This is a genomic window from Gorillibacterium timonense (assembly GCF_001457415.1).
Taxonomy (GTDB): domain Bacteria; phylum Bacillota; class Bacilli; order Paenibacillales; family NBRC-103111; genus Gorillibacterium; species Gorillibacterium timonense.
Genome location: NZ_LN881721.1, coordinates 288357 through 346027, shown reverse-complemented (window position 1 = coordinate 346027; position 57671 = coordinate 288357). Strand labels below are relative to the sequence as shown.

50 protein-coding genes and 2 riboswitches (1 of these 52 only partly in view) are annotated in these 57671 nt (G+C 55.1%); of the genes, 12 read left to right on the top strand and 38 right to left on the bottom strand.

Features of this window, described 5'->3' with window-relative positions:
* Positions 1-39 precede the first annotated feature (39 nt).
* The 3 genes from BN2684_RS03670 to BN2684_RS03660 form a co-directional block, all read right to left on the bottom strand.
* Positions 40-516, bottom strand: a complete 477-nt coding sequence (locus BN2684_RS03670) for a threonine/serine exporter family protein (RefSeq protein ID WP_324608468.1) — start codon at positions 514-516, stop codon at positions 40-42.
* Entirely contained in the window at positions 503-1258 is a 756-nt protein-coding gene (locus BN2684_RS03665; RefSeq protein ID WP_392388992.1) for a threonine/serine exporter family protein, read from the bottom strand. The genes BN2684_RS03670 and BN2684_RS03665 overlap by 14 nt, the downstream gene beginning before the upstream one ends.
* A gap of 195 nt (positions 1259-1453) precedes the next feature.
* Positions 1454-2449 carry an aldo/keto reductase gene (locus tag BN2684_RS03660; RefSeq protein WP_058301002.1) on the bottom strand — a complete coding sequence of 332 codons (996 nt, stop codon included), beginning with the start codon at positions 2447-2449 and terminating at the stop codon, positions 1454-1456.
* A gap of 129 nt (positions 2450-2578) precedes the next feature.
* On the opposite strand from BN2684_RS03660, the gene BN2684_RS03655 reads away from it, so the two are divergent.
* Complete coding sequence (locus BN2684_RS03655; protein WP_058300818.1) at positions 2579-3427, top strand: AraC family transcriptional regulator; 849 nt, start codon at positions 2579-2581, stop codon at positions 3425-3427.
* Positions 3428-3468: 41 nt separating this feature from the next.
* Here the strand turns inward: BN2684_RS03655 and BN2684_RS03650 are convergent, their stop codons facing one another.
* The 6 genes from BN2684_RS03650 to BN2684_RS03625 form a co-directional block, all read right to left on the bottom strand.
* Complete coding sequence (locus BN2684_RS03650) at positions 3469-4341, bottom strand: SDR family oxidoreductase (RefSeq protein ID WP_058300817.1); 873 nt, start codon at positions 4339-4341, stop codon at positions 3469-3471.
* Between the two features lie 164 nt (positions 4342-4505).
* Positions 4506-5324 (bottom strand): transglutaminase-like domain-containing protein, encoded by an 819-nt coding sequence (locus tag BN2684_RS03645; RefSeq protein WP_058300816.1) that lies wholly within the window; start codon positions 5322-5324, stop codon positions 4506-4508.
* 14 nt (positions 5325-5338) lie between these two features.
* Positions 5339-5424: riboswitch (cyclic di-GMP riboswitch) on the bottom strand.
* A gap of 222 nt (positions 5425-5646) precedes the next feature.
* A complete protein-coding gene (locus BN2684_RS03640) occupies positions 5647-6600 on the bottom strand; it encodes an ABC transporter permease (protein WP_058300815.1) in 954 nt (317 codons plus the stop codon).
* A 2-nt stretch (positions 6601-6602) separates the two neighbouring features.
* Positions 6603-7727, bottom strand: coding sequence for an ABC transporter permease (locus BN2684_RS03635; RefSeq protein WP_058300814.1), 1125 nt, complete (start codon positions 7725-7727; stop codon positions 6603-6605).
* On the bottom strand, positions 7724-9247 hold the full coding sequence (locus BN2684_RS03630) for an ABC transporter ATP-binding protein (protein WP_058300813.1): 1524 nt from the start codon (positions 9245-9247) through the stop codon (positions 7724-7726). The genes BN2684_RS03635 and BN2684_RS03630 overlap by 4 nt, the downstream gene beginning before the upstream one ends.
* 290 nt (positions 9248-9537) lie before the next feature.
* Positions 9538-10632: a BMP family lipoprotein gene (locus BN2684_RS03625; RefSeq protein WP_058300812.1), complete on the bottom strand. Its 1095-nt coding sequence runs from the start codon at positions 10630-10632 to the stop codon at positions 9538-9540.
* Between the two features lie 432 nt (positions 10633-11064).
* Here BN2684_RS03625 and BN2684_RS03620 point away from each other — a divergent pair, with 432 nt between their 5' ends.
* The 3 genes from BN2684_RS03620 (at position 11065) to BN2684_RS03610 (ending at position 13487) form a co-directional block, all read left to right on the top strand.
* A complete protein-coding gene (locus BN2684_RS03620) occupies positions 11065-12045 on the top strand; it encodes an L-lactate dehydrogenase (protein WP_058300811.1) in 981 nt (326 codons plus the stop codon).
* 73 nt (positions 12046-12118) lie between these two features.
* On the top strand, positions 12119-12445 hold the full coding sequence (locus BN2684_RS03615; RefSeq protein ID WP_058300810.1) for an antibiotic biosynthesis monooxygenase: 327 nt from the start codon (positions 12119-12121) through the stop codon (positions 12443-12445).
* A gap of 235 nt (positions 12446-12680) precedes the next feature.
* Positions 12681-13487: a helix-turn-helix domain-containing protein gene (locus BN2684_RS03610; protein ID WP_058301001.1), complete on the top strand. Its 807-nt coding sequence runs from the start codon at positions 12681-12683 to the stop codon at positions 13485-13487.
* 165 nt (positions 13488-13652) lie between these two features.
* Here the strand turns inward: BN2684_RS03610 and BN2684_RS03605 are convergent, their stop codons facing one another.
* The 4 genes from BN2684_RS03605 to BN2684_RS03590 form a co-directional block, all read right to left on the bottom strand.
* Positions 13653-14156, bottom strand: coding sequence for a hypothetical protein (locus BN2684_RS03605; protein ID WP_058300809.1), 504 nt, complete (start codon positions 14154-14156; stop codon positions 13653-13655).
* A 77-nt stretch (positions 14157-14233) separates the two neighbouring features.
* Positions 14234-15034, bottom strand: a complete 801-nt coding sequence (locus tag BN2684_RS03600) for a 4'-phosphopantetheinyl transferase family protein (protein ID WP_058300808.1) — start codon at positions 15032-15034, stop codon at positions 14234-14236.
* The gene (locus BN2684_RS03595; RefSeq protein ID WP_058300807.1) at positions 15031-18774 is read right to left on the bottom strand and encodes a non-ribosomal peptide synthetase family protein; all 3744 of its coding nucleotides are present in this window, start codon (positions 18772-18774) and stop codon (positions 15031-15033) included. The genes BN2684_RS03600 and BN2684_RS03595 overlap by 4 nt, the downstream gene beginning before the upstream one ends.
* A gap of 54 nt (positions 18775-18828) precedes the next feature.
* Positions 18829-20541, bottom strand: coding sequence for a methyl-accepting chemotaxis protein (locus BN2684_RS03590; RefSeq protein WP_234340145.1), 1713 nt, complete (start codon positions 20539-20541; stop codon positions 18829-18831).
* 158 nt (positions 20542-20699) lie between these two features.
* Positions 20700-20785, bottom strand: a riboswitch (cyclic di-GMP riboswitch).
* A 273-nt stretch (positions 20786-21058) separates the two neighbouring features.
* On the opposite strand from BN2684_RS03590, the gene BN2684_RS03585 reads away from it, so the two are divergent.
* Entirely contained in the window at positions 21059-21547 is a 489-nt protein-coding gene (locus BN2684_RS03585) for a glutathione peroxidase (RefSeq protein WP_058300805.1), read from the top strand.
* Positions 21548-21633: 86 nt separating this feature from the next.
* Here the strand turns inward: BN2684_RS03585 and BN2684_RS03580 are convergent, their stop codons facing one another.
* Positions 21634-22575, bottom strand: a complete 942-nt coding sequence (locus BN2684_RS03580) for a hypothetical protein (RefSeq protein ID WP_058300804.1) — start codon at positions 22573-22575, stop codon at positions 21634-21636.
* A gap of 127 nt (positions 22576-22702) precedes the next feature.
* Here BN2684_RS03580 and BN2684_RS03575 point away from each other — a divergent pair, with 127 nt between their 5' ends.
* The gene (locus BN2684_RS03575) at positions 22703-22954 is read left to right on the top strand and encodes an NHLP leader peptide family RiPP precursor (protein WP_316245499.1); all 252 of its coding nucleotides are present in this window, start codon (positions 22703-22705) and stop codon (positions 22952-22954) included.
* A gap of 36 nt (positions 22955-22990) precedes the next feature.
* On the opposite strand, the gene BN2684_RS03570 is transcribed toward BN2684_RS03575, so the two are convergent.
* The 3 genes from BN2684_RS03570 to BN2684_RS03560 all read right to left on the bottom strand — a co-directional run bounded on the left by BN2684_RS03570 (position 22991) and on the right by BN2684_RS03560 (position 28557).
* Positions 22991-24913, bottom strand: a complete 1923-nt coding sequence (locus BN2684_RS03570) for a sensor histidine kinase (RefSeq protein ID WP_058300802.1) — start codon at positions 24911-24913, stop codon at positions 22991-22993.
* Positions 24914-25075: 162 nt separating this feature from the next.
* Positions 25076-26689, bottom strand: coding sequence for a response regulator (locus BN2684_RS03565; RefSeq protein WP_058300801.1), 1614 nt, complete (start codon positions 26687-26689; stop codon positions 25076-25078).
* Entirely contained in the window at positions 26686-28557 is a 1872-nt protein-coding gene (locus BN2684_RS03560) for a sensor histidine kinase (RefSeq protein ID WP_058300800.1), read from the bottom strand. The genes BN2684_RS03565 and BN2684_RS03560 overlap by 4 nt, the downstream gene beginning before the upstream one ends.
* Before the next feature lie 144 nt (positions 28558-28701).
* On the opposite strand from BN2684_RS03560, the gene BN2684_RS03555 reads away from it, so the two are divergent.
* From BN2684_RS03555 to BN2684_RS03545, 3 genes are all read left to right on the top strand, one after another.
* Positions 28702-29589, top strand: a complete 888-nt coding sequence (locus BN2684_RS03555) for a carbohydrate ABC transporter permease (protein WP_058300799.1) — start codon at positions 28702-28704, stop codon at positions 29587-29589.
* Positions 29589-30425 (top strand): carbohydrate ABC transporter permease, encoded by an 837-nt coding sequence (locus BN2684_RS03550; protein WP_058300798.1) that lies wholly within the window; start codon positions 29589-29591, stop codon positions 30423-30425. Before BN2684_RS03555 ends, BN2684_RS03550 begins: the two co-directional genes overlap by 1 nt.
* Before the next feature lie 123 nt (positions 30426-30548).
* Entirely contained in the window at positions 30549-31859 is a 1311-nt protein-coding gene (locus tag BN2684_RS03545) for an ABC transporter substrate-binding protein (protein ID WP_058300797.1), read from the top strand.
* 163 nt (positions 31860-32022) lie between these two features.
* On the opposite strand, the gene BN2684_RS03540 is transcribed toward BN2684_RS03545, so the two are convergent.
* From BN2684_RS03540 to BN2684_RS03525, 4 genes are all read right to left on the bottom strand, one after another.
* Positions 32023-34482 carry an outer membrane protein assembly factor BamB family protein gene (locus tag BN2684_RS03540; RefSeq protein ID WP_082651732.1) on the bottom strand — a complete coding sequence of 820 codons (2460 nt, stop codon included), beginning with the start codon at positions 34480-34482 and terminating at the stop codon, positions 32023-32025.
* Positions 34483-34602: 120 nt separating this feature from the next.
* On the bottom strand, positions 34603-35229 hold the full coding sequence (locus BN2684_RS03535; RefSeq protein ID WP_316245498.1) for a TVP38/TMEM64 family protein: 627 nt from the start codon (positions 35227-35229) through the stop codon (positions 34603-34605).
* Entirely contained in the window at positions 35226-36134 is a 909-nt protein-coding gene (locus BN2684_RS03530; protein ID WP_058300795.1) for a DMT family transporter, read from the bottom strand. The genes BN2684_RS03535 and BN2684_RS03530 overlap by 4 nt, the downstream gene beginning before the upstream one ends.
* A 34-nt stretch (positions 36135-36168) precedes the next feature.
* Entirely contained in the window at positions 36169-37839 is a 1671-nt protein-coding gene (locus BN2684_RS03525) for an LTA synthase family protein (RefSeq protein ID WP_058300794.1), read from the bottom strand.
* 146 nt (positions 37840-37985) lie between these two features.
* Between BN2684_RS03525 and BN2684_RS03520 the strand changes: the two genes are divergently transcribed.
* Positions 37986-38189 (top strand): hypothetical protein, encoded by a 204-nt coding sequence (locus BN2684_RS03520; RefSeq protein WP_058300793.1) that lies wholly within the window; start codon positions 37986-37988, stop codon positions 38187-38189.
* Between the two features lie 149 nt (positions 38190-38338).
* Here BN2684_RS03520 and aguB read toward each other — a convergent pair whose 3' ends face one another.
* From aguB to BN2684_RS03450, 14 genes are all read right to left on the bottom strand, one after another.
* On the bottom strand, positions 38339-39220 hold the full coding sequence (gene aguB, locus BN2684_RS03515) for an N-carbamoylputrescine amidase (RefSeq protein ID WP_058300792.1): 882 nt from the start codon (positions 39218-39220) through the stop codon (positions 38339-38341).
* Positions 39221-39347: 127 nt separating this feature from the next.
* Positions 39348-40376, bottom strand: a complete 1029-nt coding sequence (locus BN2684_RS03510; RefSeq protein WP_058300791.1) for an agmatine deiminase family protein — start codon at positions 40374-40376, stop codon at positions 39348-39350.
* 166 nt (positions 40377-40542) lie between these two features.
* A complete protein-coding gene (locus tag BN2684_RS03505) occupies positions 40543-40797 on the bottom strand; it encodes a hypothetical protein (protein ID WP_234340163.1) in 255 nt (84 codons plus the stop codon).
* A gap of 72 nt (positions 40798-40869) precedes the next feature.
* A complete protein-coding gene (locus BN2684_RS03500) occupies positions 40870-41412 on the bottom strand; it encodes a GNAT family N-acetyltransferase (protein WP_058300789.1) in 543 nt (180 codons plus the stop codon).
* A 178-nt stretch (positions 41413-41590) separates the two neighbouring features.
* Positions 41591-42811 carry an MFS transporter gene (locus tag BN2684_RS03495; RefSeq protein ID WP_058300788.1) on the bottom strand — a complete coding sequence of 407 codons (1221 nt, stop codon included), beginning with the start codon at positions 42809-42811 and terminating at the stop codon, positions 41591-41593.
* 175 nt (positions 42812-42986) lie between these two features.
* Positions 42987-43580 (bottom strand): TetR/AcrR family transcriptional regulator, encoded by a 594-nt coding sequence (locus BN2684_RS03490; RefSeq protein WP_058300787.1) that lies wholly within the window; start codon positions 43578-43580, stop codon positions 42987-42989.
* Between the two features lie 160 nt (positions 43581-43740).
* Complete coding sequence (locus BN2684_RS03485) at positions 43741-45336, bottom strand: flotillin family protein (protein WP_058300786.1); 1596 nt, start codon at positions 45334-45336, stop codon at positions 43741-43743.
* Positions 45337-45342: 6 nt separating this feature from the next.
* A complete protein-coding gene (locus tag BN2684_RS03480; protein WP_058300785.1) occupies positions 45343-45876 on the bottom strand; it encodes an NfeD family membrane protein in 534 nt (177 codons plus the stop codon).
* Between the two features lie 336 nt (positions 45877-46212).
* Complete coding sequence (locus BN2684_RS03475) at positions 46213-46584, bottom strand: ArsR/SmtB family transcription factor (protein ID WP_058300784.1); 372 nt, start codon at positions 46582-46584, stop codon at positions 46213-46215.
* Position 46585: 1 nt separating this feature from the next.
* Positions 46586-47044: an SRPBCC family protein gene (locus tag BN2684_RS03470; RefSeq protein WP_058300783.1), complete on the bottom strand. Its 459-nt coding sequence runs from the start codon at positions 47042-47044 to the stop codon at positions 46586-46588.
* 222 nt (positions 47045-47266) lie between these two features.
* The gene (locus tag BN2684_RS03465; protein WP_058300782.1) at positions 47267-48064 is read right to left on the bottom strand and encodes an ABC transporter permease subunit; all 798 of its coding nucleotides are present in this window, start codon (positions 48062-48064) and stop codon (positions 47267-47269) included.
* Between the two features lie 17 nt (positions 48065-48081).
* Positions 48082-48876 carry an ABC transporter permease subunit gene (locus tag BN2684_RS03460; protein WP_058300781.1) on the bottom strand — a complete coding sequence of 265 codons (795 nt, stop codon included), beginning with the start codon at positions 48874-48876 and terminating at the stop codon, positions 48082-48084.
* Positions 48873-49775, bottom strand: a complete 903-nt coding sequence (locus tag BN2684_RS03455; protein ID WP_058300780.1) for an ABC transporter ATP-binding protein — start codon at positions 49773-49775, stop codon at positions 48873-48875. Before BN2684_RS03455 ends, BN2684_RS03460 begins: the two co-directional genes overlap by 4 nt.
* Positions 49772-50416 carry a TetR/AcrR family transcriptional regulator gene (locus tag BN2684_RS03450; RefSeq protein WP_058300779.1) on the bottom strand — a complete coding sequence of 215 codons (645 nt, stop codon included), beginning with the start codon at positions 50414-50416 and terminating at the stop codon, positions 49772-49774. The genes BN2684_RS03455 and BN2684_RS03450 overlap by 4 nt, the downstream gene beginning before the upstream one ends.
* A gap of 530 nt (positions 50417-50946) precedes the next feature.
* On the opposite strand from BN2684_RS03450, the gene pepT reads away from it, so the two are divergent.
* Positions 50947-52179, top strand: a complete 1233-nt coding sequence (gene pepT / locus BN2684_RS03445; RefSeq protein WP_058300999.1) for a peptidase T — start codon at positions 50947-50949, stop codon at positions 52177-52179.
* A gap of 678 nt (positions 52180-52857) precedes the next feature.
* On the opposite strand, the gene BN2684_RS25230 is transcribed toward pepT, so the two are convergent.
* Complete coding sequence (locus tag BN2684_RS25230) at positions 52858-54024, bottom strand: pirin family protein (protein ID WP_082651731.1); 1167 nt, start codon at positions 54022-54024, stop codon at positions 52858-52860.
* A 309-nt stretch (positions 54025-54333) separates the two neighbouring features.
* Between BN2684_RS25230 and BN2684_RS03435 the strand changes: the two genes are divergently transcribed.
* Positions 54334-55368 (top strand): LLM class flavin-dependent oxidoreductase, encoded by a 1035-nt coding sequence (locus BN2684_RS03435; protein ID WP_058300778.1) that lies wholly within the window; start codon positions 54334-54336, stop codon positions 55366-55368.
* A gap of 191 nt (positions 55369-55559) precedes the next feature.
* Here BN2684_RS03435 and BN2684_RS03430 read toward each other — a convergent pair whose 3' ends face one another.
* Positions 55560-55910, bottom strand: coding sequence for a YmaF family protein (locus tag BN2684_RS03430; RefSeq protein WP_058300777.1), 351 nt, complete (start codon positions 55908-55910; stop codon positions 55560-55562).
* Positions 55911-56662: 752 nt separating this feature from the next.
* A protein-coding gene (locus tag BN2684_RS24145; RefSeq protein WP_234340144.1) for an IS630 family transposase occupies positions 56663-57671 on the bottom strand; the annotation gives its coding sequence in 2 pieces (ribosomal slippage) (positions 56663-57365 and positions 57364-57671; 1143 coding nt in all) (it continues 132 nt past the right edge of the window).

Genomic DNA, 57671 nt, shown 5'->3' with positions numbered 1-57671 from the left:
TTAACAGGGGGGTCTGGCGCTTTTCATCGCGATTCCTCCTCAGGGCTTCCCGGAGGGAGCCTTTTTCATAGCCGGGCGTTTGAAGATGACGTTGGTGACCTCGGAGAAGATCAACCCGATGGCAATAGCCCCAGAGATGAGAAACGCCCGAGCGGCCGCTTGCATGGCCAAGTTGTAATCACCCTCCACAAACATCCGCATGGCATCGTAGGCAAGCCCGCCCGGGACGAGCGGAATGATGCCGGAGACGCTGAACACGATGATCGGGGTCTTGAACATCCGGGCGAAGATCTGGCTGATCAGCGTGACAAAGAATGCCGCTGCGATCGTCGCGACCACGATGTCGAACCCCTCTTCGGAGAGGGAATAATAGAGCGCCCATCCAAGCATGCCGACGAATCCGCATTGAACGAGGACTTTGCGCGGGACGTTGAACAGAATGCCGAAGGCGGCCGATGCGATGAAGCTAGTGACGAGCTGAATGAGCATGGCTGACGCCTCCTTAGAGAAATGTATAGGCCATAGCGATCCCGGTTCCGATCGCGAACGCCGTCAGGAAGGCCTCCGCCCCCTTGGACAAGCCGGAGACAAGATGCCCGGCCATCAGATCGCGCACCGCATTCGTGATGAGCAGCCCGGGAACGAGCGGCATGACGGAGCCGACGATGATCTTGTCGATCTGCTGCCCATGGCCGTAGCGAACAAATAACGTGGCAATGACGCCGATCAAGAAAGCGGCGAGCAGCTCCGAGAAAAACTTCAACGGTACGAAACGGTGGACGAGCACCGAAGCGGCAAACCCGACTCCCCCGGCTACCATCGCGGGAATGAAGTCTTGCCAAACTCCCTGGAACATCATCAGAAAGCAGCCGCTCGATAGAGCAGCCGCCAGGAGCTGAAGCCAAGGCGAATAGGCGACCTTGCTCGCCTCCACCTCTCTCAGCCTGTCCTGCACTTGAAGAATGTCGAGTTCTCCGTTTGCTGCTTGCCTGGAGATGCTGTTGACCAGGGTCACCTTACGCAGGTCGGTAGAGCGGACCGAGATGCGCGCCATCTTGGCAGGCTCCTTCTCTCCCTGCGAGAACCAGATGCCGGTCGGGGTGACGTAGCTCTGCGCATTCTCCGCACCGAAGGCGGCGGCCATGCGGGTCATCGTATCCTCCACCCGGTAGGTCTCCGCTCCGTTCTGGAGCATAAGCTTGCCCGCAAGCAGGCATATTTCGACGATAAGCTCCGTATCTTCTTGATTACGATTGATTGCTGCTTCTTCTTCCATTCGCGTTGCTGCACCCGCTTGTCTTGTCATTCTTGAAATATCCGTTCAGATCACGAAAAACCACTGTCATTATATCATGCCGCAACCTGCCATCCAATGAAAAGTCCTGCCGGAGCAGGCAAAAAAAAGCCCGTTCCTTCGAAGATGAACTCCGACGGGAACAGGCTTCCACACGACTTAACCGTTCATAATGCTTTCGATGTGCGCCAGCTCGTCTGCCGTAAAGTCAGGGGCTTGAACCGCCGCAACCGCATCCTCAATCTGACTCACCTTGCTTGCTCCAATCAAGGCGGAGGTCAACCGGCCGCCGCGAAGAATCCACGAGATGGCCATCTGCGACAGCTTCTGTCCGCGCTCTGCGGCGAACGCATTCAGCTTGCGGACCTTCCCCATCACTTCTTCCGTGATCGATTCGGGACGAAGGAACACGCTACCTCCGGCGGCGCGGGAATCGGCCGGAATCTCCTTCAGGTAACGATCCGTCAACACGCCTTGCTCCAGCGGAGAGAAGGCGATGCTGCCGATCTCTTCCTGCTCCAGCGCATCCAGCCAGCCTTCCTGCTCGGCACGGCGATCCAGCATGGAATAGCGGAACTGATGGATCAGACAGGGAGTGCCAAGCTCCTTCAGGATCGCGGCGGCCCTCACTGTCTGCTCCGCCGAATAATTCGAGATCCCTACATACAGCGCTTTGCCTTGCCGGACAAGCAGGTCAAGCGCGGCCATCGTTTCCTCCAAAGGCGTATCCGGGTCCGGACGGTGATGATAGAAGATATCGACGTAATCCAGTCCCATCCGCTTCAGGCTCTGGTCGAGGCTCGACACCAGGTATTTCTTGGAGCCCCATTCGCCGTAAGGTCCGGGCCACATGTAATAACCCGCTTTGGTGGAGATGATCATCTCATCGCGGTAGCTGCGGAAATCCTGGTCCAGGATACGCCCGAAGCTCTCTTCAGCAGAGCCTGCCGGAGGCCCATAATTGTTGGCCAGGTCAAAGTGAGTGATCCCCCGATCGAAGGCGTAGCGCACCATCTCGCGTCCCCGTTCATATGGATCGATGCCTCCAAAATTATGCCATAAGCCAAGTGAGACAGCCGGCAGCTTGATGCCGCTCTTGCCGCTGCGGTTATATTTCATGGAATTGTAACGTCCTTCTGCTGCGGAATGTGCCATGGATTCCTCTCCTTCTTCTTGTGAATACGCCTCCATTATACCCCTCCCGTGTGGAAAAAGGCATATCCTCATGTCCGCACTCTATAGTATAATGTCCACATTCTAATTCATTCAGAGGTGGCTTCCGCCATGGAACGCTGTACGGTTTTGCCGAGGCAATCGCATGCGCCTGTCGATTTGCATTTTTATTATTACGGATCGGAACGCTGTTCCCCCGGGGCCTCGTGGGGACCGGCCGTGAAGGATCATTACAAAATTTTTTACATTCACAGCGGTCAAGGGGTCTTTCGCTGCCTTGGAGAGGTCTATCCTCTAACCGCGGGGCAAGGCTTTCTCGTGTGCCCGGGTGTCGTCTTCTCCTACGAAGCCGACGAGGCCAATCCCTGGGTGCAATCCTGGGTTGCCTTTCATGGCACTTATACCGAGGCCTATCTTGCTCTTGCCGGCCTCTCCGCCGCAAATCCGGTGTTCAACGCTGGCACTGACACACAGCTCCCGAGCTGCTTTCGGCAGGTGCGCGATGCCGATTATCCCGGAGAGAGCAGGGAGCTTCGCATCACCTCCGCCTTTTTTCAGCTTATGGCAACCCTTCTCGATGAAGCGAGCGGGGAACGCTCCGGGTCTCGACCGCCGGAAAGCCGCCGCAAAATCTATGCGGCTCGCGCCATGGAGTATGTCGATGTGAACTATTCCCGGGGGGTCACGGTGGAGGAACTGGCGGCAGATCTAGGCCTCAGCCGCAAGTACCTGTCACGCTTATTTAAGGACGAGACGGGCATCTCCCCTCAGCAATACCTGCTGAAGTATCGGCTCGACAAAGCGTCTGAGCTTCTGCGCGGCACCGCTCTGTCGGTGAAGGAGGTATCCTTCTCGGTCGGCTACAAGGACCCTCTCTTGTTCTCGCGTATGTTCAAGCAGCTCTTCGGATTGTCTCCGCGGCAGTACAGGGAATCGTTCGTCCCGCTTGCCGATGCCTAGCTGACAATGCAGATAATCCATCGCTTCGAGGACCGCTCCCTTTATAGCCCTAATGTCTCGGCGTACCTTCCCCAATGAGGCTTGGACCCGTCGATATCGGTAAAGCCGTATACGTCAGACAAGCCCCAGCTGCTCAAGCTTTGGCCCGTTCGAGCAAAATGGTCGGGATCGGCGGCCAGGCTTGCGATCGCTCTCCCGACGAAATAAGGCGTCTCCGACTGCAGGAAATGGACGTCCTGCTTCGCTCCGTCCCGCCAAGTCTCTTCCGTCACGCCAAACAACTCCAGCATCGCTTCCGAACGGAGAAAGCCCGGCGTTACCGCTACGGCGGTCACATGATGTTCTTTCAGATCGCTTGCCATCGCTTCAGCGAGATGCACACCCGAGATCTTGGCCAGGCTGTAATAGAGATTGCCCCGGTAATGATAACCGACTCCGTCCGTCACCTCGACGATCAAGCCTTCCTTCCGTGCGGTCATGAGCGGAGCCGCATAGAAGCTGTTGATCATATGCGTATGAACCGCCTGCTTCTGGATGCGCAATCCGTTATGCAAGTCATGCTGCCAAAAGGGAACTCCCCACTGCGTCAGTGGGTCGCCTCCCCAGATATCATTGATGAGGATGTCCAGCCGACCTTCCTGCTCCTCCGCGATCTTCCTGAACAGCCCCGCCACTTCTTCTTCCACGGTGTGGTCGACCTTGACGGCAATGGCTTTGCCGCCCTTTGCTTCGACTCTTTCCGCCGTTTCCTCGATGGTCTCTCGGCGATTCATCTCAGAGCTGCCCTCCCGGGTGCTTCGGCCGGTCACATAAACCGTCGCCCCCGCTTCGCCCAAACATTCGGCGATCGCACGGCCAGCTCCTCTCGTGGCTCCCGCCACAAGAGCGATTTTCCCCTGCAAGGATTGCGTCACGGAATATCCTCCCCTCCGGTTTCCCGGTAGCTTCCCCCAGTATATCCGAATTTCTCCTTCCGTTAAAGCTGCCCCTCTTCAGGTGAAGACTTCATCTAAATCCCTTTTCCGCAAATAAGAAGACCCGCTGTGATCAGCGGGTCCGGTCTCTTCGGATTGAGCTTTTAGTATACTTTGGCGACTTTGTACTTGGAGCTGTCCTTGACGAAGTCTTTTTGAGCGGTGGCGCCTGCCTTGCTTGCGTCAACCGTCGTATCGACCGTCACCCACTTGCCGTTCAGCAGGACTTCGTTCCAAGCGTGATACTCTTTCACATAGGAACTGGTGCCCATCATAAGCTTGGCGGGGATTTTCTGGCTCCGCAGCATGACGGCATACAGAGAAGCGTAATCATAGCAGATGCCCTTGCTGGTGGACAAGGTGCGATCCGCATCGGGCAGGTAATCCGAGGTGACTCCGGACGCGGCCAGCTTATTGTCATAATTGATTTTTTTGATGATGTAGGAATAGATCGCTTTGGCTTTCTCTTCATCCGTCTTGGCCGACTTGGTCAGCTCTTCTGCGAGCTTGGCTGCGTTGCCGTTCGTCTGCCACCGGACATTCTGGATCGAGTTCAGGAACACGGCGTTGGCATCGTCCAGCTTGACGTTCACGGTTTCTTTCTTTACTTGACGGTATTTGGTGCCGCTCGCTTGCTCAAGAACAGAGACCTGATAATCTCCGTTACCGAGCTGCAACGGGAAGGTTTGCCCGGAGGTCGTCAAATTATAGGTGTAGCTTGTCTCGCCCTTGGTGACCATCAGCTTCGTGTCAACTCCGCTTTTGATCGAATAGCGCACCGCGATTACTCCGCGGCTGGCTGCGTCCTTGTTCAGCCACGACGCTTCGGATGCAGCGGCTTGAACCGGTGCTGCCGTGATCGGCTGGAGTGTCGCAGCGGCGGTGAAGAGGGTGAGAGAAGCGATCATCAGTAGTTTTTTCATCAAAAAAAGCCCCTTTCGGTAGCTGGCTACCATCCGTCTATGACGGGAAGGCCCTATAGCTTTGCGTCCCTATCTTTCGATAGGTTTGCCATTATCGTGAAGCTTGTCGAATTTGCCGATTCATTCTATGAATCATTCAAAACGTATTACTAGTTTTATAGTATCATATTTTTCCTTCATGGCAACAGGTATGACAGCTTTTTTCACATTTGCACCAAAAAATAATTAAAAAACCGCTCCGCAATCCCTGTCTCCAGGCCCTTGCGGAACGGTTAAAGCCAGTACGTTGTCCGCGTACTGCTTGAAAGCTGGGCTCCAAGACTTACCGTTTGCCGGAATCGAATGGCTCGCCGGATGCCTTGGGCGCTTGAGACGACTTGGAGAAGAGCACGAGCGCGATCAGGGTCACGACATACGGGAACACCTTCAGGATCACGGAAGGAATGACCTGGAAGGACGGAATAACCTGAGACACGTTGGCGATGGTACTGGCAAAGCCGAAGAAGAAGGTTGCCGCCAACACGCCGAGCGGTTTCCACTGTCCGAAGATGAGCGCGGCCAGCGCCAGGAAGCCGAGGCCGGCTACACTGCCGTTAAACTCCCCGGAGTATGTGGCAATGATGATCGCTCCGCCAAGACCGGAAAAGCCTCCGGAGATCATGACACCCATGTACCGCATCTTCCGTACGCTGACGCCGGCTGCTTCCGCCGCATGCGGATGCTCGCCGCAGGCGCGCAGGCGCAGACCGAAGCGGGTCTTGAACAGCAGGAAGGAGCTGAACAAAAGAACCAACAAGATAAACCAGGTTGTCCAATACGTCTGGCTGAAGAACAGACGCCCGATGATCGGAATATCGGACAGGTAAGGAATATCGAACTTGCTAAAGCCCTGAACGATCCGGATGTTGCCGCTGCCCGTAATGTTCCGGGACAAGAACACGGTAAGCGAGCCCGCTACCATGTTGATGGCCGTACCCGAAATTACCTGGTTCGCACTCAGGTTGATGCTGGCGAAGGCATGCAGCAGAGAGAACAGGATTCCGATCACAAAGGCGGCGACAAGGCCGACCCAGAGGGTCCATTGTTGCCCAGGAAACTGCTGCTGAAGCTTGTTGATGGTGAAGGCGCCGGCGAAGGCGCCGACAATCATCAACCCCTCCAGCCCGATGTTGACCACGCCGCTTCGTTCACTGAACAAGGCTCCGAGCGCTGTTATGAGCAGAGGGATGGTATAGACAATCGCATACGGGAAGATGTTCGCAATCGTATCCCACATGATTACTCACCCACCCTTCCCACGTTTTTGACTTCTTCCGCTTGGCTCACCGGTTCGTCCGGTTTTGGCGGATTGCCAGGCTGCTCAGCCTTGCCGCCACGGCGCTTTTTCAGCCAACTGATCAAGCGTTCGAACAGGACACTCGTCGCGGCAAAATAGATGATGATCGCAATGATCGTATCCGCAATTTCAGGAGGGATGTCCGTCATGGCGTTCATGAAGCCGCGCCCGGAATACAGGATACCGAAGAAGATCGCGGAGAGAAGAACGCCTACAGGAGCACTCGCCCCGAGTAAGGCGACGGCGATGCCATCGAAGCCTTGCGAAGGCAGCAAGCCGATCTGGATATTGGACGCGTTCCCGGCATATTGGGCGACCCCACCGAGACCAGCCAGTCCGCCGGAGATGAGCATCGAGGTGATGATGCCGCGGTTGACCGCGATACCGGCGTATTCCGCCGCATCCCGGTTGAAGCCGACCGCCTTCAGCTCATAGCCGAGCGTCGTCTTATTGATGATGAAGCCAACCACGATGACGGCAACAATGGCCAGAATCAAGCCCAAGTTGACGTAAGAGCCATTGAACAAATCCGTCATGAACGGAGTCTTAAGCGAAGCCTTATCCGGCAGAAGCCGGGATTCCGTCTCCAGGGAAGGCCCCTTGAAATAAGCAGGAACACCGTAATAGACGATCCAATAACAAGACCAGTTCATCATGATCGTCGAAACGACCTCATGCACGTTAAACTTGGCCTTCAGAATACCGGGAATGAACGCCCAGAGCGCTCCGCCGATGAAGCCCGCGAGGATCATCACGATCAGGAGCAGAGCACGCGGCAGATCGAAGGTCAAGCCGACGGCCGTCGCGCAAAATCCGCCGAACAGCATTTGGCCGGGTGCGCCGATGTTGAACAGCCCAGTCCGGAAGGAAAAAGCGAGGGACAGTCCGGTAAAGATCAAGGGCGTGGCTGTCGCTAGGGTATTACCAATACGCTCGCGGTTCTTAAGGCCGCCCGATATCAAATACCGGTACCCTTCAATCGGGTCATGCCCGGTAAGAGCCATCAATAGAGCTCCGGCCAAAAGGCCTAGCACGATGGCAAGCAGGGATACGATTGCTTTTCTCATGCTCCTTCTCCCCTCTGCACGCCGGCCATCATCAGTCCGATTTCATTCTCGTTCGTCTCGGCGGCGACAACCTCGCCGACCAGTTGGCCGTGGTTCAATACGGCAATGCGGTCCGATACATTCAGGATTTCGTCCAGCTCCAGGGAGATGAGCAGAACGGCCTTGCCCTTGTCCCGCTGCTCAATGAGCCGCTTATGGATATATTCGATGGAGCCGACGTCGAGACCACGGGTCGGTTGGACTGCGATCAGAAGGTTCGGATCGAGCTCGATCTCCCGTCCGATGATGGCCTTCTGCTGATTGCCTCCGGAGAGGGAACGCACGATAGAGATCGGCCCTTGTCCGGAACGAACGTCAAAGCTCTTCAGAATCTTATCGGCATAGGTTCGGATCGCTTGGCGGCGAAGAATGCCCCCCTTGGCGAAGGGTTTCTTATTGTAAACCTGAAGGACCATATTCTCCTCGAGCGTGTAATCGAGGACGAGTCCCCGCCGCTGGCGGTCTTCGGGAATGTGGCCGATGCCTTCGTAGATTCGTTCGCGTATGCTCAGCTTGGAGATGTCATGACCGTTGTAGGAGATGACGCCGGATTCCAGCTTGCGCAGCCCCGTAATCGCTTCCACCAGCTCCGACTGCCCGTTGCCCTCGACACCGGCGATCCCGACGATTTCACCTGCACGGACCTCCAAGGAGAAGTCGGCAAGGCCAAGAACCTTTTTGCTGTTGCGAACATTCAGATTCTCCAGCTTGAGAACGGTATCTCTCGGGGAAGCGGGCTTCTTGTCCACTTTAAAGGAAACGTTGCGACCGACCATCATCTCCGCCATCGCTTGCTCGCTCGTAGAAGCCACTTCAACCGTTCCGATCGTCTTACCCCGGCGAATAACCGTGCAGCGATCCGCAACAGCTTTGATTTCCTTCAGCTTGTGCGTGATGACTACGATGGATTTGCCTTCCTTGATCAGGTTGCGCATGATCTTCATCAGTTCTTCGATTTCCTGCGGAGTGAGGACCGCCGTCGGCTCGTCGAAGATGAGAATCTCGGCATCGCGGTACAGCATCTTCATAATTTCCACCCGTTGCTGCATGCCAACGGAGATGTTTTCGATCTTGGCATACGGATCTACATTCAATCCATACTGCTTGGACAAAGCCTCGACCCGCTTAGCTGCGCTCTTCAAATCAAGCACAGGCCCCTTGCGGAGCTCGGAGCCGAGAATGATGTTCTCCGTAACCGTGAAATTGCCGACCAGCTTGAAATGCTGGTGAACCATCCCAATCCCGAGGTCATTCGCTACATTCGGGTTGGTGATTTTCGTCTCTTTGCCACGAACGACAATATGCCCCCGATCGGGCTGGTACATCCCGAACAGAATACTCATGAGCGTCGATTTTCCGGCGCCGTTTTCGCCAAGGAGGGCGTGAATTTCACCTTTTTCCAGACACAGGGTGATATCGTCGTTCGCAACGACGCCTGGAAACTCCTTGCGGATGTTAATCATTTCAACCACATATCCCATAGAAAGCTTCTCCTTTTGGACAAGGATAATAAGTAGGCAGCTTGGCATTGATGGGCAAACGACAAGCTGACGTGCATGTCCGGCAAAATGGCCGTGCCGTCCCGCCTTCTTCCTGCGGGACAGCATCAGCCAGTCAAATCTGACTCCTTATTCTTACACTTTCCCAATGACAACAAGGATAACCGTTTATCGGTAATTTGGGGCTTGGCTCACAGATGGAGAAAAAAAAGACGGAAGCTTCCGTCTTTTTAAGAAATCCATATCCGTACTCTCTATAGAGCAAGGTAAGATTACTTGATCAGGCTACCTTGTTCAGCAGCAACTTTGATGTCGCCGGATTTAATTTTCTCGGTAACTTCTTTGGCTTTGGCAGTTGCGTCGTCGGACAGGTTCGGGTTTTCAGCCGGGATGCCTACGCCGTCGTTCTTGGCGTCGAACACGAGGGTTTGTCCGCCCGGGAATTTGCCGTCGATCTCGTCTTTGATGATATCGTAGGTTGCTTGGTCGACCTTCTTGACAGCGGAGGTCAAGATAATGGACTTGGAGGAATCGCCGTATTTGCCATCATTGTATTGGTCGCTGTCTACGCCGATGATCCAAGCTTCTTTACCGGCTTCCGCACGGGACTTGGCTTCGTTGATAGCGCCTACGCCTACGCCGCCTGCTGCGGTGAAGATGAACTTCACGCCGCGGTCGAACATTTGAGCGGCAAGTTGTCCGCCAGCTGCGACATTATCGAAAGATCCTTGGTAAACAACGTTTTCCGGCTTGATGGTGATTTTCGTTCCGTAGTTGTCATTTGCGTACTGCAGGCCTTGTTGGAAGCCCCAGTTGAACTTTTGAGGAGCCGGAATTTCCATACCGCCGATGAAGCCTGCTTCGCCTTCCTTGATTTGAACGGCAGCAGCAACGCCAGCGATGAAGCCGGATTCTTGCTCGGCGAAGAAGACGGATACGGTGTTTTCTTTGACAACGTCAGAAGCGCCTTCTTTACCAGAGTTCGGAGCGGCGTCGATCAGAACGAACTTCGCGTCCGTGTACTTGTCTTGTGCATTGAAGATCGCAGAGGAGAACTTGAAGCCCGGCGTTACGATGAACTTGTAGCCGGCGTCATACAGGTTGCCGATTTCCTTGATATATTCGGCTTCAGTCGTTCCGTTCGGCTTGATGTACTTGTCGCTAATTCCGAGGTCTTTCTTTGCTTTTTCGATACCTTCCCAGGTGCCTTGGTTGAAGGACTTGTCGTCGATCGTCCCTGCGTCGGTAACCATCCCTACTTTAAGGTCGGATTTTGCTCCGCTGCCGCCTTCTTCCTTCTTGCCGCAACCTGCGACGAGAGTCAGTACCAAAGCAAGAACCATTACTGAGATTAAGCCTTTTTTCATACGCCAATGCCCCCGATTTCATGTAATGTAAAGCAAACTCATACCTCTCTACTATATTCCGAAAAATATGCTTTTTCAATAGAAAAATTGTTTTTTTGTCATATATTCTGCCATCGCCCCTCTGATTATCCTATCGTTGCTTACGGATTGGAGTTAAATCATACGTCTTTTTCATGCATTTGACAGTATGTCCAGGGGGGAATCTTCCTATTCGAAGGAAGATGGCAGAACCTCGTAACGCAATAGCCAAGCTTATGAGGGAGGGATATAGGCCGTTAGCCGCATGACTTACATTCGGTAAAGCGGGAAGGCCGAAAAGCTGTGGCTCGCTGATAACCAATTTTTTTCACAAACCATTGCTTTTGTTTTCACAGGAAGGATGCTATTCTTATGTTATGATAATTGACATTTAACGCGTAAAGGAGTTTTTCAATGGCGAGCACGGTTCGCAAGGTGGCGATCATCGGCATGGGCTATGTAGGGTCCAGCTGTGCATATTCCCTCATTAATCAATCGGTATGCGACGAGATTATGCTCATCGACCGCAATCATGACCGGGCTTACGCCCAGGCGTTGGATTTGTCTCACTGCATGGATTTCATCCATTCCCGCACGAAAATTCATACTGGCAGCTACGACCAATGCGGCGATGTCGATATCGTCATCCTTTGCGCCGGCCCGAATCCGAAGGAAGGGCAAACTCGCTTAGATGTTCTCGACGCGGCGGTTGAAGTCACCAGCGGAATCGTGGAAAAGGTGATGGCCAGCGGATTCAGCGGCATTTTCCTCATCGCGAGCAATCCCGTCGACGTCATCACCTATGTGGTCCGCAAGGTATCCGGCCTGCCTCGCAGCCATGTGCTTGGGACGGGCACCTCAATTGACTCCTCGCGGCTCAAGACTCTGCTATCGGAATATCTATCCGTCGATCCCCGCAGCGTTCAAGGCTATGTGCTTGGCGAGCACGGAGAATCGCAATTCCCCGCTTGGTCGCATGTGACCATTGGCGGTAAGCCGCTCCTGGATATTCTGGAGCAGCATCCCCAACGCTTCGGCCATATGAATCTTGAAGAGATCGCCTATAAAACCCGGAATGCCGGATGGGAAATCTTCCATCGCAAGGGCTCGACCCACTACGGCATCGGCAATGCGCTCGCCCATATCACTCGCTCCATCTTCAACGACGATCACCGCATCATCGCCGTCTCCGCGATCCTGGAGGGGGAATACGGTCAGGACGACGTCTGTGTAGGGGTTCCCGCGATCATCACCCGCCAGGGCATGAAGGAGATCGTTGAGCTGAAGCTGCCGGAGAAGGAGCAGAATCAGTTTGCAGCCTCTTGCGAGATCATTCGCTCCAGCATCTCTTCCATTAAAGAAAATCGGCAAACGGACCCGCTAGACAGCAAGTAAGATTCCTTTGACGTTGATAATGATTCTCAGTTAAAATGAAGAGGATCCTACACGTCAGGAGGAACCCTCCATTATGTTCATTCAAATGAAGACTTTTACCGTGCAAGAAGGATTTGCAGATTCCATTGTGGAGCGCTTCAGCTCCAAAAGCCCCGTGGAAGAGAGCCCGGGCTTCCTCGATTTGTCCGTGCTCGTCCAAAAACCTCGCCGCGGGGAGCAGGAAGTGGTCGTCATGATTCGGTGGGAATCGGAGGAGCACTGGAAGGGCTGGGAGAAGAGCGAGGTTCACCTGGAAGGCCATCGGCAATCCCGGGGGAAACCAAAACCGGAGTACATCCTCAACAGCCAGGGAGCGGTTTATGAGGTCAAAGCGGCGAGAAAGCCCGAGCCGCAAAGCTAACCGCAAGCGCGTACCGTTATCGGTGCGCGCTGTTTTATTTCTGAGGAAGAAACGATCTGCTTATCTTACATGTGGAGCAATCTTGATCATATGCGACATCGGGAAATGGGGACAAACACCGGGAAATGGGAATGACTTTCCGGTTTCCGGAAGGTATTCCTCGATCATTCCGCTGCCTGCTTTTGATTTCTTCAGAATTATGAAAGTTCGGATAAAATCCGCAGGAGGTGAGAGATTGAACTGGCATAATGGGATGAACCAAGCCATTGCCTATATTGAGGATCATTTGACCGGGGATATGGACCTGGCCATTGCAGCGCAATATGCGGGCTGCTCGGTATGGGAATTTCAACGCGTTTTTTCGTTCATGACGCATCTTTCCCTTGGAGAATACATTCGCCGCAGAAAGCTGACACTCGCAGCGAATGACCTTCAATCGTGCGATGGGAAAATCATCGATATCGCGTTGAAATACGGCTATGATTCACCGGCCGCCTTTTCGCGGGCATTTCATCAATGGCATGGAATGACACCATCGTCGGCGCGCAGCGAGGGTGTTCCCCTAAAAGCCTATTCAAGGATCACTTTCCAATCTACTCTGAACGGGTGGTCGAAAAAGATGAGCAGCTACAGCGAAAGAGGATATGTTATCCGGGAAAACGGTCCTGTCTACTTTACGAGGGATATGGACAAGACATTGGAATGGTTTCAGAATACGCTTGGATGGTATGGCGATATTGTTGCAAGGGACAGTGCCGGACGAGGCGATTACGGCTGCGTCTTCGATTATCCGAGCGAGATTGCCGTAGCGCACATCACGCCGTTCCGAGGCTTTCACCTTTTCACGGGCGAGCCTGTAAAGGGTGTAGTCGGCTTTCTGATGGTGGAAGGAATCGATACCCTCCACAGCCTCGTCAAGAACAGTGGCTGGAACCAGATTTCAGACATTGAACCGCAGCCATGGGGAGCCAGAGAATGCAGCGTGACGACACCAGACGGCTCCATCTTGCGTTTCTTTGAGACAAAACCATCATTTGTCTGATAATGGCCGATGAATCAGGATTCGGCTCAAACCGCTTCCCCTCTCCTGAGTACAGGGTAAGGGATAGCGACATTAAAAAACGCAGCGGTTGCATCGAAGCAACCGCTGCGTTTTTTTGGATTTGTGCCTCTAGAGCTTGCTTTCAAGCCGCTGGAGCTGACGGCATCAGGAATCCTTCTTCCTGATGAGCATGAACGCCAGCCCGCCGAGAATGAGCGCGACGGCGATGAACGGCTGCCCCATAATGGTCCGATTGAACAGGGCCTCTACCGTAAAGACGGAGAAAAACAAGAGTGAAATGACGACAAGGATGTTGATCGGAATGAGCAGCCATCGATTCCTGCCGCCGAACCAGTAGAATTCGGCAAGACCGACTGCAGGAGCCAGAATGAAGCCCGGCCACGTCGTGCCCCAGTCTCCTGTCAGCATCGAGACCTGGCAAACCAGACCAACGGTCAGCAGAATTCCTCCCGGAATCAGCAGCCCTGCCGCCCGGCGTCTCGTCATGGAGAAGTACATCCAATGAAAGAACAAGCCGAGCGGAATGATAAAGAGAGTCGCCCAAAACGTTCCGAATATGGAACCCGCTTCAAGCTCTCCTCCTTTGTTTAGAATCAGATAAGCTCCCAGCAAAATCAGAACCGGACCGACGATCGTGCGTTTGTTCATACCTTTCCCTCCCGAACCTGGTTATCCCTATGTCCCCTAGATTACCAGTCGAAAGGAAATTCGTCATCCATCTTAAGTCAAGAAAAGAAACTGGACCAAAGGCCAGGCACTTTGCGAAAACCGGTTTCTCTTACGAGCTTTCTGCTTGCATGGATGGGCTTGCTGGGCAGAAGCCGCGGCGAAGACAGCCACTCAGGAGCAGAGAACCGCTCATCCCCGCAAGAGGCAAGGGAATATCCGCCGGCGAGCTCAAAGTGGCAGAACTTTACTTCGTCCTGCTCTTTCTCGTTATGCAGCAATACGGGGTAAGATCCGTCCTCTCGCGCGTCCGGTGCAGAGACCGCCTGTGTCTGGGCTTTCCCGGCAAAATCCAGCTCCGGTAAGCTCGCGCCGATCAACCCGGCTCCGGTGAATTTCAGGTAGGCTTCCTTTAAGGTCCAAAACCGGAAAAACAACGCCTTTCGCTCTTCATCATTCGAAGCGTCCATCCATTGCTTTCGTTCCTGCTCCGAGAGGCATTCCCGGATGAGCTCGTTCATCACGGGACGAGCCTTCTCCACGTCGACCCCAATCTTGCCGGTGGGCGTTATGGCACAGACAACGAGGTTCTCCGAGTGAGACATGGAGAAGTCTCCCTCCCAATCCGGAGAGTCTAGGTACGGTTTCCCTCCTCGCTCACGTTTAAGCTCTCCTTCCGCATGATACCGAAAGCGGATCAGGGACTTGGCGAGGGTATACCCGACCAGAGAAGAGAGCAGCTCCCGCTTGGTGCCGTGCAGACGGAGCGCCCTCACTTCCTGCTCCGATAAGAGCGAGAGCAGCCCTTCATTTTCTATCGTCCAGTTATCCAGTGATACCGCGACCAAGCAGGACTTCATTGTGGATCAAGGCCTCCTTTAGGAAAATAGCAGCTGCTCACGGCATGCTCGATCAAGCGGTGGATATACGTTTTGTCAGGAATGGGACAAGCCCCTTTCCCCCCTGAAAGCCGAGAAACGGTATTTGGACAAGCGTACCGGTAGGAAAGCTGCTTGGCGCCGTCACCTTCCAGATGGACCATCGCGAGTTCGGTTCCCGCACGGTCCTTCTCAACGGTCGGATCCAAAAGCCATTTCTCATAATCGGCGTTGTCCATCCATTCAATGGAATAGCCTTCTTCGCGGAACAGCTCAACCAGATCCTCGTAAGAAATCGTATGTGGATTGCAAATGTGGAATAGACGACCTGTGCTATCGGGCTGCAGAGCAAGCTCCGTGATGGACCAACCGGCATAATCGATCGGGGTAAGGTCGACCTCCCACTGCACCTTCGGGGCTTTCTTAAGCAGCAGCATGGCTTTCAGCATGCGGTAAAAGGCATTCCCGTCAATGTTCCGCTGGAAACGGCCGGTCACGGAATCGCAGCATAGGTTGCCGACCCGATACACGGCGACCGGGATTGCTCCCGATTCTCCCGCCCGGATGACGAGCTTTTCCGCTTCCAACTTGCTGTTGGTGTAGACATTTTCAACAGCCGCACTGTAGTCGTAATCGCCAGAGGAGACGAAATCCTCCCATTTCCCCGCGAGGGCCAACTCCTCCGGAATCCCCATCGTCGAGATGAAGTGGAACCGGATGCCCTCTCTGCAGGCGGCTAACTCGAGCAAGCGGCGGGTGCTGTCGACGTTGGTGCGGGCAAAATGCTCCTCGCTGCCGAAGTGCCGCACCTCAGCCCCGCAGTGCAGGATGAGATCGACGGATTCGATCAACCGCTTGTGGTCATCCTCGCTTAAGCCGAGTCCCTCTTTCTCCATGTCGCCTTCCACCGCAGTAACGCGTTTCGCCATCATCGCCCGGATTTCGTGGCCGAAATAATCTTCCATGCTGTCGGCGAGCCGGTCGAACACGGGTTGATCTCCCCGCTTGCGCACTAGACAGGTGACAGATACTTCGGGCCTCATCAGGAGGTCGTTCAGCAAGCGTGAACCGAGGTAACCGGTCGCCCCGGTCAGGAAGACATGCGGGTGAGCCGTCGCAAGCGGCGGAAAATCCGTCTTCCCGAAGACGGAAGGGTACTCCGCCAGTTCTCCGATCCTTTGCTCCGACAACACTTCCGCCGTTTCTCCTGTACCTGTCTCTTTCAAGGCAAGAATCCGCTCCGCCATCTCTTCTACGGTAGGATAAGCGAAGAAGTCGGCGATCTTCAATTGAGGATATCTCGGCTTCATAAGCACCAGGGTCTCGAGAATTTTGAGCGAGTAGCCGCCGATGGTAAAAAAGTTGTCCTGAAGTCCCACTCGGTGGAGTCCAAGCGCCTGCCCCCATGCAGCCGCCACCTCGGTTTCAAGGGCTGTCCGCGGAGCCGTAAAGTCTTCCCGAAGGTCGTCATCTTCTCCGGGCCCAAGCTGAACGAGCGCCTTCCGGTCGATCTTCCGGTTTGGAGAGAGAGGGAAATCGGGCAGCTGCCGGAAATGCTTGGGGATCATATAGGAAGGCAGCTTCTGCTCCAAATAAGAGACGAGTTCCGATTTCGTCACGCGCTTCTCGGTCTTGAGCGTATAGAAGGCGGTGAGCATCTTGCTTCCATCCGTGTCGGGCATCGCAACGACGGCTACATCGCCGAGCGCTACGTGCTTCGCGAGATGATCCTCGATCTCGCCGATCTCAATGCGATAGCCGCGAATCTTCACCTGATTGTCGCGGCGTCCGGCATACTCGAGCTCGCCATCGGGGCAGAGCTTGGCCAAGTCTCCGGTCCGGTAAAATCTCTTGCCCGAGGATGGCCGGAATGGGTCGGGAATGAACGCCTCCCTCGTCTTCTCGGGCTGGTTCAGATACCCGAGACCCACACCCGGAGATTCGATGATCAACTCACCCGTTACGCCCGGCGGGCAAAGCCGGTTCAGCTCATTGACAATGTAGACCCGGTAATTGGCCATCGGCTTGCCGATTGAAACGATCGCCACATTCTCTGGGAGCGGATAATCGACCGTATGGGTCGTCGTCACAGAAGTGCATTCGGTCGGACCGTATACATTGACAATCGCCGTCTCAAGCCCCACCTTCTGTTGAAACAGGCGGACCGATTGGCCCTGCAGAGCTTCTCCGCCAAGCAGCAGATTCTTCACCGTGCTGTACCGATCCGCCGCTTCCTTCGGCAGATGAGCGGCCAGCCGGCTGAAGAAGACCGGAGGAAGAATGCCGATCTGCGTCGCCTGAGCACCTGCGATAGCGGCGGTGAACGATTCCACCGAGAACCGTTCTTCGTCTTCAAGGAGGTGCAGATGCGCTCCGAGCAGCAAAGCTCCGAACAAGTCGAAGACCGATGCGTCGAAGCTGAAGGTCGAGTACTGAGCGATGATGTCATCCTCGCTCCAATTCAACAGGCGGCGGATGCCCGTAACCAGGTTAACCACTGCCTGATGCGTGATCATGGCGCCTTTTGGCGTGCCCGTTGAACCGGAGGTGTAGATGAGATAGGCAAGAGCATCCGGATGGGCAAGCTCCTCCAACGCCTCCACCGATTGATCAAGAGTGGCATCTTCCGGATTGAGGATGCGCAGCTTTGTGGACGACGGTCCGGCGAAAAGCCCTTCCAGCCGTGTAGTAAGAGCTGGACTGCTGAGGGCGAATCTCGCTTTCGTGTCTCTGATGATATAGGCATTGCGGTCAGCGGGGTGGCTCGGATCGACGGGGACATAAGCCCCGCCCGCCTTCAGCACCCCCAAAAGGGAAACCACCGATTGAATGCTTCTCTCCATATAAAGGGCGACGGGCTCTCCTGGCTTCAATCCTTCGTTCCGGAGATAGCTGGCAATCTGGTTGGATTGCTCGTGAAGCTCCCGATAGGTCAGAAAGTCTCCACCGCACGAGAGGGCAATCTTGCTGCCGTACCGGTATGCCGTCCGAGAAAACCATTCCGTGATGGTTATCTCTTCAGAGGCAGGGGCAGCCGTGTCATTCAGGCGAGAATAGGCCCACCGGTCTTCGAGCGTGAGAATGTCCGCACTCGCGACTACCCGGCCCGGATCGGCCAGGCCGACGCGAGCGAGTCTCCTCATATAATGTAAAAACCGTTGGATGGTCGCCTCTGTAAACCGTTCCGGGTAATAGGCGAGAGTCAACGCCCAAGCGTCGCCGTCACGTTCGATCGAGAACCGCACTCCGTTCTCTCCCGGCAGACCACTGGTTCCATATAACATGGAATAGGCCACATCCGGCAACTCTTCCGTTCCCATCTTCCCTCCAGGAACATCCCGCTCCATCCACAGCAACTTGTCACGAATCTGGCGGAACAGAGCCGAGAAGGTAGTCTCTTTGTCGCATACGACACGCAGGGGGACGAGTGAGCCGTTCTCCCTTTGGAGACCGATCAGCAGATCGCTTTCCAAGGTCATGCGGTGAAGAAAGCTCATATAGAGGGTTAAAACACTTGCCATTTCTCCGCCCCGGTTGCGCAGACGTAGGAACCCAACGACCTCCGAATCATCGGCATGAAGGTTCAGGATTGCGCTCGCTGTCTGGACCCCCGCTTGCCGCTCCGGGTTATCTGCCGGCAGACCCAATTGGGGCACCGGCTCCGCCAGCTCTTGAAGCCATCGCAGTCTGTTTTCTTCCCCATTTGCCAGAATCGCCTTCATAACCACACATCCCTCATAAAAGTTAAGTCTGTTTTCCTGTTGCGGGAACCGTCTCTATACAGCCAAATCCTTGACTAAGTCTTTTAATTGATCGGAAATGCGATTCAAATGATCGGCCGAATCCACGATCTGTGCAAAGGCCTCCTGCTGTTCATAGGCCTGTCCCTTCATATCATCCGAGAGAGACGCATTCTGATCGGCGAGTCCGGATAGCTCCTGGAACGATGCGGAAATTTGCTCGGTCACGGCGACCATCTCCTCCGTAGCGGCGGAAACCTCCTGGGCTTGGGTCGTTACCTGATCGGTTGCCGCCAAAATTTCGTTGAAGAGGACCCCCGTCTCCTTGACGATTTCCATGCCGCTTTCGACGTTTCGTTCGCCCTCTACAATGGATTCTACCGCCTGCTTGGTTTCCTTCCGAATGTGGGCGACGAGTTCCACGATCTGTTCGGCGGACTTCTTCGATTCCTCCGACAGCTTCTTCACTTCATTGGCGACGACGGCGAAGCCTCTTCCGTTCTCGCCTGCCCGTGCGGCCTCTATGCTCGCATTCAGCGACAACAAGCTGGTCTGAGCCGAAATCTGCGTGATCACCTGAACGATTTCTCCAATTTCCTCGGAACGGCGTTGAAGCTTTTCCATCAGCACCACCGAGCTTTTGACGGAATCATGGATGGAGTTCATCTGCTCGATCACCTGTTCCACATTGTGGTTGCCCTTCTCGGATTGGAGCATCATCTGCGTAGAGGTTTCCGACAATTGGGACGTATTGCCTGCAATCGTCTGGACACCCGTCGCGATCTCCTCGAGGGAGGTGGCGCTCTCGGTGATCGCGACGCTCTGCTGGCTGATTCGGTCCATCATCTGCTCAATGTGAGTTGTCAATTCACCTGTGCTTTTATTTCCCATCTCGACCGTCGAGAACATCTGCTGTGACTGATTGGCCGACTCGATGGATACTCCCTTGATCGTGGTGACCAGGTTGCCGATGTGTTCCACCGTTTGATTAAACCGAGCGTTCACCTGCCCGAGCTCGTCACCGCTTTCCCGCAGACGGACATAAAAGTCTCCGGTGCTCAGCCGTTCAAGCGCCCGCATCAGATCCTTGACGGGAGCGAAGGTTCTCCGGTTGGCCAGGTATTGAAGCGCGATCACAACCAATAAGGTCACGAGGAGCGCGATCGAGGTTTTGACCAGCAACTCTCTTTTGCCGCTAAGCACGAGACTGGCGTCCACGTCCATCCCCACGTAAGCATAGACTTCGCCTTTCTCGTTCTGATAGGGATAGAGCACCGTCAACCATGAGCCGAAGCTGTCTTTGTAGATTTTGGTGAAGCTGAGCTTCTTCGTTCGTTGCATCTCGCGAACGCCGTCCGCATGGATCTTGGGCTGCTCGTACATGTCGCCAAGCTTCATGTTTTCGGTGGCGAATGCGTCGAGAAGCGCGGTTGGGAAGGAGATCATCGAGGTCCCGCTTTTATTGGAGTCATCCAAATCCGCTCCGAAAATATAGCCTTGAGCGATGTTGGGATGGGTGGCGGATAATTGGTCAAACAGTTGGGTCAGCTTCTTTTGTACCGGGGCGCTCGGGTCAGGAGTGTTCTTCGCGCTCGCCACATCCTCGGGTGATACGGATTTCACAAAGGCTTCCATCGTCTTTTGGGACTCGGACTCCAGTTGCTTCATCATGACATTTCCTTGCAGGAGATAGCTGTAGGAGATAAGAACGATGCCCGTTACAAAGATGAACAAACTCGTGATCAACATGCTCTTTCCCGCTATGGTCCGTGCTCTCCCTGCTTGTTGAACCCGTTTAATAAAACGATTCGAATTCCCCATGTTAATACCCCTTCTAGCAGCAATTTTGAGCAAAAAAAAGTGAACCAGAGGGCCAAAAAGCCATAGTTCACCAATTTGCGTGAAAAGATTGCAACTGGCTGACATTTCCATAAAGGAAGTAGTCCCTATAGCTTTGCGTCACTACCTTTCGATAGTTTTGCCGAGTATTCAATTGGCCACCAAAATGTGGGTCTACCGGTTAATCACTTAATTTTCTCACTTGGACTAATTTACCACGTTTTTCCTCGTAAAACTAGCCCCCTTGCTATTTTTTCCACAAATGGTCTCTTGCGCGAGACTTTTTAATCATGTTAAGTCTAGTTCAATAGGAGCACACCGGATATGGCAAATTTCCTGCTTTGACAACTACGTTTAAGTTGTATACAATACAATTAGATAAAATATTCGTGCCGAATTCAGCACCCACATAGGAGGACATGGTTCCATGAGTCTCTACGATTATGAGGTGAAAACAATCCGAGGGGAGAACACGACGCTTTCCCCTTATAAAGGGCAGGTTCTGCTCATCGTTAACACCGCGACCAAGTGCGGCTTGGCCCCCCAGTTCAAAGGGCTGGAGAAGCTCTATCAAGAGTACCGCGATCAGGGCTTCTCGGTGCTCGGCTTTCCAAGCGACCAGTTTCTCAACCAGGAGCTTGCGGAGGACAGCGAAATTGCCCAAGCTTGCGAAATCAATCACGGAGTGACTTTCCCTCTCTTTGCCAAGATCGACGTGAATGGCTCCGATGCTCATCCCTTGTTTAAGTATTTGACGGAACAGGCCCCCGGGCTATTCGGCTCCCGCGCGATCAAGTGGAATTTCACGAAATTCCTCATTGACCGGGAAGAGCGTATCGTTCACCGGTTCGCTCCGAAGGATACACCGGCGAAGATCGAAAGCTCCCTTCTCAAGGTGCTTTCTCCCTCGCGGTGACCCTGTCAGTCCCCACACACGAAAAGAGACATTTCTCCATCTGATTGAGAAGAGAAATGTCTCTTTTGGGCTGCTCTCCTTCTCCTTTACAGCGACGGAGAACGACTGAGCCAATAATGGAGCCCGCCTTGCTCCAACTGCCTTTTGGCGGATTCAATTTCGATTGCCCCCTGCCGCAAATTGTTCACAATCGACTCGTGAAAGGCCTTTAGACAGGGAAGCTCAAGTCCGGAATAATCGGTTTCCTCGACCAACTTAACCGCTATCAAGCTGTAGAGGTTCAAGCCGTCCTCCACATAGAGAAAGTCTCTCATCTCCTCTTGCGTCAGCACCGCATCGGAAGCTACCCCTCTGTGGGAGCGCAGAAGATCGAGCAGGCTGTTGTAGCTGCCATCCGCTAAATCGGACTCCCAATCCGCCCAATCATCCGCCATCTGCAGCGCTGCCAAAGCGCTCTCAAGCAGGGCAGATACCCGGGGGATTTGGCTGTCCTGCCCCGCAAGAAGCAAAGCCCCTGTACTGCAAAGCTTTAAAGGAGCAGACTTCCCGGCGATCCTTAGCGGATCTCCGATGAAGGTATCATCCAGTCCTTCCCGCGACACGCTGACGGCCCATTCTGCCACATAGGTTCGATAGAACTCCCAAAAGGGAGAATCCACCGGAAAGAGCTGGGAATAAAAGCGCAGGAATTCGCCGTGATAGAGGTTCGCGATTGGCAGCTTCCCGCCCGCCGAAGGGTCGGCCGTGTCCATGATATCATCTTGGATGAAATAGTAGAGCATGAGAAAGATATTGCCCGCCGCCATCTCCCGGCAGGTTTCCATGCCGAGCCCGCACTGATCCTCCATCCAGAACGGCAGGAGGTAACAGATCCGGTTCTTCCCTCCCTCCTCGCTCACGAGCGGATTTGATCGGTACAAATAGGACAGCCCTTGGCCCCGCAGCTGCTCAGGAAAGGCTTCGATCCGTTTGCGGCACCGGGCAAACATCTCTCCGATTTCGGCCGAAAATTGTAGATCCTGCTCCATTCTTGGTCCGCTCCTCAAAGAAATGAAATTAATCCTATGAATACTCGCAGCCTCGAAAAAAAATTCCTGGAATATCCAGGTTTTTCGTGCTATATTTTTAACAGAAACACCAAATTTTGTTGAAAGGGTGATTCCATTGTCAACTCAAGTCGCATTGCAGTCGCAAGTGGTCCAACGGGCTTGGAAAGATCCAGATTTTAGGCAAAAGCTGTTGTCTGATCCTAAAGCCGCCATTCAGGAAGCTCTCGGCATTTCGCTTCCCAGCCACCTGAAGCTCAAGACAGTGGAAGAAAGCTCGGATGAATGGGTCTTCGTTCTTCCAGCAAGCCCCGCCGCGGTGTTGGATACCGAGGTTAAGCCTCAGATCATTTGGCCGTAAGCCCTGCATTCGCAATCAAATCTATGATGGTAGACTTTAGGGAGCAGTGGTGGGATTCGCAGCCCTCGGGACGCGGATCAGCACCTCTGTTCCCTTTCCTTTTTGGCTCTTGAATTGGAGCGTCCCCTTCATCGCCTCAATGATGCGAAACGTAACCATGAGACCTAGGCCGGTTCCTTTGGTCTTGTTGGAGAAATACGGTTCTCCGAGCCGGGCAATCTCGGAGCCCTCCATCCCTTCCCCGTTGTCCTTGATGCTTAAGACGACATCATCCCCGCTGGTATAAGCCGTGATGTCCACATGCCCTTCTTCACGAAACGCCTCGATGCTGTTCTTGACGATATTGACGATGGCCTGCTTGAATTTCGGCGGGTTTCCTTTTGTGAACAGGTCAGCAGGAATCGCGATATTCAACCGACCGCCTTGCAAGTGAGCCAAAGGCTGCAAGATGTTCTCTACCTGCTCGAATTCGTGAGCGAGATTCAACGTCACGACGTCCTCGATCCCCGGCTTCGCAAAGGTCAGAAAATCGGTTATGATTCCGGAAGCCCGGTCAAGCTCGTTGAGAGCCAGCTTCACATAGGTCGTATCGGTCGGACTGGAATACTTGCCGTCCAGCAATTGGAGGAATCCCCGGGTCACCTGCAGCGGATTCCGCACCTCATGAGCGACGGAAGCGGCCAACTCGCTGATGATATCCATCTTCTCGGAGCGCTGCAGCTCGTTATTGAACATCTCGAGCTGCTTGGAGTACTTCACCAGCTGTCGGTAGTTCAAGGCAACGGTTCTGCCCACAATGACCATCAAAGCGATGATGAAGGCAAACAGCCCCCACTTCCACAGATGAATCTCGTAATGGCCCTGATCGAAGTAATACCAAACCAGCTCCAACAGGCCCACCACGGCGAATATGGAAAAGCCCAGGGTGAAAATGATCGCTTCCTTATGCCCCCTTGTCGCGTAAATAATCGCGCTGCTCAGCAATAAGATGAATTGCACCATCATGATATATCCGAGCCATGTGCTCGTAAATAACGCGCTGACGAGCGCGAAGCGAAGTCCGACGAAGGCGGTTAGAAAGCTCAACAGGATGCAGAGAGCGGAATAGAAGGTTTGAAAGATTCGGAATCTCCGGATGAGATGAAATCTCCCCGGGCCAAATATCTTTTCGAAGAATACGGTAAGCATCAACAAACCAATAGCCATGGAAAGATCATAAATAAAGATTAGGAGACTTCCATTAGCTGAATTGAAGACGGACAGGAGCGATTCAGAAAGAATGATTCCTCCTGTACATACGATAATGATGCCGAGAGACAACCAAATAGTACGGTAGTAAGCTCCCTGAAGCATTCCGCAGATGAGAATCGCCAGGGCTGCAAAAAAGAGTCCTCCGCTCATGAGTTCATTCTCATGAAGGAGGGTGAAGCTCTTATCTGGAGTCTCGGTATATGGATACACGACAGCCTTATCAAAGAGTCCCAGCATTTTAAAAGCGGGGGTGGTTTCCATCCAGATCGAGAGAGTCTTGCCGGAGTCCTCCGGATAGAGGGGGAGCGAAATATTATTTTTGTCATAGAGATAATTCCGGTTTGATTCGAAAACAAGCTGCTGCTCCTTGTACACTTTCACATTCAGGGCAAAAAGCTTCTTTATTTTAAGGAGACTGACTTGTCCGTTTAACTCGGGCAGCTTTAGTTGAACCCATGCGGTAGTCTCAGAGGCCGGTCTATCGAGTTTAGCCTCTCCGGCTCGAATCGTCATCCATCCCGGATCACTAGCCGAAGGGATAAGTTGATCATTATCGCCAGCCGCGCCTCCCCATTTCATCCGCCATTCATCAATGCTTCCGAGCGGAGCGGTCGACGCAGCTAAGCTTTTTGAACTCCACCCAAATGTACCGATCAGGAAAACGAAGATGCACAAAACTCGCAAGGTTAACCAACGCTTTTTGCTCATGAGTTCACTCCGTCATATTGTTCCTAATTGTCCTATAATTTGCCACAACGCTAGTATAGCACACTCCTCACGTCCCAATTGGATAATTTTTTTAATTGCGCCAACCTTTATCTTATCCTTATTTCCAAATAGCAAGGGAAATTCGCTGCAGGCATTGCCGATTTACAAGCCTTCCCCGCAGCTTTTGCGGTATTCGCCCGGCGACTTTCCCTCTAGCTTCTTAAATACTTTACTGAAATATTTCTCGTCCGGATAACCGACCATTTCCGCGATTTGCGCGATCCGCAGATGCGGATTCTGGAGCAGCAGCTTCGCCTTGCCGATGCGGATTCGGCCCAGATAATCCGACAGATTCTCACCAAATTCCTGTTTAAATCTTCGCGAGATGTACTCCCGGCTCAGATAGAAATGATTCGCGATGTCCTGCAGGGTGAGTTCGCGGGAGTAATGGTCCTGGAGATAGCGGGCAATCTCGCGCATGCTTCCTTTCTCGCGGTGAGCCCGGTTGTGCTCCCGGACAAGCTGCTCCAGCGATTCGCGCAGCTCCTTCCCCCATTCCGGAAAGGACAGGCAACCGTCCGGATCAAGTGGTGCCGGACGGGTCGGAACCGCTAGGGCTTCGCCCTCCTCGTCCACCGAATCGTCCATTCTCCGCCCAAGCCTGCGGATGAGCGATCGCCATTCCTCGCGCCATTCCTCCACCTGCTTCCACGTGACGATGGCCAGCCCCCCGACGGCAGCCAGCCAGTCATCCACCGCGCTCGCGATCTCTTCCCTGCTGCCGCTCAAGAGCGCGAGGCGAAAGCTCTCTTCATAATCGGAGATGTGCAGCTCCTTCGCCGGTTGATGCCTCTCTTCTCCGATATGAATCCAATGATTCTTCTCTCTCATGTTTCTCTCTTCCAGCGCTCTCTTGGCCTGTTTCCAGGATTCCGCCGCCCCTGCCGGAAACGGTTGGGCGCTGCCGACGCCGATGTCCAGGCGGCTTCCCAAGGTTTGGAGAATCCCGCTATTGATCTCGTGCAGCAGACCGGGAAGCTCCTCCGTCCGCGACCAGACGATCAGCAGAATCTCGTGATCGCTATTCCAATATCGGCAGGCGATCCCCCGATTGCCCCGCCGAAGGAATTCGTTGCAGATGTTGGTGAGGCTAAAGAACAACAGCTCCCGGTTGTCGCGGAACCGCCTAAGGATCGCCCCTCCCGCCGATGCCAGGCTGAGCAGGGCGACCCGGCATTCCGCGGTCACTCCCTCGCCGAATTCCTCGGCGAGCATGCTGCGGATGCGGGAGGGAACCTCCGGCGGATCGGCAACGAGGCCAGACATGACCTTGTCCCAATAGACTGGCTTGATCTGATTGATCTCCATGCTTCGCTTCTGGTTGACTCGCCTTTCCAAATCGACCTTGTGCCAATTTTGAATCGCTTTGCGAAGCGCCTCCGTCAGCTGCACGGGGTCGATCGGCTTGAGGAGATAATCTTGGCCGCCGTATTTCATCGTGCTGCGGACCAACTCGAAATCGTTGTGGCCGCTGACGACGATTTTTTGCATGGAGGGGCATTGTTCCTGAGCGTGCTGAAGTAGCTTCACCCCATCTTGAATCGGCATTCTCATATCCGTGATGAGGATCTCCGGGTGGACTTGTTCGATAAGCTCGGAGGCGTGAAGCCCGTTGTCCGCTTCGTAGATCTCGGAAATCCCCAGCTCCTTCCAATCGGCGAGCAGCCGGATCGCCTCCCGCACATGTTGTTCATCATCGACAATAAGCACTTTCATCGAGCGTCACCCTCATTCAGTTGGAGTGGAATCGTGATGGTTACCGTGAAGCCATGTCCTTTCTCGGAAGTCAGATGGAGAGATGCCGCCTCGCCGTAATACAGGCGGATTCTCATGGCGACGTTGTTGAGTCCGATGTGCTCGGCCCCATCTCCGGGTAGCACCGCCCTCTTGCCATGCAAGCGGTCGATGAGCTCCTGAAGCGCCTCCCGTTCCATCCCCGCTCCATCGTCCTCCACTTGAATGATAAGCGCCTCTTCTTCCATGCGTGACGTGATCCTGAGCAGGCCGGCCCCTCCCTGCGGCTCGTAGCCGTGCTTGAAATAATTCTCCGCAAGCGGCTGCACGAGCATCTTCGGAACGGGCACGTAAAGCGACTCCGGATCGATCTCATAAACGATCTGAAGCCGTTCGGAGAACCGCTGCTGCTGCAGCTCCAGATAAGCTTTCACATGCTCCAGCTCCGCCATGAGCGGAACGAGAGTCTCTTCCGTGTTCATGCTGTACCTCATCATCCGGGCCATGGCCGAGATGAGCGAATAGACCTTGGGAGCATCCGATTGAAGGGCAAGGGTGCCGATGGACTGCAGGGCATTGTTGAGAAAATGGGGATTGATCTGCGCCTGCATCGCTTTCAGCTGATTCGTCTTGTTGGCCAGCTCCAGCTTATACTCGCGATTGATCAGATCGTTGATCGTCTCGGTCATCGCGTTGAAGCGCCGCGCCAAAATGCTGATCTCATCCTTGCCTTGAACGGGAACGCTGACATTGAAATGGCCGGTCTGAACCCGGCTGATGTGTCCAATGAGCCGCTTGATCGGCTTCGTAAAGGACACCGAGATGATCAGGGTAGCGATCACGACGATGATGAGGCTGGCGGCGATGATGAACGAATTGATCAGACGGATGGTCCTTGCATTCTCATGCAGATAGGAATAAGGCAGCCGTTTGATGATGATCCAATCCATGTAGTTGGTTTTTAGCGTATCGAAGAGAATGATCCCAGAAAAGCTGTCATCCGTCCACGTATAATATCCGCTGTCCTCCCCCGTCGCGATAGCTCTGTCCATCCAAGTGGCCTCAATCGACGCCGCGACTCCCTTCCGCTGCTCCTCTTTCTCGAGCGCGCTTAAGCCTGCAGGAACATTCTGAGAGCAGATGATCCCTCTGCTGCGATCGACCAGGTAAAGCTCCTCTTCGGGGGAGGGGGTAAGCTCTGTACACATCTTGTCCAGCTCGGTCATGCGGATATCCAGGCTCAAATAAGCGATCACTTCGTCACTGGGCGTGCGGATAATGGGGCGCCGCAAGGTGATGACCTTGGCCTCCGGAATTCGGCGGTTAAAGTCAAGCTCGTAATGGCGGTTTAGGTGGGCGGCCTCGAGAAACGGAGCCGGGTCCTGCTCTTTGCCCACCGGCCAAGATGTAGCGCTTTCAACTCCGCTTCGATAGAAGCCGCGAGAAAGCAGATAAGAAAGCCGGTCGGTGCCGGCAAACTGCAGATGGATCTGCAGGATCTCCTTCATGGATTGATACATGTTCAGCATATGGGAATAGATCGCCATTTGATTAGCCCGGTCGAAGGCTTCCGAATCGGGGGTGGCTTGACCTTTTTCGATGAGGGCGAAGAGAGAGCTTGGAGAGTTGATGGAATTGTATGCCATGAGCGTGATGCGGTTCACGGAGTTCATGTAGGAGAGAATGTTATTTTTGCCGAGGGATAGCAAGCTTTGGTTCTCGGTAATCGACTTCTCCGTCACTGCCCGCTTGATGTACGAGTTTGACAACGCCATGGATATGGCGATGGGAATGATCGTAGCGGCAAGCAGCAGCGACATGAGCTTGCGGCGGATACTGGTGTTGAACATGGCGTTGTCCCCTTTGGAATCCGGCATGTGACTGCGGTTTGACAGGTCAATATATTACACCAAACTCATCATATCCGTCAGTGTTCAAAAAAACAACGGCTGGCTATAGTTAAACTAGAATCCGATTGGAAAGGGGATTTCCGTATGAAGAAGCGCAACCGGACGAGCGAATGGGTACAGCAGGCCGTCTTTGTAGGGCCGGGTCTCGCCGCCTTCACCGTCATTGTCCTCGTGCCCTTCCTGCTCGGCTTTTATTATTCCTTTACGGAATGGAACGGGCTTGATCTCGACAAGGCCAAATGGATCGGCATGGATAACTTCATTCGCATCTTTACGAATGACGAGAAGTTTTGGGCTTCCTTCCGGTTTACGATCAAATTCACCGTCCTAACCGTAGCCGGGGCGAACCTCCTCGCCTTCCTGCTTGCCCTGATGCTGACAAGCGCCATGAAGGGGCGAAATGCTCTGCGTACGATCTTTTTCCTCCCGAATGTCATTGGGGGAATCCTGCTCGGCTACATCTGGCAGTTCATCTTCACCAAGGGCTTCAAAACGATCGGGGAGTTGACCGGCTGGTCCTTGTTTGAGCTGCCTTGGCTCGGAACGCCGACCACCGGCTTCTGGGGACTCGTCATCGTCTTCGTCTGGCAGACCGCGGGCTACATGATGGTCATCTACATCGCCGCAATCGTCGGCATTCCCAAAGATCTGATCGAAGCAGCCAAGATTGACGGAGCCAATCCTCAGCAAATCATCCGCCGTGTCATGCTGCCCCTCATTGTTCCGGCCATCACGGTTTGCCTGTTCCTAACGACGTCCAATGCGTTCAAGATGTTCGACCTCAACCTCTCGCTGACCAAAGGCGGACCCGGAACATCGACGCAATCGCTCGCTTACAACATCTACGCGGAGGCGCTCGTCAACAACCGTTACGGGCTCGGTACGGCCAAGGCGCTTCTGTTCTTCCTCGTCATCTCGATCATCGCCGTCACCCAGGTATGGCTGACCAAACGGAAGGAGGTGGAGGTCTGATGCTGACTCGTGCCCAGCGGATCCGCGCATACGCCGTTCAAGCGTTGGCCGTTCTGCTTGCCCTGCTCTTTCTGGCTCCCTTCTATTTCGTTCTCGTCAATTCCGTCAAGTCGCTTGGCGAGATCATGATCGATGCCGCCTCCCTGCCTGAGAAATACTTGTTCTCCAACTACTCGCGGGTATGGGACATCATCCGGTTTCCGAAGGTCCTCGGCAACTCGGTAGTCATCACGCTCCTCAGCGTCGGCGGAATCGTCATCCTGAGCTCCATGACGGCTTACCGTCTCGTTCGAAAGCCGACGCTGTTCAACCGCATTCTGTTCACGGCCTTCATCTCGTCGATGATCATCCCCTTCCAGTCGATCATGCTGCAGCTGGTGCGGGTCACAAGCCTTCTCGAGCTTCGCGGCAATATGTTTGGGATCATCGTCTGCTACCTCGGGTTCGGCATGTCGCTCTCCGTCTTCCTGTTCCACGGCTTCATTAAGACGGTCCCGCTTGAAATCGAGGAAGCGGCAGTCGTGGACGGATGCTCGCCCTACGGAGTGTTTTGGCGAATTGTCTTCCCGCTGCTTCGCCCCATCGTCATGACGGTCGTGATCCTGAACGGGCTGTGGATCTGGAACGACTACCTGCTGCCGGTGCTGATCATTGGCTCCAACAAAGACATCACGACAATTCCTCTTGCGGTCACCCGCTTTTTTGGGCAATATACCAAACAGTGGGATCTCGCGCTGGCCGGACTTGCCATGAGTGTTACGCCAATCATCGCCATATTCATGCTGCTGCAAAAGTATATCGTTGAGGGGATTGTTGCCGGTTCGTTGAAGGGGTAACCGGAGCGAACCGAGAGGTCAATATAATGCACCAAAGAAGTCAAGAACGTCGGTTTTCGAAGCTGCAACCGCTTTCTATAATGGAAATGTAGTGAAAAACAGACATTTTAGGGAGGTTCAGGTATGAAACGTTCTATGCGTTTAACCGTCCTGCTCATGATCTCGGCCCTCATCCTCACCGCCTTCGCAGGCTGCGGCAAAAAATCCTCGGAGGAGAATTCGGCTTCCCCATCATCCAGCTCGTCTTCCTCGGCCGAAGCCAGCAAAGCTCCCGCGAAAAAGGACGTCACGATTCGCGTGTTCCAGTTCAAAGTGGAGATCGCCGACGCCCTGACCAAGATGGCGGCCGATTACGAGAAGGAAACCGGCGTCAAGGTCGATGTGGAAACCCACGGCGGCGGAGAAGACTACAACGCCCTTCTCAAAGCCGAGATCGCATCCGGCTCGGAGCCCGAAATCTTCAACTCCGAAGGCTTTGATGCTCTGAAGGCTTACTATGACCGGGCCTCCGATTTGTCGGGCGAGCCCTGGGCCAAGGATGTCATCCCGGCCGCATCCGCTCCTGCCCAAGTGGACGGCAAGCTGCTCGGCATGCCGATGAACATCGAAGGCTACGGCATCATCTACAACAAGGACCTGTTCGCAAAAGCGGGCATTACGGAACTGCCCAAGACGCTGACCGAGTTGAAGGCTGCATGTGAAAAGCTAGTTGCGGCGGGAATCACCCCCTTCTCGACGACGAACGAATGGTGGTCCATCGGTCATCACACGATCAACGTAGGGATCGCGGAACAACCCGATCCGGTCAAATTTACGGACGATACGAAAGCAGGCACCGCTTCCTTCAAGGGCAATGAAGTGTTCGCCAACTGGATCAACTACGTGGATGTCGTGTTCGGCAACAGCCAGAAGGATAAGCTGACGACCGACTACGCTACCCAAGTCTCCTACTTCGCAACCGGCAAAGCCGCTATGATCCAACAAGGGAACTGGATTCAAGGCGATATCGACAAGATCGGCAAGATGAACCTCGGCGTCCTCCCGATCCCGATCGACGACAGCGGCAAGGCCCGCATTTACACCGGCCCGGCTAACTTCTGGATCGTCAACAGCAAATCGAAGAACGCGGAAGAAGCGAAGGCTTTCCTCAACTGGATGGTCACCTCCGAAACGGGCAAGAACTATCTGACGAAAGAGTTCAAATTCATTCCGGCCTTGACGTCAATCAAGGCTACCTCAGACGACATCGGCCAAATCGGCGCCGCCATCTCCGAACAAGCAGCAACGGCTGGCGGCTGGCATTGGGGCCGCTATCCGGACGGCGTCATCCAAGCTTGGGGTGCTGCCATGCAGGAATACGAAGGCCAACAAATCGACAAGGACACCTTGCTCGGGAAATTCGATAAAGGAATTCAAGACATCGTGAAGAAGTAACAAGCCAAGCAAGCTGGGCCAACAGGTGCAAATGTAATCAAAAGCTCTCTCCACGCGGCGCCGGGCGCTGTGGGAGAGAGCTTTTTGGTGGAAGGAACGTGTTCGATTTGAAAGGGAATCTCTGCAGATCATCGTCAAATTGTTATGCGATGGCCAACTCTGATTAAGGCAGCTTGAATTTGCCGAACCGGCCGTTCGATGAGCCGGCATAGAGATACCCGTCCGGTCCTGCGTTGAGAAGGCCGCTCAGGGTGAGCTTTTCTCGCAGATCGGGATAAGCCGCCTGCATGTCTCCCAGCCGATAGAGCGGCTTGCCGTTCCCTTTGTCGAGAACGAGGAAGTCCGGACCGTATGGCAGCACCAGCCGATCCCCTTGGACGACGATGCGGTTTAAGGCGTAATAAGAAGAATAAGAAGCATCCGAAGAATCGGGAACCCCGTTTGTCGGCGATTGCCAGAGGACGCTGCCCGTCTTCAGATCTACGGCAGTCGGAAGCCCGTCTAGTATAAGATAGAGGCGGTCTCCCTCGATGGTTCCGGCCGAGCCGCGTCCGGACAAGGTCCAGGCGGTCGTCCCGGTAAAGGGATCATACAGACGAGTTTGAACCGACTGTTGCCCGTCAAAGCGTTCCGACCCGAAGCTGGTTTGGATCAGCCAATGGGAATCGTCGATGACCGTGATCACTTCGTTTGGCTTTGTCACATAGCTAGCCTTCACGGCGCCGGTCAACGCATCCAGCAAAACCTTATCCGCACCCACGGTAATCCAGCCAAAGGAGGCAGCGGGACGAAACACGTCTGCCGGAGAATCTGCAAATTGATAAGGATCAGGATCAGACCCGCCTGCTTCCATGTCTTTGTGCCAGACGGATTTTCCGGTAAGCGGGTTTAGTGCGGTGAGACCGTCCGTCTTCTTCATAAGGATGGAAGGAACGGCCAGCGATCCCGGAACGATGTCGGTCTTCTCCATAACGGGCTGCTTCCAGCGAAACTTGCCGGTGGCGGCATCCAGAACCGACAGTTCCCCCGGTACGGAGCGGTCATCCGATTGAAACGGCTCCTGATACAGAACGACCGATCCCTTCGCTGCGCTCATTCTCAGGATCGGATCGCCCTCCTTCCTCACCATTTCCCAAATCGGCTTTCCATCGGCCAGACGGATCCGGCGAATGTGTTGCTCGTATTTTTTCTTTTGCTTGTTGTAGGCGGTCGAGACCATCACATGCTTGCCGTCGGGATCCATGATGTATTGAAGAGCATCAAAACCGGCATCGATCTGCCAGAGCTTCTTGCCGGTAGTCCGGTCAATCGCGTATAGGCTGCTGTTCTCATGAAACCCGCTGTAGCCGCCATCGTCTCCGTTGATTAGAAGAACCCCGTCTGTCGCACCGACAAGATAGGCATAATCCAAATTGCCTTGATGAACCCATGCCGCATCACTCTTGCGCGTCGACGCCAGCGGCAGCACGCGGTATTCATACGTATAGGTATACGGCTGTTGAACGCTGGATATCTCCTGCATGCCCGCTTCCGTGATGGGCAAGATCCAGTTCCAACGCGCAAGGCGGCCCTTCGGGTCGAAGGATACGGTGAATTGAGCCTGATCGCTCTCATAACGCCATGTGGTCCCCAGCAGCTGCGGCTCTTGGGTGCTCAACTCCAGGTTTGCAGACTTCTCCACGAATGCGGGAGCTCCGAGCCACCTCTCCACCTGCGCTTCCGTCGTCCCTTGATGCAGCACGGCTTCCGTCACAGCCCGCTCCCGGCTTGCCGCCATGGAAAAGGCGGGCGCGGAGACCGCCGCATTGTTACCTTGCTGGTTTGCCGCTTCCGGAGAAGCAGTCCCGGAGCCGCTCTCGCCCCAATCAGCAAGAAGCCCCTTCGGCAGCGGCGTTCGTCCGACAGTGGCGGAATCCGGAACCCACAAGAGCAGAGGACGGTTAAGGCTGTCGCCCGTGTACGGCACGGACGGCGGCAGGATCACTCCCCGCCAGCCCTTCCAGGTGAGCACGGAGTATAAGCCCTCTCCCTCCGCCGCCTCCCGGAGAGCGGAATCCATCTCAGCCAGCTTCCATGCCGATCCGCTCTCCGGATAGAGGTGCAGGATGGTCTCCGGCTTCAGCTGGATGCGGGCAAGCTCCGCATCTTCGACGATGCTGCCTGCGGCGGCTGTTCCGTACCAGAGCGGCGCCCAGACCGGTCCGGAGCCATTGTCCGCTTGAATCCACTCCCCTTGCTGCTCGATGATGCGATAGGGAATGCCCGCCTCGTCATAATGAGACGAGGACGCTGTCTCCAGCTTACCGGGGAGCAAGGGCTCCTGGAAATAGGGACTGAAATGGCGCGGGGTCCACTCGCCGCCCACCGGAAGGACGGTAGGGACGAGCAGAGGAGCGGAGGAGGAGGATGGTGAATTCTCGCCGCCGCTATAGGCTGCGGCAGACGACGCCGCGGGCGATGTCGAAGAGGATGCGGAGGAGGAAACTTGTCCAGAAGGACTGGAGGGTACAGCGACGCCTGTTCCAGCCCCTCCATTCCCTGTGCATCCGGTAAGGAATAGCAAGACCGTCATCAGTACGGCGCATGAGCGGGTTAACGGGCAGAAACGATATCTTTCAGTCATGAAAAAACCTCGCTTTCAATCCATGGCTTCTCCAAATAGACGCTCAGGATTGAAACGAGGTTGCATGGGCGGCTTCACGGGCAGTAGCGGGGACAAGGCCGCCCGCGCCTCCAATAGCGTTCACTGTGCGAGATCCTTGCCCGCCTGCTTCGCCTCCTGCTCCGGCACAACCGCGCTGAAACGCGCTTCCAGCTTGCGAACGAGGATGATGGAGACAGCGACGACGAGGGCCAGCACCAAGAGGCGAACCGGATCGCCGATGTCGCGGCCGATGTAAGAGACCATAAACACCATCAAGGCTTTGCCCAATGCCAGCGCTAGCGCGAAGGTTTTGAGCCGCATCCCGGATATGCCTGCAGCGATGTTGATCACGACAAACGGACCCACGGGAAACAAGCTGAGCAGGAACACGTAGCTGAACTCGTTGCGGCGAATCCAGCGCAGGCTCTTCTGCACCCTCGGCTTTTGCCTCCACCGCTCGATGAACCGATGCCGAGACAGCAGCTTGACGAGGAGAAACGTCACAAGGCAGCCGCTGACAAGCCCGAGCCAGGAATAAAGAACGCCGAGCCACAATCCATAGACGGCCGCATTCACCGTGACCAGCACGACCGTTGGCAGGGGCGGAATGAACGATTTGAGGAAAGGCAGCGCAATTCCGGGCAGCGGTCCGAACGAGCGAAACCGGTCCAGAAGCTCGAGCAAGCCTTCCTCGTTCAGGTCTGTCAAATAAGAAAGCTCGATCAAGGAAGCTCCAGCCTTTCTTCTTTAGGCTTGCGCTTCAGCCTCGCTGGAAGCGGAATCTGGTTGACCAGCACGATGCTCATCAGGATGACGAGCAGCCCGATGACCGTCGTGACATAGACCGACTCATTCAGAAACAGAACCCCCCAGAGGATGCCGAAGATCGGCACAAGAAACGTCACGGTGACGGTCTTGACGGCTCCGACTCGTTCCATCAGCCGGTAGAAGATGAGGTAAGCGAGTGCCGTGCACAGCAGGGAAAGCCCGAGCAGCGAGTAGATGACATTTGAGGGAGGTACGCTCCGCGGCCATTCGTAGAGAGCGAACGGCAGCAGCAGGATCGCAGCGGCCAACTGCTGGCCGATGGCGACCTCTAGCGGCGCTACGCCCCGAAAGGCCCGGCCTGCATAGGTGGTGCCAAAGCCATAGGCCAGTGCCGCAAGCAGCGAGAAGAGGATGGCCAGCACGGTCTCTCCGTTCAGCGGCAGCGGGCTCCAGCCAACCAGGATGGCGACGCCCGCAAGTCCGATGACCATTCCTACCGCTTTGCCTCGCCCGAGCCTCTCCCGTGTCCAGCCCCAGACGACGAGGGCGGTGAACAGCGGGGTCGTCGCGTTCAGAATAGCGGCGAGCGAAGCATTCAGATGAAGCTCCGCCGTGCAGATCAGTACGAATGGAATGGCGGCGTTGAGCCCACCGAGAATCAGATAGGCCTTCCACCGGTCGCGAAGGCGAGGAAGCTTGCCGCGCAGGGCCGCATACAGCAGGAGAGCCACTCCCGCCACTCCTACCCGAACCTCGGTGGTAAAGAACGGGCCGAGCACAGGGGATGCGATCCGCATGAAGAGAAAGGACGCTCCCCAGATCGAAGCAAGTAAAAACAATAGCGCCGTATCCTGCCGCTGCATGTAGCTCCTCCTAATCGGCCTTAAGCCGTCACGATCATTCTTCCACTTGGCCCCAGAATTCGCCGGCCCAGGTTACGATCTTGTACCATTTGGTCCCTACCCAGCGCTGGGTCACATTCAGATTCTGAATGCCGACGGATAACACCGGTTCCAGCGTATCATCCGGTTCCTTGTACAGCTTCATCTTGTTCTTCGGCTTGATGAGTCCCCACAGCTCCAAAATCGGGCGCTCGGGCTTGATCCAGCCGCTCTTGCCCTCGTATTCGATCTTGTACCAGCCTTCCTCCGGCTTGCTTTCCTTGGATGTGACGGTCGTCTTCGGCACGGTAATTCCAAGAGGGCTGGTCATATCGGCGGTCGCATACAGCTCAGCCGGTTCGGTCAACACAACCTTTTCCCCGAAGTCTTCCTTCTTCTCCGGCAGCCCTTTGACATACTCCTCCGACGCCTGGAAGCGAGCCAGCACATCGTCATATTTCGCCTGATACACCGACTTGTCAACGGGCTTGCTCTCCCCCGTCGCAAGATCCATCGAGGTCTCTTTTACCGGGTTGTACAGGGTACCTTCATCGATGAAGCTGCCTTCATCGGCAAAGGCCCCGCGGATCGGAATCGTATGCGCCTGGCCGCTCGTCAGGTCATAGCCAAAAAACTTGGCATTCGCCGGAGTATTGCCAGTCAGGCTGAGTAGAGTCGGAAGCATATCCATATGCCCTCCGTACGTCTCATCCACCTTCGCCTCGATGCCGGGTCCGTGGATGATGAGCGGAACGCGCAAGGCGTCCGCCAGCGTATACTCATGACCGACAATCTCTTTTAGCGCCGCCTTCTCGGCATCCTCGACCATTTTCATCTGAATGCCCGTATGATCGCCGTACAGCACGAGAATGGTGTTCTCCCAAAGGCCGTCCTTCTTCAAGCGCTCGATCAGGTGGCCGATCGCCGTGTCCGTGTACCGGGTGGCCTGCAGGTAGTCTCCCGCCATATTATCCTGGTACAGCTCGGACAGCTCGAGCTCGCGGAATTTCTCCGGCAGGCGGAACGGATGATGGCTCGACATGCTGACGAACTGAGCGTAGAAGGGTTTGCCCTCCTTGGCGTACTCGATGACCGCATCCATTCCCTTATCGTATAAAATGTCATCGGAGGAGCCGAAGGCGATGAAGTCGTCAGTGCCGAAGTAGTCTTTATCCAAAAAGCGCTCAAACCCAAGCGCCGAGTAGAACTCCTTGCGGTTGTAGAACATGGCGTTATTCGTATGCATGGTGATCGTCGAATAGCCCTTTTCCCGAAGAATCCGAGGCAGGGACGGGAATTCCTTCATCGGGTCGGTAAACGCGATCACATTCGGCGGCTTCACCGGATGCAGCGAGGTATTGAACATGAACTCAGCATCGACCGTGTTGCCCGCACCATTTTGCAGGTAAAAGTTCGGATAAGTCAGCGAGTCCTTCATCAGGCTGTTCAGGTTCGGGGTGATCTCTTGCCCCTCGATGGTCTTGCCCAAAACAAAGGACTGGAACGATTCCAGTTGGATGGCGATGATGTTTGGAGTCGCTTTGTTCTGCGTCTCCTTTATTTCCTCCGCATTTACCTGCGGACTCTTCGAATCTAGCGCACTCTGTCCGGGAGCCAGCGCAAAAGCGCCCCCAATCAGGGCGATCCCTAGTAGAATGATAGCGGTCAGCAACCCTTTTCTTCTCATGATGTCCTCCACGTTATCGATATCCGGCCCACAATTGCTTTAAATTGTATCATAGATAGGCGGAACGGGGCGATTATTTTAGTAGATTGGGGAGATGTGGTAACGCATCCAGAAGGCCGTTCTTATACGGATTTGCCATCTCGTCTATGCACGATCTGGTCGGTCAAGGCGCCCAGTTCATCATCGCCACGCACTCGCCGATTCTGCTCGGCTATCCGGGAGCGGACATTTACGTGCTGGACGCAGACGGGATCAAGCTGACGCCTTATGAAGAGACGGAGCATTATCAGCTCACCAAGGCATTTCTGAATAACCCCGCCGCTCTATTACGAGAGCTGTTGGCGGATTGAATGGGAATCGAGCGAAACGAAGAAGACTCCGGCCCCACGGTTAAGTGCGGCTGGAGTCTTCTATAGTAGACGATGAATATTTAATGGGAGCGCGATAGCTATCATCGAAATTCGATTGCTTCCGGTTGCTTCCTCTGCTCCAAACGGTATCAGTGCTTCACGGGTGTGGAGCCGTCGTAGGTCGCGATGATGCCGTACAAATCCGGACGGCGGTCGCGGAAGATGCCCCATTCGAGGCGGCCCACTTCCAGAGCATCCAGGTCGAATTCGGCGGTCAGCACGGCATCTTCGACCCGTCCCGCCTCGGCTACCTTGTTGCCCTGCGGCCCGGCGATGAAGGACGAACCGTAGAAGGTGATCGCGGAATCCTCATCCGATTCGGCTCCGATGCGGTTCGAGGCGATGACCGGAATCAGGTTGGCCGCGGCGTGGCCGAGCATGGCCGCCTGCCAGTGGTCCTTCGAATCGATCGAGCCGTCCTGCGGCTCGGAGCCAATCGCGGTCGGGTAGAACAACAGCTCCGCCCCCATCAGCGTCAGGCAGCGGGCGGTCTCCGGGTACCATTGGTCCCAGCAGACGCCGATACCGATCTTCGCGTAGCGTGTGTTCCACACCTTGAAGCCGGTGTCGCCGGGATTGAAGTAGAATTTCTCTTCGTAGCCGGGACCGTCGGGGATGTGGCTTTTGCGGTAGAGGCCGAGCACTTCTCCGTCCGCGTCGATGACCGCGAGGGAGTTGTAGCGGGCGTAGTTCTTCTTCTCATAGAAGCTGATCGGCAGCACCACCTGCAGCTCGCGAGCTACGGCGCGGAAATGGTTCACGGCCTTGTTCTCTTCAAGCTCGGTAGCGTAGCGGTAGTAGTCGGCCTTTTCCTTCTGGCAGAAGTACGGGGTCTCGAACAGCTCCTGCAGCAAAATGATCTGCGCTCCCTCGGCTGCCGCTTTGCGCACCAGGGAGTCGGCCCTCGCGATGTTCTCCTCGATGTTGCCGGAGCAGCTCATTTGGGTGGCCGCGACTTTCACGTTTCTCATGGGCTAAGGCCTCCTGTCTGGTAAAGGATGGGGCTATGTGAATGCCTGCTTATCTGCTTGTTTGCAAGTCTGCTTGTTTGCTTGTCTGCTCACGGACCAAACGGTTCCGATGGCATCCAGTTGCCAGTCAGCGGACGGCGGGCATCTGCTGCGTCGTGCAGTGGACGTTGCCGCCCTCGCGGATGACGGCCATGCCGTTCACCGTGCGGATGCGGCGGTCCGGAAACTCGGCTTGGAGCGCCTGTACGGCCAAGCGGTCGGTCTCTTCCGCCGCTCCGCCGAATACGGGCAGAACGATGCCCCCGTTCACGAAATAAAAGTTCAAGTAGCTCAGCGTCAGCCGATTGCCTTCATGCTCGGCATAAGGCGGCTGCTGCAGCTTGACGATCTCAAGGGAGCGTCCAGCGGCATCGACAGCCTGCTCCAGGATGCGCAGATTCTCCTGGGTGATCGCATAATTCTCATCCGCCGGATCGTCACACACCTGAAGGATAACCCGACCTGGCGCGGCGAAGCAGGCGGCGTTGTCCACGTGACCGTCCGTCTCATCGCCGGCAAGCCCCCGCTTCAGCCAGATCACCTTCGTGATGCCGAGGTGGAGACGGAGCTGCTCCTCGATCTGCTCCCGGGACAGCTCCGGGTTGCGATTCGGATTCAAGAGGCACTCCTCGGTGGTGAGGAGCGTTCCTTCGCCGTCCACATGGAAGGAGCCGCCCTCCATGACGAGAGGAGCGTCGAAGCGGCGCACACCGTAATGGTCAAGAATTTGCGGAGCGACTTGATCGTCTAAATCCCAAGGAGCGTATTTGCCGCCCCAGGCGTTGAAGCGCCAGTTGATCCCGGCGAGCGCGCCGTCTTGCGCGGCTACGAAGGTCGGTCCATTGTCGCGCAGCCACGCGTCATTGTGCTCGATCGCCAAGCAGGAGATGTTGTTCTCGGTGAACCGGGCTTTCACCCGGTCGAGGTCCTCCGGGTTCACGATCACGGTCACTGGCTCGAATTCAGCGATGGCCCTAATCAGCTCGGAATATCCTTCGCAGATCTCGGAATACGCATCCGGGTAACACATGGAGTCCTGGATCGGCCAGGAGATAAAGGTACGGGAATGGGGTGCCCATTCCGGCGGCATGGTATAGGTTAAGTCTTTCGGATACATGGCTTCCCTCGCATTGTAACAGAATCGTGTCGGACCGCATGCGGCTAAGGGAGCAACGGGTCTGCAGAAGACTCGCTTGTTCTCCATTCGCCGGACCAGCCCGAGCCTTTACCATCATACCCGAAATGCGCTTCGCTCACAATTGTTCACGATGCAGCGCCCTCCATCAGAACATCATCAACAGGAGGGAACGCAGCACAACAAATTCGACAACCACCGCCATCACGCAGCAGAAGAAAAAGAACGACAGCTTCGCCTCTCCAAACTGATCCTTCCAGTATCGGCCTCGGAAGAGAGACAGGAGATCCGGTGTGAATGAATACTTGACCGCCTCCCTAAATTCGTCGCGACTGCCGAAGAACACTCGAAACAAGTATCGGTAGACTGGAATATTCGCCACAAGCAGGACCAAACCGAGCATGACTTCCACGTTACCACTCCCTTAGAACGGATATGTTCATCTAACGGATGACGGTCCGTTTGGTTTCGGAAGTCAGAAGTCCTTTACCTCGCACAGCCAGATCATATGAGGGGATCCCGGTCCCCAGAAGCCCTCGACGATCTTATACGGTTCGCCAAACTTCCTCCGCCATCGCTTCTGTGCCGCCCAATACCCGCTGTCCAGGCAGAAGCGCTCGACTCCTCTTGCTTTGAGCAAGGCGATCAGCTCTCCGATAAGCGCGGAGCCGATGCCCTGATTCTGAGCGCTTGGCCGCACATAGAGACTGCCCAATTCCCCTACTTCATCCAGCTCGTGATTCGTACAGACCTGAGTTTCATGCCCGCAAGGTCCGAATGAAATCGTACCGACCACCTCTCCCCCGCGCTTGGCAACAAGAAACGTGACGCGGTCTTCATCCGGATCAAGCGATCGTCGGACAAGCTGCTTCTTGCCTTCAATTTCACCTGCGATGGATGACTGATCGTCGCCGATTCCTTGCTGCTCGAACGCGTCCGGAATGGCCTCTTCAAACACCTGAAAGGCCGATTGCTGATCCTCCGGGGTGAGGCGATGAATGGTGAACGGCTGACTCATAAACAGAAACCTCCTACGGGTTCGGGCCTCTGGCCGGCAAACAGACCGGGGCACGGATGGATATCTTTCTCATGAGATAAGACGCACGTGACATCCATATGTCGCGGAACTTTCAATATCCCAGTCCCCATCACTGAGGGAAAACATCCTATTGGGCCTTCTCGGCACAATCCGCTTTTTAAACGGTTGTGGCCGTCTTTTGCCGCCGGAGCTTGCCCGTTCTCAGCGACAAGAAGAAGCTGAGCAGCAGAATCACGCTTGCGAGCACATAAGGAGCGTTGACATTGGCGTCGAGTAGCACACCGGCTACGATGGGACCGATGATGTTCCCGAGGCTGGTGAAGGCGGAATTGAGACCCGCCACATACCCCTGCTGGTCCTTTGCCAGCATCGACATCTCGGTGCTGATCGTAGGGCGCAAAATATCGGTGGCGAGAAAGATAATGAACGTGAAGGCAAAGATGAGCCAAAACGTATGCGCAAAAAGAACGAGCAAGATAAAGATGGCTGCGAAGAGCAGACAGGTGGAAATGACCCGTTTTTCCCCAAAGCGCTTGAGTATCCAACTGAAGGCCGTCACCTGAATGACTGCCCCGGCGATAGAGCCGAAGGTGAGGATAAAGGCGATATCATCGGGGCCAAACCCGAATTTATGATCCACGAACAGCCCGAAGATCGTCTCGAAATTGGCCAGCCCGAACGACATGACGAAAACCAACACCAGGCTGATAAAATAAGGCTCCCGGTACGAATACCTCAATTGGGTGAACAGGTTGCCTTGCGGTTCTTTACGGGACGGAGCTTCCGAAGCCGATTCCGAGGCCGACTCCGAAGCGGACCGGACTTCTCTCAAGAACAACAGGGTGATGACGGCAGCCAAAATCCCCGCTACAGCCGCGCTGTAGAAAGGAACACGCAGCCCGAACTTCGCGATATATCCGCCGAGCCCGGGTCCGATAATAAAGCCGGTGGTAATGGAGGCGTTAATAAAGCCCATTCCCGCCGCGCGTTCGTCCTTCGTTGTCACATCGGCCGCGTAGGCCATAACAGCCGGCATGATCATGGCTCCGCTCACCCCGCCCAGCATACGGGCGACAAAAAGCAGGAGCGTATCCGTCGCGATTCCGAACAGCCACTCCGAGAGGGCAAACACGAGCATGCCGAGGACAATGATCCGTTTGCGGCCGAAGCGGTCCGCAAGCCGACCCGCGAGAGGCGAAAAAAGAAACTGCGTCAGCGAAAAAGCGGCGACCAAAAGACCGGCGATGCTCCCCGTTACGCCCAGCTCCGTCATGAACTTGGGCAGGATCGGGACGATCAGGCCGATTCCGGTGAAGACTAAAAATAGATTCATCATGAGGAGCAGCAAGGCTCCCCGATTTTTGAGTAAGACCGTCATTGCATTTCCTCCACTCTAAGATGCTTCGATCCGAATACTGAATATTTATTCTAGATTATTCGATAAAAAAAGAACTATCCACTTGCCTTGAAAAAACCGACTCTCGCATTCAACGCTAACGTTATGCTGAACCAACCGACGCATTCCGTTGGCGGGAATCCGAGACAACGACACGCTATCTCTTGGCAACGCCATGCAAAACCACATCGATCGCCAATCGGTAAGTCGCCAGCGCTTCCTCCTGGTTCATTCTTCGGGCATGTTGGCTAAGCCCATACAGCAAGCTGTCCAGAATCGTAGCCGTATCGGCAACGTTCGTCATCGCAAATTCCCCGCTATCGATCCCTCTCTGCAGCAGCTCCCGGTTAAAGCGCAGGTATTCGGAGACCATCCGATCCATACGTTCCTTGATGTCCGATGCTTTCTCTGATTCGGTGTAAAATTCGTCTGCGGCTTTTACGAGCGGGTGGTTCATCTGATCGAGCGCAAGCTGTTTCGCAAATTCGTACAGCTCTTCGGATATCGTCGAAAAGGTTCCTTTTCGAGCGCGCCAGCTCTCATCCCATTCCCGATCCATCTCCTCCAGCAGAGATAGAAACAGCCCTTCCTTGCTTTTGAAGTGATAGTAGATGTTCCCGGCACTGCAACCGGTCGTGCTCACGATGTCTTCAATGCATGTCGCCTTGTACCCCTTTTGGATGAAGAAGGGCCGGGAGGCATCCATGATCTTTTTTCTCGTGTGCTCGCTCTGCAGCTGCTTTTTGTTCATCTCTGCACCCCCTCGATACTGAACATATATTCAGGATTCTATCCCATATCGCCCTGAAAATGCAAGCTCTTTTTCCCCTGCCTCTCATGAAGAACTGCAAAAAAAGCCCGAGCTCAGCGCTCGGGCCTTCCTGTTAACGGGCATGATGCAGTAGTGCCGTTTACTGTCCGCTTTCCGGATTGATCGGGTTCGGAACGGCTACCGGACTTGGCGCACCCGCAGGGAGCCCGGCAGAGCTCGGAGCCGCTGCTTGAACGGCTGCAGCAACCGGTGCCTTCTTATGCATGAGCCCTTGAATGAGCCCATTCAGGTCGATTCCTGATACGTCCTTCAGCATCTCTGGAGCGGTCGCCATCAGCTCGGTGACGTAATTGCTGACGCGAGCCGCGCCTTCGCCCTTGCCGGTGTCGACCACGGTCAGCTTGTCGATGGACGAGATCGGCTGGGCGATCTTGCCGGCAAGCTCCGGCAGCATCTTCACGATGATGTCGAGCACCGCCGCTTCGCCGAACTTCTGGAACGCTTCCGCCAGCTTCTCCTTCGCTTCCGCTTCGGCAAGCCCGCGCAGGCGGATGACTTCGGCTTCCGCTGTACCCTTCGCGCGTTCGGCATCAGCGGTGGCGACACCCTCGAGCCGCTTCTGCTCGGCGTTCGCCTTCGCTTCCCGCTCGATGGCATAGGACAGAGCGTCGGCTTCGCGCATTTTGCGCGCCTTGTCCGCCTCGGCCGCCTGCTCAACCGCATAGCGATCGGCATCCGCCTTCTTCTTCACTTCCGCGTCGTATTGCTTTTCGCGGACTTGAATCTCCTTTTGCTGCAGGTCGATCTCCCGTTCCTTGCGGACGAGCTCTACCTTCATTTGTTCCTCGACGGCTATCTGCTTGGCTTTGGCCTCCTGAATGAAGTAGGCTTGGTCAGCTTCCGCCTTGGCCGTATCCTGTTCCTTCTTAAAGGCCGCGACCTTCAGCTCCCGCTCCTTCTCCGCCTCGGCGATGTTGGTGTCGCGCAGCAGCTCGGCCTTCTGGCCTTCTTCCGTCGCCTTCGCCTTCTGAATCCGCGCGTCACGCACCGCTTCCGCTTCGGCGATCTCCGCATCTCGCTTAACGGCAGCGATCCGCGGCTTCCCGAGCGCATCCAGATAGCCTTGCTTGTCGCGCACATCCTTGATCGTGAAGGAGACGATTTGCAGCCCCATCTTCTTCAGATCCTTCGCGGCAACTCCCTGTACCTCTTGGGCAAAACGATCCCGGTTGCGGTACACTTCTTCGACGGTCATCGTACCGAGAATCGCCCGCAGGTGCCCTTCCAGCACTTCCTGGGCTTCTCCCTTAAGCGCTTCAATCGGTTTGCCCATGAATTGCTCGGCAGCGGTGGCGACGTCTTCGACGGAACCCCCGATCTTGATGATCGCAACTCCGTCGGCGATTACCGGAACGCCCTGTTCCGTATAGACCTCCGGCGTTGATACGTCCAGCTTGTGAGAAAGGAGGGATAAGTACTCGGCCTGCTGGAAGATCGGCCAGATGAAGGCGCCGCCTCCGCGAACGATCTTGATCTTGCGGCCGGTATTCGAGGCTTCCGCCGTATCCGTGGTGACATTCTTGCTGCCGAGGAAAGACCCGGTCACGATCATCGCTTCATCCGGCCCGACCGTCTTGTAGCGCGCCATGAAAGCGATGCCAAGAAGGACGATAACCGCAACCACAATGATGGGAATTATCCAAACACTGTAATCCCCGTTCAAAAAATCATTCATTCCGCTTTAGTCCCCTTTGCTATTATTTTCAAACCGGGAGACATACACCGCACCGTCCTTTACCTCGACGATAACGACGCGATCTCCCGCTTGAATGTCGGTGTGCTCAAAGCTTCCGGCAATCTGGTTGGAATTCGCCGCTCCAGTGCGGACCAGGATCTCTCCATAGCCATTTGCCGGAATCGGAACGATGACCTCCCCGACCTTGCCGGTGAGCCCGTGGATCGAGTAGCCGGTGGAATTCTCGCTGTTCATCATCGGTTTCACGTAGAACAGGTGAATGAGGATCGCCCCCGCCAAACCCGTCAGAGCAGCGACCAGGAAGATTCCAACTGCGCCGAAAACGGCATAGTGATCAAGCATAATTCCCGTTCCGCCGAAGATGGTGATGAAGGTGGCGAGAACCGTCGGATTGAGGTAATCGGCTGACAGGAAATCGAGTGCGCCATCGAGTGCGGTGCTGAGTACATCGCCCAATAGAACCGATACAACCGCGAATAAGGCGCCAAAGATCAAACAACCGATATAAAGTTGCAGCATGCTTAGCTATCCTCCTTCTTTCGCGGAATTCCTTGCAATCGCGGTGCCAACTCTTACCCAGTACTACGAAGCAAGATTCCATATGTTTCAAAAATTGCAAATCGCCCTGTTTTAAGCATATCGTATTTCCAGCAAGCGGGGAAGCACGCATCTTCACGGCCTGGGGGTTCGCCCTTGCGAAACCCGGAAATCGCGATTCAAACCTCGCCTATCTCTACTCGCTCCCCATCTTTCAGTCTTTCAATAAATCAGGGGCTGTGCCCCAAGCAGGTGAAACTCTGCTTCTAAGCCAGCCCCTAAACTCTAAACCAATGGAAGATGGGATACTCCGCTTCCTCAATCGGAATCCTCTGCCTCCAAATACCGCTCCAGAGCGGCGAGCTTGTTGTCCCAGAAGCGTTCGTAGAACGCTACCCACTCCTTCAGCTCGCGCAGAGGCTCTGCGTCCAGCCGGTAGCGCGTCTCCCGCCCGGCCTTCCGCTCCCGGACAAGCCCGGCCTCCGCCAGCACCCGCAGATGCTTGGAGACGGCCGTCCGGCTCACGTCAAACTGCCCGCTCAAGGCATTGAGCGGCTGCTCTCCCTGAGCCAACTCCTGCAGTAGACGCCTGCGGGTCGGATCCGCCAACGCGTGAAAGACGTCGCGCTGGCCGGATTGCCGCTGCCCGCCGTGCGGCGGCTCCTTGCGCCTATCGGCCTGTGCGCCCATCTTACGCTTCGAGGAGCTTGGCAAGCTTGGCGACGATGCCAACCCAGCCGCCAGCCATGTTCTCGCGGACAACAGAATGAGGTTGACCGAATTCGGTCACTTGATCCGCCGACCATCCGGAATGGATCAGGGTGAATTCCGTCTTACCCGGCTCCAGCTCATGCAGCTCGAACGTGAGCGTCCAGTCCTTGCCCCAGCGGAAGGACAAGCGGTTCGGCGGCTCCACCTCGGTGACACGGCAAGGAGACTGCCCGAAGGGGCCGGCTTCCAGCAGGAACTCATGGCCGACGACCGCCTCCATGTTGCTCGGCATAAACCAGGCGGCCATTCCCTCCGCGGTCGATACTGCTTTCCAGGCTTTATCGATAGGGGCGTTCAAGGTAATCGTCCGGCGAATGTCAGGCAAAGGCTGCGGAGCAGCGGAAGCGTCGGATGCGAAATGGTTATCAGATGGAATCATGAGAGGAGCTCCTTCCCTTTGTGTGGATGTTCTCAGTAAGCAAAGAAAAATACAAAAGACTCTGAATAGGAAACCGAAAGGTTTCCTATTCAGAGTCTAGAGGATCGTTTCCGTTTCGTCAAGTTTACCCGCCGCTCGCGCTTCTATACCCTCCGGCACGGAATCCAGGGGCGCAATTGCCACTGGTCCACTTGTCACCGATCCGCTGGTCCGCTGCAGAGCTTACACCTGAAGATCGCGTCGCCCGTATCCGCGAAAGGCAGCCAGCAGGAACAGAGTGCACAGAGCCACCGCCCAGACGAGCATCCCCGGCTGAAGCCCACGCCCTTCCAGCACGCGGTGCGCGTCCACGTATTGAAATGGGGTCAGCATCTTCAGCGCGCCCAGCTTGCCGCTGATCTCAATGAGGAGAGAGATCAGAAAGGTGGCGAGCATGAGTCCCGCTGACCCGGCGGCGGCTTTTTTGGGCTTGCGGCCGATCGCAGCGTTGGCGGCGCCCGCCGTCAGAAACACCGCCTGCACCAGCAGCATGCCCGCCATCAGGAGCGCAATTTCCCCGCCGAGCGATTCCCCTTTGGCGTAGAGGGCGATTCCCATGAGGGAGCTGAGCCAGGATACGGCATTGAATACCAAAGCCTGCACGAATGCCGCAAGCAGCTTGCTTCCCACGATGGCCATGCGGGACAAGGGCTTCACGAAGAGGAATTCCCCCGTCTTATCCCGCTCCTCCTTGGCTAGAATCGTCGCCCCCAGCATGCTGGCGTGCACGGCGGCCATCAAGAGAACATAGAAGAACATCGCTCCGTAATACCCGCTCGCTTGGGAGATGTCAAACCCCGAAGTACCGAAGATTGCCTGCACCGCCGGCGGCATCTTACCCACGAGCTCGCTCATGGCCTGACCGGACTCCTTCGATACGGAATATTTGCTCATCCCGGCCACCATCAGAAGAAACACACTGACGCACCAGATGATCAGCGCCTTGCGCTGGGCCTTCATCTCTCTTCGAAACACATTCATCTCAGAGCCGCTCCTTTCTACACCGCATGGATGTCCTTTTTCCGGTAAATCTGATAGGTTCCCGCCGTGAAAAGGACCACGAGCACAAGCTCCAGAATCACGAACCCGCTCTCGTAGGCGGAATGCGCCATGATGTAGGAGCGGTCGAAGTACCGGAACGGGGTCACATACCGCGCCGCCTCCTCTCCGACCAGCGAAGCGACCATGCCGAGGACATAGAATCCGAACACAAGGCCGAGCGACAGCGGCAGTACGCTGCGAATCTTCGGAAGCAAGACAGACAGAACGAGGCCGAAGGCGAAGAACAAAAGCTGAAGCAGCGGTACGCTGAGAGTGAGCAACGTGTAGGTGCCATAGTCCACGTCCGATGCCACCTGCCCGGCCAGAAGCAAGGCTGCCGCCAAGTAGATCAGATTCGTGACGAATAAAGACGCGAGCGCGGCGAACAGCTTGGCGGTGATGATCCGCGTTCGGCTGACCGGCTTGGTCAGAAGAAAATCCGCTGTCTTCTCGCGGGTCTCCTTCGACAACTGCCCGAGTCCGAGATTCATCGCCTGAATCGCTCCCGCTAAGCTGATGTAGGTAAGTACAAAGGAGTAGTAGCCGAGGAACGAGGTCAAGCTGTCGAGCGAAAGGCCGAACGCTTTTTGCACCGATTCTGGATACGCGTCGAGCAGCCCGCGGAAGTCCTCCGCATCCCGGGCAAAGCCGGGGTACAGCGCAAGCAGGAGGAGTGCCACCGCCGCGAGGGACAGCGACCAGGTGAAGGTCGATTTGCGGAGCGCCTGCCATTCCTTGCGAAAGATGTTCATAGCCGCGCCGCCTCCGGAGCTTCTTTTTCATAATAATGCAGGAAAATCTCCTCCAGATCCGGTTCCTCGATCCACAGGTTGGTGAGGCTCATGGAAGCGAGCTTAGCCGTCAGCATCCCCAGATCCCCGCGGAACAGGAAGCGGATCTCCCCGCCCTGCCGCTCTTCCCGGCTCACCCCGGGCATGGCGAAGAAGTCTGGAGCGACCGGAGCCGCCGTCGCCAAACGGATGCGCTTGTTGGCATTCGCCGTCAGCTCGCTGATCTTTTCCAGCTGGACCAGCTTGCCCTCCTTGATGATCGCCACCCGGTTGCAGAGCCGCTGCACCTCGCTCAGAATGTGCGACGAGAAGAAGATCGTCGTGCCCTTGCGCCCTTCCTCCTCCAGCAGTTCAAAAAAACGCTGCTGCATCAACGGGTCGAGCCCGCTCGTCGGTTCGTCGAGAATGACCAGCTTCGGCTCATGCAGAAGCCCTTGGACGATACCGACCTTCTTCTTGTTCCCGAAGGACAGATCGTCGATCCGACGTGACAGGTCCAGCTCCATGCGCTCGGACAGCTCTTTCATGCGCTTCGTGCAGTCCTTCTTGTAAAAGCTCGCGGAATAGGCCAGCAGATCCTTCACCCGCATGTTGTCGTAATAAAAGACCTCCGAGGGCAAATAACCGATGTCCTTCTTGATCTCCGCCGAGCAGCGGATGCAGTCCTTGCCGAAGAGAGTCGCGCTCCCCGCCGTGGGGTAGATAAGCGCTAGCAGCGTGCGGATCGTCGTCGATTTACCCGCCCCGTTCGGCCCGATAAACCCGAAGGTCTCGCCCTCCTCTACCGCAAACGTCAAGCCGTCGATTCCTCGCGAGTTCCCGTACTTTTTCGTGAGTCCGTGCAATTCAATGGCATTCATGACGCGCTTCCCCCTTTATCCGAATAAAAGGCGTGCTTGAGCAGCCCCAGATACGTCTCCGCCTCCACCGTCATCTCCTCATAGCGGTTTTCGCCGGGGATGATCGGCTTATAGACCTCCAGCAGGTAATCCCCCAGCTTTTCGAGCGACCAGACGATGATGCGGGTTGCTTTTTCGGTATCGAGACCTTCCCGAAATCGGCTGAAATCAACTCCTTTGAAGATCTCCGGCATCGTCTTCGCATGGAGCGCCCGAATTTTCTCCTCCATCTCCGGCCGGACTTGACCGGATGTCTCCAGGTAGGCCGTCTCGATAAATTTGAACAGCTCCGGGTAACGGTGCCACACCTCCAGTTTGGTCTTCATCGACCTCTGCAAGTGCACAAACAAGTCCGGCTCGCTCCAATCGACCGTTTTAAAAAACTCCTTTATGCTGAGCTCCACCGCATAATCGAAGAGATACAGAAAGAACTGCTTCTTATTGGCAAAATAGTGGAACAAAAGCCCCTTGGAAATGCCCGCTTCCTTCACCATGGTATTGGTGGACGCACGCTCGAAGCCGCTCACGGCAAACTCCTTCATCCCGGCGTTTAGGATGCGGTCCTGCTTCTCCTGCTCTAGGCTGTGAAATTTTTCATACATGGCGTTATTCCGTCCTTCTCGTGTTATTCCCTACGTGGAATATCGTTGATCTATAACGTTCTTGTTGAGTTTGTGAGCCATCGATTCATCGAGTATTGACCAATCTGGTCAATGCAATTGTATAGAATCCTAGAACGGACCGTCAATTGGCCCATGCTCGAAGATTCGCTTGGTTTTCCAGTCCTGAGCCTCTAACCGGAAAATTCGCAGCGAAATGCTCATCAAACGAGGCGTGACCCCCACTCAGCACGCTCGGGCGCTTGAATGTGCAGAACCGTGATCTGGAGCGAAACCAACGCGGATATGCTGGCAACCTTACTCGGACTCGTGAGGATAAAAGTCGACCTCAATCCGTAATCGGAAAGGGACGCAAGTCATGGCTTTCATTGACCGCGTGCACAAAGGCAAGCAAGCCCGCAGTCCGCTCTCCTGTGACAAAATGGAGGGAAACTCGAGTCGATCCGCTTGGCTTGCATGCCACTCGGCGGTTCATGCTACAATAAGGGAAAGAAAGGGAGATGATGGAACGCATGAAGCAAGAATTGATCGAACGGTTAACCCGATACGCCAAGATGGAAACGCAATCTGACGATGCCAGCGAAACCTGCCCCTCCACACCGGGACAGCTCGAGCTGGGTCGTCTTCTCGTGGAAGAGCTGCAGGGACTCGGGCTCACCGACGCAGCCATGGACACGAATGGCTATGTCATGGCTACGCTGCCTGCAAATACGGACAAGTCCGTACCGGTCATCGGTTTCCTCGCTCACGTGGACACGGCGACCGATTTCACCGGCAAAGGCGTGAATCCACAGATCGTGGAAAACTACGATGGCGGCGATCTTGTGCTGAACGCCGAGCTGAACGTGGTCTTGTCTCCACGAGAATTCCCGGAATTGACAGGCTACAAAGGGCACACGCTGATGACCACCGACGGAACGACACTGCTCGGTGCGGACGACAAGGCGGGCATTACCGAAATCATGACCGCCCTTCATTACCTGATCGACCATCCGGAGATCGAGCACGGCACGGTGCGCGTGGCCTTTACCCCGGATGAAGAAATCGGCCGCGGGCCGCACAAGTTCGACGTCGCCGCTTTCGGGGCGAAATTCGCCTATACCGTGGACGGCGGTCCTTTGGGCGAGCTGGAGTACGAAAGCTTCAACGCCGCCGTCGCGAAGATCGCCATCAAGGGCAAGAGTGTCCACCCCGGCACCGCGAAGAACAAAATGGTGAACTCGCTCAAGATCGCCATGGAGCTAAACGCCAAGCTGCCCGTGATCGAAGCCCCTGAGCATACGGAGGGGTATGAAGGCTTTTTCCATCTGAACTCGTTGCAGGGAGATGTTGAGAACACCAAGCTCCGCTACTATATCCGCGACTTCGACCGGACGAACTTCGAAGCCCGCAAGCGTACGCTGGAAAAGGCCATTGCCGAGCTGAACGCGGCTTATGGAGAAGGTACGGTCACGCTGACGCTCCAAGACCAGTACTACAACATGCGTGAGAAGATCGAGCCGGTTATCGAAATCGTCGACATCGCCAAGGAAGCGATGAAGAACCTTGATATCGAGCCGGAGATCAAGCCGATCCGCGGCGGCACCGACGGCTCACAGCTTTCCTACATGGGCCTGCCCACGCCGAACCTGTTCACCGGCGGCGAGAACTACCACGGGAAGTACGAATACGCCTCGGTAGACGTTATGGAAAAAGCGACGAAGGTGATCATCGAGATCATCAAGCTGTACGCCGCGAAGGCGTAAGATTAGCTTACGGTCCGTTGAGACGGAAGGAGTTCGCTTAATCATTCGCAGAAGCGGACTGCTGGCAGCGAATCAAAGGTGTACGTTTCGCTTAAGGCCTGTTGGGCGGAAAGCGTTCGCTTAGTCATTCGCAGAAGCGGTTTGCTGGCAGCGAATTCTTGCACAATCCTTTCTTGAAACGGACGCGCGTCTTCGCTGTACCTCTGGCACTTACATGCAAGAAGCGATCTCTCGCGTTATGTAAATGGGTAAACGCAAACAGCCCTTCTGCTCTCTTATTCGGAGAGTGAAAGGGCTGTTTGCTATACTGCTTTTTCTTTTCATACGCACCCAATTTGTGCGCGACAGAAGGACATTTTTGTCCTTTTTGTTTTTTAGAAGGTGGACACGGAACTGATTAAGCCTTATTCTCGTCAGTCCCATGAAAACATCTACATATAGGAATGTACAAGAGTTTATAACTATATATAGACGCCTATACCCGTCGGGCAGCTCTATCTCGTTCAGAAATCACTGTCCACCTTATGAAAGACAAAACAACACTAATTGTCCGTCATAGATGGACATCCCTCTAATTCATACCTGTTACCCGCTGGCCGAGTCTCATCTTCCTCTATCCGCTAGGTTCGCTTCTATATGTTTACGCGACTGAAATTCATCATGGTTATTAACCATTGGTTAAAATTCGTCTGGAATGTATTCGATCCGCGATTTAGCATGAATTGTCAACTGCCCGCTCGGCTGGTCATCGTGTACCGGGCCGTTTTGGACGTAATACCAGCACTTTTCGGTTGGCCGGTCGAGATCATCGCGGAAGATGAAGACGTTCAGCTCCTCACGCCACTCCACAATTTGCTCTATAGCTTCGGAAGGCGCTCCCTCTACTAGAAATAACCAGCCCTCTCCCTCCGGCTCCACCTTATAACGGATGGAGGGATTCTTTGAGCTATCCAAAAAAGTTCGCCCTCCGACGGCGTGCTTGATCAGGAGTTTTTCGCTCGCGGCTGTACTAGATTGGCCTACCGGGCTAATTGAACTTGTTGGGTTCGTTGATCCTGCTGAACTTGCTCGGCTCGGTGCATCCGTTGGGTTCGTTGTCCCTGTTGAACTTGCTCGGCTCGATATGTGATCCTGCATCTCAAAACCTCTGGGAAGATCAATCAGCATGAAGAAGCTGTCGGTCCGGCTCACAATGGACAGCTCGGGTATTTCCGTAATGCGAGCGGCATCGCCTTCCTTCAGTTCTTTACCATTCACAGCGAGTTCGCCTTCGATGATGAAGAGATAAGCGCTTCGATCGGGCTGATGATGATGAATCAGCTCGCTCTCCGGCCGGAGACGGCTTAAATAAAGCGTCAGATCCTGATGGATACTCACCTGGCCGACTCCCCCGACTGGCGTGACTACTGGCAGCAAGCCATGGCTAAGCTTTTCCTCGGGATAGGCACAGGTCTCAAAGGAGGGCTCGTGCCCCCGCTCATCAGTCATGAACCACAGCTGCAGGATTCGCATCGGTTCCGTATCCGAGGCGTTGTACTCGGCATGGACCACTCCGCTGCCCGCCGTCATCCGCTGGATGCCACCTGCTTTTGTCACCACCGTATTCCCCAGGCTGTCCTGATGCTTGATCGCCCCCTCCAGCACCACCGACACGATCTCCATGTCGCTGTGGGGATGGGGACCGAAGCCTTTGCCGCCTTGAACGATGTCGTCATTCATCACCCGCATCACACTGAACGCGGTGTTAGCCGGATCGAAATACTCGCCAAAGGAAAAGCTGGCGCTGCTCATGAGCCAGCCCCTGTCAGCCACATACCGGGATTCTGCCGGATATACCCGAATCATGACATTCCCTCCTCGGTCTATCGATTTGAGGTAAGTGTATCATGAACACAAGTGGCGTCCAAACCGATCGAAGCTGTCGCAGCTGTAGAAGCATTTCGTTCCGAGATCGGGTATCATAGAGAGAGAACTTTTCTCAATCAGAAGAGTGAGCTTTCAAACCCAACATACGGTTGAACAGCAGTGAGCATCGACTAAAAAGATCCAACATGACTCCAAACAGGCGAAACAACTTGGCCGTATGAGGCGAAGAGCCAGTTTGCAAACCTACTCTTGCTGGATGAGCTCAATATACAAGGAGGCTTTCTTTCCATGACCATATACCCTTCCGTCACAAAATCGGCCGATGGCCGCTACCATGCCCCCTTCTCCGTGCTTGACCTCGCTCCCATCGTCGCCGGGAGCAACGCTTCCGATGCACTCCGCCGTTCGCTCGATCTGGCCCAGCACGCCGAAAAATGGGGCTACCAGCGCTTCTGGCTCGCTGAGCATCACAACATGGCGGGCGTGGCCAGCTCCGCGACTGCCGTCGTCATCGGCCATATTGCAGCCGGGACGAGCACGATCCGCGTCGGCTCCGGCGGCATCATGCTGCCGAACCACGCGCCGCTCATGGTCGCGGAGCAGTTCGGCACGCTGGAGTCGCTGTTCCCGGGCCGCATCGACCTCGGCCTTGGGCGAGCGCCCGGCTCCGACCAGCCTGCCGCGCGGGCGATCCGGCGCGGGCTGACCAGCTCGGGCCAGGACTTTCCGGCGCTCCTCGGCGAGCTGCGCTCTTACCTCGACGGGACGAGCATCGGCGTCCAAGCCGTTCCCGGCCGCGGCCTCGCCATCCCGATTTGGCTGCTCGGCTCGAGCGGCTTCAGCGCCGAGCTGGCCGGAAGGCTCGGCTTGCCATTCGCCTTCGCCAGCCACTTCTCGCCGGAGTATGTGCTTCCGGCGCTTGAGCTGTACCGCACGAGCTTTCAGCCCTCGCTCGTGCTGGAGAAGCCGCATGCGATGGTCGCGATCAACGTCTTCGCCGCCGATACGGACGAAGAAGCGCGCAGGCTCGCCACCTCGCAGCAGCTCCAATTCCTCCGGCTCATCCGCGGTGGAGGCGGCCCCTTGGAGCCTCCGGTCGATTCGATGGACAGCATCTGGCCGAGCGAGCACGAGCGGACGATCGTGGAGGGGCAGCAGCGTTTTTCCGCCATCGGCAGCCCGTCCACGATCCGCGCCAAGCTGCGTGAGCTTCAGGAGCTGACCCAGGCCGATGAGTGGATCGCTGCCGGACAGATCTACGAGCATGCGGCACGGCTCCACTCCTATGAGCTGCTGGCCGAAGTCGTCCGCGAAGGATTTTAATTGGAGCGTGTCATCAAATCCGAATTCAGATCGATTTCACGAAGAAGGCTAGCCCATTAATCATGATTACGCTCCTCCTCTCGTTACGAGAATGACCTTGAAGGAAGCTCCCTTCAAGGTCATTTGCATGCTTGCTTATGTCGGGGATTATTCCCGTTTGTCAGATCGCTGTCCATTGAAGGGCAAGACTCCTATACGAGCGGCTTTTGAATGAGGGTGGCGAAGTTGAATGGGTGAACGTGACCATCAACGAGCGTCGTATTTCCTTTTACAAAATGAACATGCTTCCCGTTTCCTACCGGAATGGCGCGACCCGTTCTGATCCTTTTGAGCTTATGAAAATGATCAAAAAAATCGGTGCGACTCAGATCGATTTCGTGGATATGGCTCTTGCCGCACGGGATCACTTGACCCGTAACGCCGGCAAAACGGTGATTATGCCGCTCCGCGCCCTGCTCCGCCAATTTCGTGCTCCCCGTGAATTCATGCACATGGGTTTGCCTTGTGCTTGTCTTGCGAACCCGCTTGAGTTTTCTTGGCATGCCTTCTTCCTCCCCTAACTCAGCTAAACCAAGGTATTCTATGCTTTAGAGAGAAAAGAGGTATGGTCAACCGTCATCATGTGGGGCCTTATTATTCGTTTTAGCGCCTAACCTCAACTTATCGTCTCCCAAGAAAAATCCATGAGCTGGAATCATCCAGCAGCCGCAACAAAGCCGTTACATCAAACACTTCCCAGTACGCTGTCGACTCAGAAAACCATGGTTTCGGTTTCCGCACCCTTCTCCATACCGATTCACACCGACTTCTATCCGCAAAAGTAAAGTTGACAGCATACCGCCCCCTTTACTTCTTCACCGTAGTGAAACTTCGCGGTGGATACTTGCATCTCTCGGTTCCGAAGCCTATAATGATGGACAAGTTCAACATCGAACATTTCGATGACGGAGAAAAGTAAGCGGGAAAGCCCTGACAGGGACGGCGAGCCACCGATTGAGAGCTTGCCGAAGCGAGCGTTCCGCCGAAGTTCACTCTCGAGTTGACCTCTGAACGGCTGCCTGCAGGAGCCCGGTAGGAAGGTCCGGCCGCACACCGTTATTCGTGCTGAAGCGAGAAGCTTGACATTCAAGCTGTCTAACAAGGCTGGTACCGCGGTGCAAACCGTCCCTTGATAGACGGCTTTTTTATTTGGTACGCTGTCAACTCAAAAACGATGGTTAGCGCACTACTTCTCATACCAATCGATGCCGTTTCGTATCCACACGTTTCAGGCTGACAGCGTACTAGTAGCTCTTCAATTCTTAAACCGTGGATAAAGTCGTTTTAGCTTGATGCGAGCGTCCTCGGTAGTAAACTGCCAATCGACTCCCTTTTGGGAAAGGTTGCGCGCCTGTTCCCAAGCAGACATTTCAATGGTCAAGTCGGCAATGGAGGGAATGCGACGTCCCAAACATTGACTCGTCAGAACACTGAGCTCGATCTCTGCCATATTGAGCCAACTGCCATGCTTGGGCGTGTAGTGAACCTCGATTCGCTTAGCTAAACGACGAGCGGTCTGCGGATCAAACGCTTGATAGAGTGAAGCGATCGCATGCGTATTGAGATTATCCATCACCAGCCGAATCTTCGGTGCGTCTTTGTAATGAACGTCCAGGAGTTCCCGGATTTGTTCCGCCCACTCGATTCGCGTGCGTTGCTCCCGAACGCTCACATGACGCCAACTGCCCAAGGGGTCCGTGAAAAGAAAGATACTGCAGGTGCCAACTCGGACATATTCACTATCCTGACGTTCAGGTTGGGCGGGCTTCATAGGGATGGGCTGTCTGGCTTCATCCAACAGTTGGTAGGGTTTCTCGTCCATGCAGATCACGGGGCAATCCGCATCATAGGGCAACCGATAGACATCCAACACATCCTCCATCGCAGCGACAAATGTGGCATTCTGCTCGGGGGGAATACACCAGCATTTATGAAGATGGGGTTTGAGCTCGTTTTTTTAACACTTGCCGGACAGTTTCGTAGGAGAGCCCCTCCACATACTGAAGTTCGACCGCTCGATTCGCCAGCAAGTGCAGGGTCCAGCGGCTTCGTCCCTCCGGGGGTGCACTGCAGCTTAGGGCGATGATCCTTGCCTCCACTTCTCCGGTTATTTTGGGAGCAACAGGGGGAGTCACCCGCTTTTTTCGCTTCACTGCTCCATCCAACCCTTGCTCGGTATACGCTTTACGAATGGCATAGACCGTATTGGGATGCACGCCTAACCGCTCGGCAATCTCCCGTTCTTTTAAGGCCCCGCCTTCACG

Excerpts from the sequence above, each read along its gene's own strand:
- BN2684_RS03430 (WP_058300777.1), bottom strand. The coding sequence starts at position 55,910 with ATGCCAAGAAAACTCAAGCGGGTTCGCAAGACAAGCACAAGGCAAACC.
- BN2684_RS03595 (WP_058300807.1), bottom strand. The coding sequence starts at position 18,774 with ATGAAGGCGATTCTGGCAAATGGGGAAGAAAACAGACTGCGATGGCTT.
- BN2684_RS03495 (WP_058300788.1), bottom strand. The coding sequence starts at position 42,811 with ATGACGGTCTTACTCAAAAATCGGGGAGCCTTGCTGCTCCTCATGATG.
- BN2684_RS03540 (WP_082651732.1), bottom strand. The coding sequence starts at position 34,482 with ATGACTGAAAGATATCGTTTCTGCCCGTTAACCCGCTCATGCGCCGTA.
- BN2684_RS03480 (WP_058300785.1), bottom strand. The coding sequence starts at position 45,876 with ATGCTGCAACTTTATATCGGTTGTTTGATCTTTGGCGCCTTATTCGCG.
- BN2684_RS03505 (WP_234340163.1), bottom strand. The coding sequence starts at position 40,797 with ATGCTCGGTTTGGTCCTGCTTGTGGCGAATATTCCAGTCTACCGATAC.
- BN2684_RS03640 (WP_058300815.1), bottom strand. The coding sequence starts at position 6,600 with ATGTGGGATACGATTGCGAACATCTTCCCGTATGCGATTGTCTATACC.
- BN2684_RS03460 (WP_058300781.1), bottom strand. The coding sequence starts at position 48,876 with ATGAACATCTTTCGCAAGGAATGGCAGGCGCTCCGCAAATCGACCTTC.
- BN2684_RS03455 (WP_058300780.1), bottom strand. The coding sequence starts at position 49,775 with ATGAATGCCATTGAATTGCACGGACTCACGAAAAAGTACGGGAACTCG.
- BN2684_RS03625 (WP_058300812.1), bottom strand. The coding sequence starts at position 10,632 with ATGAAAAAAGGCTTAATCTCAGTAATGGTTCTTGCTTTGGTACTGACT.
- BN2684_RS03545 (WP_058300797.1), top strand. The coding sequence starts at position 30,549 with ATGAAACGTTCTATGCGTTTAACCGTCCTGCTCATGATCTCGGCCCTC.
- BN2684_RS03560 (WP_058300800.1), bottom strand. The coding sequence starts at position 28,557 with ATGTTCAACACCAGTATCCGCCGCAAGCTCATGTCGCTGCTGCTTGCC.
- BN2684_RS25230 (WP_082651731.1), bottom strand. The coding sequence starts at position 54,024 with ATGATTCGGGTATATCCGGCAGAATCCCGGTATGTGGCTGACAGGGGC.
- BN2684_RS03605 (WP_058300809.1), bottom strand. The coding sequence starts at position 14,156 with ATGAACAAACGCACGATCGTCGGTCCGGTTCTGATTTTGCTGGGAGCT.
- BN2684_RS03620 (WP_058300811.1), top strand. The coding sequence starts at position 11,065 with ATGGCGAGCACGGTTCGCAAGGTGGCGATCATCGGCATGGGCTATGTA.
- BN2684_RS03630 (WP_058300813.1), bottom strand. The coding sequence starts at position 9,247 with ATGGGATATGTGGTTGAAATGATTAACATCCGCAAGGAGTTTCCAGGC.
- BN2684_RS03450 (WP_058300779.1), bottom strand. The coding sequence starts at position 50,416 with ATGTATGAAAAATTTCACAGCCTAGAGCAGGAGAAGCAGGACCGCATC.
- BN2684_RS03500 (WP_058300789.1), bottom strand. The coding sequence starts at position 41,412 with ATGAGTCAGCCGTTCACCATTCATCGCCTCACCCCGGAGGATCAGCAA.
- BN2684_RS03570 (WP_058300802.1), bottom strand. The coding sequence starts at position 24,913 with ATGAGCAAAAAGCGTTGGTTAACCTTGCGAGTTTTGTGCATCTTCGTT.
- BN2684_RS03635 (WP_058300814.1), bottom strand. The coding sequence starts at position 7,727 with ATGAGAAAAGCAATCGTATCCCTGCTTGCCATCGTGCTAGGCCTTTTG.
- aguB (WP_058300792.1), bottom strand. The coding sequence starts at position 39,220 with ATGAGAAACGTGAAAGTCGCGGCCACCCAAATGAGCTGCTCCGGCAAC.
- BN2684_RS03660 (WP_058301002.1), bottom strand. The coding sequence starts at position 2,449 with ATGGCACATTCCGCAGCAGAAGGACGTTACAATTCCATGAAATATAAC.
- BN2684_RS03530 (WP_058300795.1), bottom strand. The coding sequence starts at position 36,134 with ATGCAGCGGCAGGATACGGCGCTATTGTTTTTACTTGCTTCGATCTGG.
- BN2684_RS03655 (WP_058300818.1), top strand. The coding sequence starts at position 2,579 with ATGGAACGCTGTACGGTTTTGCCGAGGCAATCGCATGCGCCTGTCGAT.
- BN2684_RS03490 (WP_058300787.1), bottom strand. The coding sequence starts at position 43,580 with ATGAACAAAAAGCAGCTGCAGAGCGAGCACACGAGAAAAAAGATCATG.
- BN2684_RS03600 (WP_058300808.1), bottom strand. The coding sequence starts at position 15,034 with ATGAAGTCCTGCTTGGTCGCGGTATCACTGGATAACTGGACGATAGAA.
- BN2684_RS03520 (WP_058300793.1), top strand. The coding sequence starts at position 37,986 with ATGCACGATCTGGTCGGTCAAGGCGCCCAGTTCATCATCGCCACGCAC.
- BN2684_RS03580 (WP_058300804.1), bottom strand. The coding sequence starts at position 22,575 with ATGGAGCAGGATCTACAATTTTCGGCCGAAATCGGAGAGATGTTTGCC.
- BN2684_RS03585 (WP_058300805.1), top strand. The coding sequence starts at position 21,059 with ATGAGTCTCTACGATTATGAGGTGAAAACAATCCGAGGGGAGAACACG.
- BN2684_RS03555 (WP_058300799.1), top strand. The coding sequence starts at position 28,702 with ATGAAGAAGCGCAACCGGACGAGCGAATGGGTACAGCAGGCCGTCTTT.
- BN2684_RS03645 (WP_058300816.1), bottom strand. The coding sequence starts at position 5,324 with ATGAAAAAACTACTGATGATCGCTTCTCTCACCCTCTTCACCGCCGCT.
- BN2684_RS03465 (WP_058300782.1), bottom strand. The coding sequence starts at position 48,064 with ATGAATGTGTTTCGAAGAGAGATGAAGGCCCAGCGCAAGGCGCTGATC.
- BN2684_RS03565 (WP_058300801.1), bottom strand. The coding sequence starts at position 26,689 with ATGAAAGTGCTTATTGTCGATGATGAACAACATGTGCGGGAGGCGATC.
- BN2684_RS03550 (WP_058300798.1), top strand. The coding sequence starts at position 29,589 with ATGCTGACTCGTGCCCAGCGGATCCGCGCATACGCCGTTCAAGCGTTG.
- BN2684_RS03590 (WP_234340145.1), bottom strand. The coding sequence starts at position 20,541 with ATGTTGATCACGAGTTTGTTCATCTTTGTAACGGGCATCGTTCTTATC.
- pepT (WP_058300999.1), top strand. The coding sequence starts at position 50,947 with ATGAAGCAAGAATTGATCGAACGGTTAACCCGATACGCCAAGATGGAA.
- BN2684_RS03475 (WP_058300784.1), bottom strand. The coding sequence starts at position 46,584 with ATGGGCGCACAGGCCGATAGGCGCAAGGAGCCGCCGCACGGCGGGCAG.
- BN2684_RS03615 (WP_058300810.1), top strand. The coding sequence starts at position 12,119 with ATGTTCATTCAAATGAAGACTTTTACCGTGCAAGAAGGATTTGCAGAT.
- BN2684_RS03485 (WP_058300786.1), bottom strand. The coding sequence starts at position 45,336 with ATGAATGATTTTTTGAACGGGGATTACAGTGTTTGGATAATTCCCATC.
- BN2684_RS03525 (WP_058300794.1), bottom strand. The coding sequence starts at position 37,839 with ATGAGAAGAAAAGGGTTGCTGACCGCTATCATTCTACTAGGGATCGCC.
- BN2684_RS03510 (WP_058300791.1), bottom strand. The coding sequence starts at position 40,376 with ATGTATCCGAAAGACTTAACCTATACCATGCCGCCGGAATGGGCACCC.
- BN2684_RS03435 (WP_058300778.1), top strand. The coding sequence starts at position 54,334 with ATGACCATATACCCTTCCGTCACAAAATCGGCCGATGGCCGCTACCAT.
- BN2684_RS03470 (WP_058300783.1), bottom strand. The coding sequence starts at position 47,044 with ATGATTCCATCTGATAACCATTTCGCATCCGACGCTTCCGCTGCTCCG.